Source organism: Pseudomonas sp. PA-7-1E (assembly GCF_021605325.1).
Taxonomy (GTDB): Bacteria; Pseudomonadota; Gammaproteobacteria; order Pseudomonadales; family Pseudomonadaceae; genus Aquipseudomonas; species Aquipseudomonas fluorescens_BV.
Genome location: NZ_WKFA01000026.1, coordinates 1 through 57,671 on the forward strand (window position 1 = coordinate 1; position 57,671 = coordinate 57,671).

Below are 57,671 nucleotides of genomic sequence, written 5' to 3' on the forward strand. Positions count from 1 at the left end.
ACAGTGAGGCAACACTGCCCGGAGTGACGCCATCTTTGGGGTTGATCAGGTAGACCACCAACGGCACCTCGGTATGCCGCAGGCCGATACCGCCATGCGCCCCTTCGATATCGCCATCAATGGCCGGCTCCATCAGCGGGACAACGATGGGCGGCAGGAGGGGGTCAAGTGTTTTGTCCTTGGGCATGGCGAGAGTCCTCACGGTCGTGCGCTGTTGGCTTACCGTTATCAAACGCCTTAAATCGCGGCGTGCCTACTGTCAGAATTAACAGGTAGTGCGGGATGCCCCTGGATCGGTACCTGTTAATTCTGACAGTAGCCAATGCCCGGATTCAGGCGTTTGATAGCGCCAACAGCACACTTCGCAGGAACAGGAGAACAGCCATGCCAGCCAAAAAAAACCAGACATCCGCGCCTGCGACCAAGCCAGCAGCGGCAGAGGGAAAGACCAAAACCAAAGCCTCTGCCAAACAGAAGGTTCCGGCCCCATCACACACCATCATGACGCTGGAGGAAAAGAAGGCGCCCAAGTACCTCGACCGGCTTTACATTCCCGGCATGAGTGAGAACGTCAAAGGCTACGACGCTGGCGTCCCGAAGTGGTTGTTTGAGTCGGGCATGACGATTCAGGTAGACAAAGGCTGGGCCGCGGCGCCGGGCGATGTCATTACGGTCGGTAAACTACTCGACGACGGCACTGTGTCGGTACTCGCCACCAAGCAGCTCAAACCTGGCGAGGAGCTGAACAACGCCTACTTTTTCGCCGCCGAACAGAAGGACCTGCCCGACGGCCCGTATGCCCTGGTGTATGTGGTCCACTATGCCGGCGGCACGGACTACGACAGGTCTTACCCGCTGCTGACGCTGGTCAAGACCGACCTTCCCGCCGGTGACGACAACGATGGCCCTACAGTACCCGGGCATTCAGGACTGAAATTCAGCGTATCCGAGACGGTCATCGTCCCAGGCAACGCCAGCAAAGGCGTCACTATCACGCTTCAGCCGCCCCCAAACACCAACCCAACCGATGAAGTCGATCTTCACTGGGGATCGGTGATCAAGACGCAAAACATTGCGGGGGCTCTCAAGCCCACAGTGATCCTGGTGACCTATGCGGATTTGCTTGAAGCCGGCGACAGTGATCGCCTGTACGTCTGGCTGGAGGTGCGGGACCTGGTGGGGAATGTCTCGACGCCCGGCTCGGCCAGCGTGGAGGTCTCGGTGAACCTGGGCCAGCAACTGACGGATGGCCCCGTCATCGTCAATGGCGGGCCACCTGGCTATATCGACCTTGAAGTCGTGGGGGAAACCCCCCTGGAGATGCAGGTTCGCACGCCGTCAAGCGTGGGCCAGGTGGGTGATATTTATGATGTGATGTTCCGCATCTACCCGCCTAAAGGTGGCGTCAAAATCATTCACAAATTTGTCGAGATCAGGCGAGGTGGCCAGGTCTATTCAGTGTTCATCGATTACCTTGATATACGGATGGCCGCTGAGGGCCGGGTGGAGACCAGCTTCGTATTGAGAAAGTCCGGCCCGCCCTACGAGGTGTACTCCAAGAAAACCAGCGCCGAGGTCAGAGGCTCAGTGGTTCGCCTGGAGCCACCGGACCTTGAGGGCTACCCAGACGATCACATCGGTAACGACCCGGCGCATGTCATCGCACGCTGCCCCTACTATGCCTGGCGACAACCCACCGACGAGATTCTGTGGATCTTTCGACTTGTAAAAGGGTTGAACGAGGTGATCCTCCATACCGAGACACAAGTCGTCGGCCAATCCTGGCCCGTCGGTGCGCCGGTCAAGCAGGTGTTTTACTGGGAACAATTGCGCCAGTTCAAAGGCTACAGCTTCGAGTTCTATTACGTGATCTCAAGCAGCTTCACCCGCGCGCGCGCAATAGACCTGAATGAATCCTTGCGTCGGATATTGACCATCAGCTAGATACGTCAAACCCCAAGGCACTCTCGCGAGTGGCTTGGGGTTTGAGTCGCTCGACAATCAGTTTTGAATCTTGTGATCCAGCGCCGCATAAAAGTTGGCACTCTGTTGCAGGTATTTCTGGGTATAGGCCGTGACATTGGATTTTTTGCCGGTGACTTCCACGCTGGCGGCGGCAGGCAAGGCCACGGTGGCGGAAACAGCAGAAGCAGCGATGATCGAGAAGAGATTGAAGTTCATGGCGGTAACCCTTGTGTTCGTTTGGTTGGGTGGCCTGGGAAGGCCTTGGAACCCAACTTACGCCCGAGGGTTGAACCTTAGAAATGCTTTGAAACAGTAGCCGTTATCACTGCGATTAATACAAAGGCTCAGGCCCCGCAGTGCGGGGCCTGTGGCTTATTGACGCACCAGGAACTTGAGGTCACTGGGGGCATCGATCGGCAATTTCTGCACGGTTTTACCCAGCAGGCCGGTCTTGGGGTCGCGCTCGACGACGACAATTTCATTGCTTTTCTGGTTGGCGATCAGCAGGAATTTTCCGCTAGGGTCGAGGCTGAACTCACGCGGATGGTCGCCTTCGACAGAACGGCGCTGGATTTCCTTGAGGTGCGCGGTGGCTGGATCGATGCTGAACACCAGCATCTGATTGGCCGTGCCACGGTTGCTCACGTACAGGAATTTGCCGTCGTTTGACGCATGCAACGCCGCACCGGCCTTGTCGGACACCGGTTGGTCGGCGGCATAGTCGAGCAACTGGGTTTGCGTCAGCTTGCCGTCGTTGTAATCGAACACGGCTACCTGGGCGCTCATCTCAGTGGTCAGCCAGGCGTGTTTGCCGTCCGCGCTGAACAGCAAGTGACGCGGGCCGCTGCCCGGTGGCAACTGCACCGACGCCGGGTCGGCCGCTGTCAGTGGCAGTTCGTGATTGGCCTTGGGGTCGTAGCGGTAGGCAAACACCTTGTCCGCGCCCAGGTCCTGCACGAATACATACTTGCCATCCGGCGACGACACTACCGAATGCACATGGTTGGACGCCTGGCGCTCCGGGTTCACACGGCTGGCCGGGTGCCCGCTCAATTGCACCGGTGCCGACAGCTTGCCGCTGGCATCCACCGGCAGGATCGCCAGGCTGCCACCCGGGTCTTCCACCACCGAATAGTTGGCGACGAACAGGTAGCGCCCATCGGCGGCCACACTGGAATGGGTCGGCTCATTGCCCAGGCTCTGCACCTGGTTGATCAGGGTCAACTGGTGGTTCTGGGGGTCGATGCTATAGCTGCTGACACGCCCCACCGGGTCTGCCTGGCCGGGGCCGTTCTCATTGACCACAAACAACTGCTTCTGGTCTTTGGAGATCGTCAGCCAGGAAGGGTTGGCGGTTTTCGCCGCCAGCACTGGCTTGCCGCTGAACTGCCCGGTGCTACTGTCGAATTGCAGGCGGTAGATCCCTTCACTGGTGCCGGCCGTATAGCTGCCGACCAACAGTTCATGGATATCGGCCGGTGCGGCCTGCACCGACATCGCACCGACACTGCCTGCCATCAGCAGGGGCCAGAATTTACGCATCATCTGCTTCGTCCTCGTCGTTATTGTTGTCGCCCTGGATGGCGCTCAAGCAGACCAGACGGTGCTCACCGTCGTCGTTGATCAGCAACCAGCTTTGCAAGCTCTCGTCAAAGGTAGCCGCCTGCAATTGTTCTGGACTGAAGGTCCAGCGCTTGAGTTCCCGGCCATCCATGCTTTGGATCTGCAGTTGCTGATCAAGCTTGAAGTCAAAAGCGTGCAGCCCATTGATGATCAGCATATCGCTGGTGGCAAGGACGCAGGTCAGGGTGTCGGCAGTCATGGCAGTAATCATTTTGGGGAAAGCCGCAATGATAGCCCAGGCTGTAACCTAGAGGTTGAACACTGCGGTGATGCTATCGCAGCATAGGTCTCTACAACTTCGGTACGACGCTAAACCTGTGGCGAGGGAGCTTGCTCCCGTGACGGCCTGACAGCCAACGCCCGCCTACCTGACACCCCCACGATCAAACTGTGGGAGCTGGCTTGCCTGCGATGGCAACCTGACGGCCGACGCAGTTATACCGGGTACATATCCATTCCTGCGGTAACAGACATCTACGCGCTCTGATCCAACATCCCAGTTGGCTACCAGGCCGTCTTCGCAGGCAAGCCAGCTCCCACACTTGGCACGGTGCGTCAGTTGGATCAGCTTCGGCTGTCAGGCCGTCACGGGAGCAAGCTCCCTCGCCACAGGTCCAGCTTTGCGCCAACGTTGTGTAGATACCTATGCCTATCGCAGGCAAGCCCGCTCCCGCCTTTTGGGAGCAGGATCAATGCGCGAACAACGAGTTGCCCTTCTGCCCTGCCAGCTTTTCAGGCTTGATCAGGAATCGCGCCAGCGCCGGCAACAGCCACAGCGCGCCGAACATGTTCCACAGCAGCATGAAGGTCAACATCAAACCCATGTCGGCCTGGAACTTGATGGCCGAGAAGATCCAGGTGCACACGCCGATGGCCAGGCACAAGCCGGTGAACAGCACGGCCTTACCGGTGGACTTCAACGTCTGGTAATACGCCTCTTGCAACGGCAAGCCAGCGCGCAGGAAGCTTTCCAGACGGCTGTAGATGTAGATGCCGTAGTCCACGCCAATCCCCACACCCAGGGCCACCACCGGCAAGGTTGCGACCTTGACGCCAATGCCCATGAACGCCATCAGTGCGTTACCCAGTACCGAGGTCAGCACCAGCGGCAACACGATGCACAGGGTCGCCGCCCAAGAGCGGAAGGTGATCATGCACATGGTCGCCACGCACAGGTACACCAGGATCAGGATGATCAGTTCCGACTCCTTGATCACCTCGTTGGTGGCTGCTTCGATCCCGGCATTACCCGCTGCGAGAATGAATTCCAGGCCGTCCTTGTTGTTTTCCTTGGCGAACTCCTGCACCGCATGCACGGCACGGTCGAGGGTTTCGGCCTTGTGGTCGTTGAGGAACACCAGCACCGGCGCCAGTGAGCAATTGTTGTTGTACAAGCCATCGGCACGCGCGATGGAGTTGTTCAGCACATCCGGGTTGCGCGACAAGGTTTCCCATTTCAGGTTGCCCTCGTTCATGCCCTTGATCATTTGCTTGGACACGGTCACCAACGAGATCGCCGACTGCACGCCCTCGGTGTTCTGCATCTTCCACATCAACTGGTCGATGGGCGCCATGGCTTCATAGCGCGAGCAGCCTTCGGCCTTGGTCTTGACCATCACCACCAGCACGTCGGAGCTGGTGGAGTAATTGCTGATGATGAAGTTGTTGTCCTTGTTGTAGCGCGAATCCGGGCGCAGTTCCGGTGCGCCTTGGTCCAGGTCGCCAATCTTCAGGTTCTGGCTGTACCAGAGGCCGCCACCAAAGGCGATCAACGCCAGGAATACCGAAACCGGCGCGACTTTCGGGCTGGCAAATTTGGACAGCAGGCGCCAGAAGCTATGTTCGCGGTTCGCGTCTTTCTTGCTTTTGGCGATGGCGCGCTTGCTGATGCCCACGTAGGAAATCGCGACCGGCAGCAGGATCAGGTTAGTGAACACGATCACCGCCACGCCGATGGACGCGCCGATAGCCAGTTCGCGGATCACGCCGATGTCAATGATCAGCAGCGTAATGAAGCCCACCGCATCCGCCAGAATGGCGATCATCCCCGGCAGGAACAGTTGCCGGAAGGTGCGCCGCGCGGCGGTGAGGGCGTTGTCTGCCTCGCTGGATTGCAGGGCAATGCCGTTGATCTTCTGCACGCCATGGGAAATGCCGATGGCGAAGATCAGGAACGGCACCAGCATCGAATACGGGTCCAGTCCGAAACCGAAGAAGTGCATCAACCCCAGTTGCCAGACCACCGCCACCAATGTCGTGCTCAACACCGCAATGGTGCTGCGCAGGCAGTTGGTGAACCACAGCAGCAGAATCAGGGTGATGACGAACGCAACGCCGAAGAACAGCACCACCATCACCAGGCCATCGATCAGGTCGCCGACCTTTTTGGCAAAGCCGACAATATGAATCTTGACGTTGGGGTTCTGGGTTTCGAACTTGTCGCGGATCTTGTCTTCGAGTTCATGGGAGAACTTGCGGTAGTCCAGGGCCAGCAACTTGCCCTGGTCTTGCGGGTCCGGGTAGGACTCCAACAGCGGGATATCAACGATGCTCGACTTGAAGTCATTGGCGACCAGCCGCCCGACCTGGCCGGACTTGAGCACGTTATTGCGCAACTGGTCGAGGCTCTGCGGCGAACCGTTGTAGCTCTGCGGGATCACCTCCCCGCCGGCAAAACCTTCTTCGGTCACCTCGGTCCAGCGCACGCTGGGACTCCACAGCGACTTGAGACCCGAGCGGTCCACCCCGGAGATGTAGAACACCTCGTCGTGGATCTGGCGCAGGGTCTCCATGTACTCCTTGGTGAAAATGTCCCCGTCCTTGGCTTCCACCGAAATACGCACGGTGTTGCCCAGGTTGGCCAAATCGTTGCGGTGCTCCATCATTTTTTCGATGAAGGGGTGCTTGAGCGGGATCATCTTTTCAAAACTGGTGGACGGGCGAATCAAGGTCGCCTGCCAGAACAGGAAGAGGCTCACCAGCAGGCAGATGACGATCACCGCCGGGCGATTGTTGAAGATCAGACGTTCAAGAAAGGTCGCTTTATCGTTGTGATGACTGCTCATTGAATCCCCGCCTTCTTATTATTGTGAGAGCTCTGCGCCGGCCGATGTGGCAACCCGCACGCCACCCTGCCCCGCGAGGATCAAATTTCCATTGCCGGCCGCCGTGACCGCCGAGAGTGAAATACGGTCCGGGCGATTGAACACACTGAAGGTCTGGCCGTCGTCGTGGCTGACCACCACGCTGCCGCCGTTGCCGACCACAACAATGGAACCGTCCTCCAGCAAGGTCGCCCCCGACAGGCCAAACTCCAACGCGCCACGCGCTGCGTTCAATTGGACCTGTTCCCAGGTGCTGCCGAAATCGGTGGAGCGGTAGAGGTTGCCGCGCAACCCATACGCCAGCAGGGTTTGCGGCTGTGCGGTGCTGATCACGCCAAACAGCGAACCCTCGTAGGGGCCTTCGAGTTTTTCCCAGGTCTGCCCATCGTCGCTGGAGCGAAACATGCTGCCTTGCTCACCGACGATAAACAGGCCGGCGCCCTTGACGTGTGCAATGGCGTTGAGGTGGTACTGGTCTTCGTTGTCGAGGCGCTCGCTGACATCGTTCCAGGTTTTGCCGGCGTCGGTGGTCTCGATCAACGCACCGTAGGCGCCCACGGCCAGGCCGTGGTTGGCGTCGTTGAACCACACATCGAGCAACGGCGCTTCGCGTTTGAGGTCTTGATATTGCTGGGTCCACGTGGCGCCGCCATCGGTACTGGCAAGAATCTGCGCATCGTGGCCGACGGCCCAACCGTGCTGATCATCAACGAAAAACACCGCCGTGAGCAGTTGCCGGGTGGGTACTTTGGCTTGGGCCCAGGTGTTGCCCTGATCATCGGAATAAAGGATATGCCCCCGATCACCTACCGCCACCAGGCGCTTGCCCGCGTGAACCACGTCGATCATCAAGCCTCTGGCGGCCTTGGGGGATTCAATTGCAAAGACTGCGGCGGCGGAGGTATCGCTGGCGGCCAGAACCGGCAGCGACAATGCGCTGCCAGCAAGCAGCGAGAGCGCTGTGGCCAGCAACGCAACCCTGCGTGCGGCGCGTGGGCGGCAAACAACCCAACCCATGACAGGCTCACTCATAGACCTTTCTCCCATTTATTATTGTTAGGTCGTCTTCTCTGCCAGGACCTTGAAACCTGCAATCTAGAGCGCCTGGAGGAAGCAGGAGCCATCCTATCGGGCTTTGGAATCGTCTGACAATCGGCGCTACGTTATCTTTTGTTAACTGGCGGCGTTTGGCCATGTGCTGAATATAGCTATATCAGCTGAAATGATGGCCCCACGTGATCGACGTGATCGTTCCCACGCTCCGCGTGGGAATGCATCCGCTGACGCTCTGCGTCCTCACCGCGCAAACAGCGGGGCGCAGAGCGCCCCGGCCGGCATTCCCATGCGGAGCGTGGGAACGATCAGAAGAAATGAATTTTTATTCTATCTATTGAATTTAGTGAATTTTTATTCCATTAATAGCCTTCCTGAAAACAATAATCCAAAGGACCACGACGATGCGTGAACTCGGAATCGGCTTGATCGGCACAGGCTTCATGGGCCGCGCCCACGCGCTGGCGTTCAACAACGCTCGAGCGGTATTTGAACTGCCCGTGCAGCTCAAGCTGGCCGCCCTGGCCGATGCCGACACCGAACGCGCCCAGCGTTGCGCCAGCGCCTGGGGGTTTGCCCAGGCCCATGGTGACTGGCAAGCGTTGATCAATGACCCCAAGGTCGACGTCGTGGCCATCACCACCCCCAACCATTTGCATTACCCCATGGCCATGGCCGCGATTGCGGCGGGTAAAGCGGTGTATTGCGAGAAACCCCTGGCCGTCAGCCTTGAACAAGCCGACGCCATGCGCCGCGCCGCCCATACCGCCGGGGTGGTGACGCGGGTCGGCTATAACTACCAGCACAACCCCATGATCGTGCTGGCCCGGCAGATGATTGCTCAAGGCGAACTGGGCCAGATCATCAGTTTCCAAGGTGAGTTCAGCGAAGACTTCATGGCGGACCCCGCCTCCCCTTGGTCGTGGCGCTGCGAAGTGGAGCATGCTGGCGGCGCCCTGGCTGATCTGGGCAGCCATATGCTGTCAATGGCCCGCTACCTGGTGGGCGACGTGACCCATGTCTGTGCCGATACCCAGACCGTGCATAACCAACGCCCCGCCACTGCCGGCAGCCCAACCTCAAAAGCCATTGCCGTGGATGACCAGGTGCATGCCCTGTTGCGCTTCGCCAACGGCGCCCGTGGCACGGTGAGCAGTAGTTGGCTCAAGCACGGCTACAAGAACCACCTGAGTTTCGAGATCAGTGGCACCCAAGGCACGCTGGCGTTTGACCAGGAACGCTTGAATGAACTGCGCCTGTACCGCATCGGCCAGGACGGCTTCCAGCGCCTGTTGGCTGGCCCCGCCCTGCCCGGCTATGCGGCATTCAGCCCGGCGGCGGGGCATCAGTTGGGTTACAACGAATTGAAGACGTTGGAAGTGCACGAGCTGATCATGGCGCTGGCCGGCCAAGGGGCCCAAGGGACGGACTTTGAGGCGGCGTGGGAGGTGGAGCGGTTGGCGACGGCGATTCGAGTGGCCGCCCTTGAGGAACGCTGGGTCAAAGTGGGCACGGTTTAAAAAGTGGGAGCGGGCTTGCTCGCGAATACGCTGTGTCAGTCGGCACCTTCAGTGCCTGAACCGCCGCATTCGCGAGCAAGCCCGCTCCCACATTTGGTCGTCTGAACCGTAGATCAGCGCAAGGCCCGGCGCAGCACTTTGCCCACCGTGGTCTTGGGCAGTTCCGTGGTGCGAAACTCCACATACTTTGGCAGCTTGTACCCCGTCAGGTACTCCCGGCAGTGAGCAAGAATCTGCTCCTGGGTCAGGGTCGGGTCCTTGCGCACGACGATGATCTTGACCTTCTCCCCGGTCACTGGGTCTTCGACCCCAATGGCCGCCACTTCAGCAACCCCAGGGTGCATGGCCACCACGTCCTCGATTTCATTGGGGTACACGTTGAAGCCCGAGACCAGGATCATGTCCTTCTTGCGGTCCACCAGGCGGATATACCCGCGTGCGTCCATCACGCCGATGTCCCCGGTGGACAGCCAGCCCTCGGCATCCAGCACCTCGGCGGTTTCCTTCGGCCGTTGCCAGTAGCCCTGCATCACTTGCGGGCCACGTACTTGCAACTCGCCCTGCTCGCCGATATCCGCCAGTTCGCCGTCTTCGCGTACGAAGCGCACCCAGGTAGAGGGCAATGGAACGCCAATGCTGCCGGTGAATTCCATCTCGCGCATGCGGGAAATATCAATAGGGCTGATGCTCACCACGGGCGAGCATTCGGTCAGCCCGTAGCCTTCGATGATCGGCAGCCCGGTCACCTCTTTCCAGCGCTTGGCCACGGCGGTGTGGGTGGCCATGCCGCCAGCAATCACCAGGCGCAGGTCGGAAAAGTCCCGTGCACAAAATTCCTTGTTCTCCAGCAACCCGTTGAACAGCGTGTTCACCCCGGCAATGCCATTGAAGCGTTCCTTGCGCAGGATCATTTGCACGCGCTTCACGTCCCGAGGGTTGGCGATGAGGATATTGCGCCCGCCCAGGCACATGAACATCAGGCAGTTCACCGTCAGTGAGAAGATGTGGTACAGCGGCAGCAAGGTCACGTTGGTTTCCTGCTTGTGCAGGTTTAACTGGTCACCGACCCAGGCCTTGGCTTGCAGCAGGTTGGCAATGATATTGCGATGGCTGAGCATCACGCCCTTGGCATCGCCGGTGGTGCCGCCGGTGTATTGCAGGAAGGCCAGTTCATCGCGGTGCAGGCTGACCGGCAAATGGTGCATGGCCCTGCCCTGTTTGAGCACCTGGTTGAAACGCAGCGAACCGGGCAGCCTGAAGGCCGGTACCTGCTTCTGCACGCTGCGCAGGATGAAGTTCATTGCCGCGCCCTTGAAGGTGCCCAGCAAGTCGCCAATGGCCGCGACCACCACTCGCTTGACGCTGCTGCCCACCATGGCTTTTTCCAGGGTATGCGCGAAATTTTCGAAGATCACCACGGTTTCGGCGCCACTGTCCTTGAGCAGGTGCTTGAGTTCGTGGGCGGTGTACAACGGGTTGACGTTGACCACTACTGCTCCGGCCAGGATCGTGCCCAGCAGGCAGATCGGGTACTGCAAGCAGTTGGGCATCATCAGGGCCACGCGGTCGCCCTTCTTCACGCCCTGGTCCTGCAGCCAGGCGGCAAAGGCAATACCCTGGGTGCGCCAATCGGCATAGGTCATTTGCGTGCCGATGCTGACGTAGGCCACCCGTTCACGGAACTTCTCCAGGTGCTCCAGGAACACTTCGCGCAGCGACGGGTAGTCCTCGATCCCGGCGTCAATGTCCGCTGGCACGCCGGGCAGGTAAGTGTTCAACCAAATGCGTTCGGTGTGTTTCAGGCTGATAGCGTTCATCGCAGTGTCCTTATTGTTGTTTTTGATAGCGCTACTTTTCGACGATGGCGGTGATGCCCAACCCACCCGCCGCGCAGATCGAAATCAGGCCGCGACCGCCACCGCGTTCATGGATGGCCTTGGCCAGCGCCGCCAGTTGCCGGCCACCGGTGGCCGCAAAGGGATGGCCGCAGCCCAGTGAGCCGCCGTTGACGTTCATCTTGGCCCGGTCGATGGCGCCCAGGGGGGCGTCAAGGCCGAGTCGCTCGCGGCAATACTGCGGGTCTTCCCACGCCTTGAGCGTGCACAACACCTGGGCGGCGAACGCTTCGTGGATCTCGAAGAAGTCGAAGTCGGCAAACCTCAAGCCTTCCCGCGCAAGCATGCGTGGCACGGCGTAAGCCGGCGCCATCAGTAGGCCCTCGGTGCCGTCGACAAAATTCACCGCAGCCGTTTCGCCGGTGCGCAAGTAGGCCAACACCGGCCAGCCATTGGCGGCGGCCCATTCTTCACTGGCCAGCAGCACCACCGAGGCGCCATCGGTCAGGGGCGTGGAGTTGCCGGCGGTGAGCGTGCCGTTCTGGCGGTCGAAGGCCGGCGACAAGCCGGCGAGCTTTTCCAGGCTGATATCGGCACGCAGGTTGTTGTCACGGGCCAAGCCGCGATGGGGGCTGATCAGGTCGTCGAAGAAGCCGCGTTTATAAGCCGCATCCAGGCGCTGGTGGCTGGTGAGGGTCAGCTCGTCCTGGGCCAGGCGCTTGATCTGCCAGCGCTTGGCCATTTCTTCGCAGTGCTCGCCCATGGACAGGCCGGTGCGCGGCTCGCCATTGCGCGGCAGCAACGGTTTGAACAGCATCGATGGGCGTACTTTCATCAAGGCCTTGAGCTTGTCGCCCAGGCTTTTGGCGCGATTGGCCGCAAGCAAGGTATGGCGCAAGGATTCGTTGATGCCAATGGGCGCGTCGGAGGTGGTGTCGGCACCACCGGCAACGCCCACTTCGATCTGGCCGAGGGCGATTTTATTCGCCACCAGCAGCGCAGCTTCAAGCCCTGTGCCACAGGCTTGTTGCACATCATAGGCAGGGGTTTGCGCCGACAACGTGGTGGACAACAGCGCCTCGCGGGCCAGGTTGAAATCCCGTGAGTGCTTGATCACCGCTCCGGCGGCAAACTCACCCAGGCGTTGGCCGTGCAGGTTGTAGCGCTCCACCAATCCTTGCAGGGCGGCGACCAACAGGTCCTGGTTACTGTCGTGGGCATACACCGTGTTGGAGCGCGCAAATGGAATACGGTTGCCGCCGATAATCGCCACGCGGCGGGTCGGGGCTGGGGTAAAACTGTAGTCACTCATTGCTGGCTCTCTTTCCAAATGAATAGCCCGCGCATATGGGGCTTGTCCCCGGCGAAATTGCGCACTTCGAACTCGCGTCGTGGCCCGCTTACGGGGTGGCCCCACAGGGCTACCTGGCCGGGCAGGAAGATCGGCAATTTGAAGTCGCAATGGGCCTCGGCCTGGTCCAGGCCAGCGGGCGGCTGTTGCGCTGCCAATGCGCGGCCCAGGGTCCACATGCCATGGGCGATGGCGCGACGAAAGCCGAAGAGCCTGGCACCGATGACCGACGTGTGAATGGGATTGAAATCCCCCGAGACCTTGGCAAAGCGTCGCCCCAGGTCGGCGGGCAGTACCCAGCGCTGGGTGCGTAACAGGCCGTCTTCCTGCAGCGGCAGAGGGTCATTCCAGGGTTCACCCACCGGATTGCTGACGTCACGGCGCAAATACAGACTGTCGCTTTCCCACACCAGGGTTTCCTGGCTGTAGGCACGGGTAGCAATGCTCAAGGCCTGCCCTTTTGGATGGGCCACCCAGCGTTCGCAATACACCTCCAGGCGCACCGCCTGGCCCTCGTGCAAGCGCTGGTGCTGACGAATGCGATTGGCCAGGTGCACCATGCCACTGGCCGGGTACGGGAAGCTTGGCCGGGTCAGCAGCATGATGTGCAGTGGGAACGCCAGCACATGGGGATAGGACAATGGCACGCCCTGTTCGCGACGAAAGCCACACGCCCGTGCGTAAGCGGCGATACCGGCCGACGAAAGCTCCACCGCGCTGCGCACCAGGCGTGCTGCAGGCAATGGCGGCGCACCGTCGAGTTTGGGTTTGCGCAAGGCGCGCAGGCCGTCGAGCAATAACTGCGTGCGCGACGGCGGTGGGTCGATAATCTGCGTCACGTAGTCCATCGGTCAGGCTCCCAACAGGCTTTGGCCGCACACCCGCACCACCTGGCCATTGACGCCGCCCGACGCCGGATGCGCCAGCCAGGCAATGGTCTCGGCCACGTCGATGGGTTGCCCGCCCTGGGACAACGAATTCATGCGCCGCCCCGCTTCGCGGATCATCAGCGGGATCTTCGCGGTCATCTGGGTCTCGATAAAGCCGGGCGCCACCGCGTTCACCGTGACCTGCCGGGCTGCCGCACGCGGTGCCAGGCCCTGTACCAGGCCTATCACACCGGCCTTGGACGTGGCGTAGTTGCTCTGCCCCAGGTTGCCGGCGATACCGGAAATCGACGACACGCACACAATGCGCCCACCAGGGTTCAAACCCTGACTGTCGAGCAAGGCCTCACTGAGCTGCCACGGCGCTTCGAGATTGACCGCCAGCACACTGCGCCAGGCGCCCTCGGTCATTTTGGCGATGGTCTTGTCGCGGGTGATCCCGGCGTTGTGCACCACCACATCAAAGGCGCCGTATTGGCTGACGTGGGTTTGCAACAGTGAGGCGGTGTCGGCGGCGGTAATATCCAGAGGCAACGCCGAACCGCCCACGCTGGTCGCCGCCTGCTGCAAGGCTTCCTGGGCCTGGGGCACGTCCACACACACCACATGGGCACCGTCCCGCGCCAGCACCTGGGCAATCGCCAGGCCGATGCCACGGGAGGCGCCGGTGACCAGGGCGCGTTTGCCGGCAAAGGGTTTGTCCCAGTTGATGGCGGCATGGCCATCGACCGGTTTTTCCAGGCGCACCACCTGCCCCGAGACATAGGCGGAACGGCGCGACAGGAAAAACCCCAGGCTGCTGTCCAGCGCGTCTTCCGCGCCCGGCGCCACGTACAGCAGTTGCACGGTGATCGCGCGGCGCAGTTCCTTGGCCAGCGAACGCACCAAGCCTTCAAGGGCGCGTTGGGCGATGGCCTGGGGCAAGTCGTCGCAATGCTCGGGTGCCGTTCCGAGCACCACTACTCGGCCATGCTGGCCGAGGCGCTTGGCATTGCTGTGAAAGAACAGGTAGAGCTCATCCAACTGTTGCAGGTCGGCCACGCCGCTGGCGTCGAACACCGCGCCTTGCACCTTGACCGTGGACGGTGCCTTGAGCGTCGCCGGGCTCGCGGCGACGGTGTCGGTGGCGCTGAACACGCGCTGCAGCGAGGCCACCAGGCGCCCTGCCCCGGCGATGATCACAGGATTAGCCAGGCCGGCCTGGCCGCTGCGATGCCGTTGCAGGGGCAAGGGTTGCGGCAAGCCGACCGCCTGGGCCAGACGCCGGCCCCAGGGAGAATTGACGAACGAAAGGTAGCTGTCACTCATAAGGAGTCCACTCACAACACAGTTCTTGCCTGATAAACCGGTCAAATGTGGGGAACTGGATCGCCCTCTGTAGGAGCGAGCTTGCTCGCGAAAAACGTCAACGATAACGCTGGCTTCCTGAATCAACGCGGCGCCTGTGAGTTCTTCGCGAGCAAGCTCGCTCCTACAAAAAGCCTTCTGCCTGGTATTCAAGGCAAGCAGTTCCCACCTGTGGACCGGGTTTTCTCTTAATTGACCGGGACGCTGCGCCGTTTGGCCACCGGCTCGAGCGCCTGCTTACGCTGCTGCAGAGCCTCCAGCAAACCAAAGTCCTGGGGAAAGTCGTCCACCTGGATACCGTGGTCGGCGTATTCCACATAGCGCGCCAGCAAGGCGTCTTCGTCGTCGCTGATCAAATCCAGCGCCCGCGCCTTCACGCGCCAATCGGTGAAGGCCGTGGCAGAAATCGGCAGCGGGCCGAGCAGACCTTGCTTGATGGCGGGCTTGAGCCGCGCCTCGATCAGCTCCACTTGGGGCAGCAAACGGAAACCCAATTCGCCGTAGGCCAGCTTGTCGACTTCCGCACGTGGGATGTAGGAGTTGGCCAGCAAACGGTCGCGGGTCTCGCCAGGGGTCTGCACCACCTCCGCCACCTGCGCCAACAGGCGGTCCGACGGTTTGCGCAGCGGGATGCCAAACGGAAAGCTCAAGGTGCGCACTACTGCTGCTGCGGGTTTTGAAGGGTAGTTGTCGAGCACTTCGGCCAAGGCTTCGTGGGCGCGCAACAAGGCGTCCTGGGCCGCCCAGTGCACCAGCGGCAAGTCCGCCTGGGGCCTACCGTCATCCTCGAAGCGCTTGAGCACGCAAGACAGGATGTACAGCTGCGACAAAATATCCCCCAGGCGCCCGGTAATACTTTCCTTGCGCTTGAGGGCACCGCCCAGCACGCCCATGGAAATATCCGAGATCAGCGCCAGCACCACCGACAGCCGATTGGCCTGGCGGTAGTAGGCAGCCAGCGCCGGGTCGGTCTTGGCCGGCGCCGCGATCAGGCGCCCGCCGGTCAGGGCATGCACCGCTGCGCGTACGGTGTTGGCCACGACAAAACTCACATGGCCAAACATTGCGCTGTCGAAGTCTTCCAAGGCCTTGCGCCGGTCGGGGTTGTGCGCCGCCTCCATCTCGCGGAACACGTAGGGATGGCAACGAATCAAGCCCTGGCCAAAGATGATCAGGCATCGGGTCATGATGTTCGCGCCCTCCACCGTAATGGCGATGGGACTTTGCTGGTAGGCACGGGCGAGGAAGTTATTGGGGCCCATGCAAATGCCTTTGCCGGCGACGATGTCCATGCCGTCGTTGACGATGATGCGCGCCCGCTCTGTGACGTGGTACTTGGCAATGGCCGAGATCACCGACGGTTTCTCGCCGGCGTCCAGGGATGCCACCGACACCTTGCGCACCGCATCACAGGCATACAGATGCCCGGCCATGCGCGCCAGCGGCGCCTGTACACCTTCGAACTTGCCGATGGGCAGGCCGAATTGCTTGCGCATCGCCGCATAGGCTGTGGTACCGCGCACCGCCACTTTACCCAGGCCGACGTTGGCCGAAGGTAGGGAAATCGCCCGACCTGCCGCCAGGCATTCCATCAACATGCGCCAACCGTTGCCGATTTGTTCGCGGCCGCCGATCACCCATTCCAAGGGAATGAACACATCCTTGCCGGTGGTTGGGCCATTCTGGAAAACCGCATTCAACGGCCAGTGACGCCGGCCGCTGTTTACCCCTGGATGGGAGGTGGGGATCAACGCACAGGTAATGCCCAGGGAACCTGGCGCGCCAAGCAAACCCTGCGGGTCTTCGGCGCGGAACGCCAGGCCCAGCACCGTGGCAATCGGGCCGAGGGTGATATAGCGCTTGTCCCAAGTCACTTTGAAACCCAGTACTTCCTCGCCCTCATGCATGCCTTTGCAGACAATGCCCAGGTCGGGGATCGCGCCTGCATCCGAGCCGGCATACGGGCTGGTCAGGGCGAAACACGGAATGTCGTCACCGCGTGCCAGGCGCGGCAGGTAGTAGTTGCGCTGGGCGTCGGTGCCGTAATGCAGCAACAGCTCGGCCGGGCCGAGGGAGTTGGGAACCATCACCGAAATCGCTGCCGCCGAGCAGCGTGTCGACAGCTTCATCACCACCTGGGAATGGGCGTAGTGGGAGAAGCCTTTGCCGCCGTACTGCTTGGGAATGATCATGCCGAGGAACCCGGCATCCTTGGTGTACTGCCAGCCTTCTGGGGACATGTCCTGCCAGACCTGCGTGGTTTCCCAGTCGTTGGCGATGTCGCACAGGGTTTCGACTTCGTTGTCGAGGAAGGCTTGCTCCTCCGCGCTCAGGCTGGCCGGCGCGGCTTGCAGCAGACGCTGCCAGTCGGGCTTGCCGCTGAACAGCTCGGCATCCCACCACACGGTGCCGGACTCGATAGCCGCACGCTCGGTATCGGACATCGCCGGCATGATCGTGCGAAACAGGCCCAGAGCCTTGGTGGTCAACAGTTTGCGGCGCAGGGGTTTGATCGCCAGCACCAAGGCGGGCAGCACCACCAGCACTGCCGCCAAGGCAATGCCCGGCACGGCCACTGCGTTGAACAGGTAACCAACCGCCAGCCAGAGGATGCCGGCGCTTAGCCACAGGGCGGCAGCGGCTTGTCGGTAAGCCAGGGCAATCGCTGCTGCGATACCCACCAATAACCAGATAAGCATGGGGGAGACCTCTACTTGATTCAGGACGTGAAACCACACTACAAACTTCAAATCATTAATTCAAATTTTGTTTTGAAATTTTTATTTAATTCCTTGCCGAAAAAATAGGCTGACCGGGTCAGCCTGACGAAAGAAGGAATCAACGCACGTCGCCGAAAACAACAGCCATGGCAAGGCCTCCAGATGCGCTGAGTGCCCTGCCTTGCACGCGCCTCAGAACTTATAAGTCGCCGACAGGCTGACCACGTCACCTGAGGATTCAGCTTTGCCGTCCAGCTGCGCGCCTCCAAGGCGGTCAACGTTCTTGGTCTTCAGATTGACCTTTTCGACAAACTGGTGCGAGTAGGCGGCATCCACCGACAGGCCTGGTACCGCCTTGATGTCATAACCTGCACCGAACGCAAGGAAGTAGCGATCCCCGTCGGGGATCCGAGGGTCACGGGTGGAGTTTCGGGTCGGTGTCTGGTCGTAAGCCACGCCGGCACGCAGGGTGAGTTCGTCGGTCGCTTTGTAGTCGCCGCCGATAGAAGTCATCCACGCGTTCTTGTAGTTGTAGGGTATGGCAACGATGGTCGAGCCTTGTGACTTGAGCGTGAGGTCCTTGAACGAGGACCACTCTGTCCACTGGGCACTCACGCCCAGCGTCCAGCGATCATTGAACTGGTGGACCCAGTCAATCGCCGCCGTCGCCGGGATATCCAATTGAGCACTGGCATGCGCGCCATCCGGGAACAGTTTGAGACCAGGGTAGGCCATCTCAACCAGCGTTTCGCCGTTCGGACCAATCGGGTTGGTCATCGCGTTACGGCCAATCGCGTCTGTATAAACGTCGTACTTGCCCGTCATCTTGTTTTTGATCTTGGCGTGATAATTCACGCCCAGCGTGTCTTGCGCTGTCGGCTTCCAAACCACGCCGCCAAACCAGCCCACTGAGATATTGTCGACTTTCACGCGTATCAAGGAATGCCCGACGCCGGTCGGAAAACCGGTGCCTCCCAGACCGGGAGAGACATCCGCGGCAGCCAACAGGTCAACGTTCTGGCTGACGTTCCCTTGGCTACGTTGAACGATGGCACCGGCACCGACGGAAAACTCATCATTGACCTTGAATGACAAGGAGCCTGTCAGGCCAATGGTCTCGATCTTGGTGTCAACGGCGAAATCTCGCAGCTTAGAGTTTTCGTTCCACGTACTTTTCATGCCTTGCGGTACGACTTGGCTCAGGCCAAAAGCAAAACGGTCGCCGATGGGCATGACCATAAAGCCAGTAGGTAGCCATGCGGTGAAACCACCCTGGCCGCCATTATTCGTATTCAGCGTCGGATCGCCCAGGTTGCCCTGATCATCCAGCACCGGCGTATTGGTCACCGGGTTACCGTTATGGTCATACGCCTGGCCAGAATATTTGATCTTGATCCGGGCGTAATCGACGGTCTGCTGCACGATGGTTGAATCGATGAACGCCATGGCCGCCGGGTTGTTGTACGCGGCACTGGGGTCGTTCTTGAACAATGAACCGCCACCAAACGCGCGCCCCCAGCCAGGCGCACCGTAGGTTGGCGTGGAGAAGCCGCCCGCCTGCACATTTCCTGTGGTCATCAAGCCTCCCAACAGCGCCAACCCCAGTAACGTGTGAGCGTGTTGTTTCTTATTATTCATGCGCTGCTCCTTATTATTATTTCGCCCGGCCCCTGCCGGTGGGTCGTGTGGCCGTAGGCAGACCGTAAGTACCCTGCCCAACCGATGCCTCGCATGAGGCATCGGCCTTTCAACGGGTGATCAGCCCTCTGGAGTCACATGCTTACGGGTTAACCGTCAGCGTCGGGGCAACAACATTCAGCGATACGACAGTGCAGTTGCCGGTCAGCGACTGATTGGTAGCCGAAAGTGTTTTGGTACCAGGAGTCCAAGCCACGGCAATGGTGGTAGGGCCGCAGTTAGTGGCCGGAATCGAGGAGATTTTGTAGCCTACGTTGGTCACGGTGCCGGTGGTGCCCGTCGCAGCGGTAAGAACCCAAGGCAGGTTAGTCAGCGTGGGCAGTGCGCATAGGCCGCCGCCGGTCAAGGAAGCACCGTTGATAGAAGCCACGCCACCGCTAACGTTGCCGGTAAAGGTAATGCCGCAAGTCACTGCCGCACCAAAGGATGAGGGCGACTTCACCACGATGGTACCGGCATTAGTCGAGAACGGACCGTCTGGAGAAACGGAAGCCGCGCTCGCCATGGAGGCGGCACCAAAGCACAGAGCAAACGAAGTTGCACAAACGAGGGTTTTCAAGCTTTTCATTGTTTTTCCTCACATGTTATGGCGATTCATTTCGCCAGGGGTAATGGCCATGATCGAGAGGTCACGGTGAAACTGCAGAACTTCCCTTTCCAGCCAAATTTCAATGCATTTACCGCTACAACAGTCGGAACGCGTTATTCGACAACTTTGAAGTTGGGCGGCATCTTGATCGACACCGTCTTGATCTTGCAGTCTTCGCCAATCGCAACATCAGCGGCTTCCAACTTGCCGGTGGCGTTATCCCAAGTTCCGTCGGCCGTCGACGGCCCACACTTGCCGCCCAGGCCAAAGGCATGAACGTCCACGCTGATCTTCGACATGGAGCCGCTTTTTGTATCTTTGGCGATTAACACCCAAGGCAAGTTGATGGCTTCGACACGGCTGCACTTGAGGCCACCGTCGAACTCGACTTTGTCGACATTCACCGATGAACCATCGGCTGCAACCTTGCCGGCTACCTTGATGGTGCAGTCGGCACTGATGAGCTTGCCTTTGGAAAAGCTGATAGGCCCTTGGGCGGTGAAGGCACTGCCAGCGGGTTCGATACGCGCAGCCTGGGCCTGGTGGTAAGCAATCAGGCCCATGGCCGCCAACAGGATGTGGGCGGTGAACTTGGCAGAACTTTGCATGGTGTACGTCCTTCCCTTGAAATTATTGTTGTAGGGTCAAACCAGGTTCTTGCACTCAAAACGCCGGGCGACAAGGACCTGCGCGATACACAGATCCCGAGTGCACCCTGAAGGCTTACTTCATCTCAAAACGGCTTGGCACTACCGCTGTACTTCTCCAGGTACTTCAAACGCTTTGACGGCTGAAGATTGGTCAGGTTGATATCGCCGGCATAGTGATTCAGTACACGATGGTCCATGCGACGCCGCCACAAGTACGGCACATAAGCCCAGACAATCATGCTGGCGTAGCCATACGGAAGTTGCGGTGATTCATCAAAGTGACGCAGCGACTGATAACTACGCGTAGGGTTGGCATGGTGATCGGAGTGCCGCTGCAACTGGAACAGAAAGATATTGGTGACAATTCGATTACTGTTCCACGAGTGACGCGGTGAGCAGCGTTCATAACGGCCATTGGGCAACTTCTGACGCTTGAGGCCGTAATGCTCGACGTAGTTCACCACTTCCAGCAACGAGAACCCGTAGATGCCCTGGATAATCAGGAACGGAATTACCGCCGCCCCCAGCCAGGCAATCATTGCGCCCCACAACACCACGCTATACATCCAGGCGCTGAGCACCGCGTTCTTCCAGTGCAGGGCCGGCAGGCCGAGTTTGCGCAGGCGTTCGCGCTCCAGGTTCCAGGCCGACACAGCGCTGAACCACACCGAACGCGGCAGGAATGCCCAGAAACTTTCACCGAGGCGCGAGCTGGCGGGGTCTTCCGGAGTGGCGACCCGTACGTGATGGCCACGGTTATGTTCGGTGTAGAAGTGGCCGTAGAAGGTCGGCGCCAGGGTGACCTTGGCCAGGAACACTTCCAGGGGTTTGGGTTTGTGCCCTAGTTCATGGGCGGTATTGATAGCAATACCGGTGGCGGCACCGGTGGACATGGCCATGCCCACATAAGTCAACCAGCTGACTGCACCGTGAAGTTCAGTGCGGGCGGTGATGAACGCGGCGGTCCTGGCCAGCCAGTTAGAAGGTTCCAGGGTGGCCGTGGCGTGCAACAGGCCGCCGTTGATGATCCAGTCTATACCGCCCGCAGCGAGCCAACCGGTGATGACCACCGAGGCAATCACAAACAGCACGCCGGTGTAGACGATCCAGCGGTAGTAGCGTTGGGATTCAAGGTGGCTGACCGCAGATTCGGGCGGGTTGCTGACGTCTTCGCCGAGCAGGCCGTCAATCAGCGGGATCAGGCCGAAGATCACGAGTACGCCCACCCACCACAGTTGTTGCACGCCTGTGGTGATGGCAAGGGCGCCGGAGAGCAAGGGCGTCGCCAGCGGCATGATGCCGAGCCACCACAGGTGGCGTTTGCCGTCGGCCCAGACATGCGGGGCTGCCAGAGTCTGGTTCATGGCAGCCTCCGAACGCATTCGGTGGGCAACGAGGCAGACGACAGGTATACGGAGCATTGACTGCTCCGGGAAATCAACCATGCGATAAAAGGCGTTTTTTTCATTATTTTATTCGCTCTTAGGCATTTCAAAAATAATTTCAAATTACACATTGAAATAATTTTTTTAAATAAATAGCGCGGAATCGTTAGGTCGTCAACTAGTTTCTCCAGCCCTTTTTTCCGTGACCGAGCAGTCTCTTTTCAGCCGTTTGGTCAGGTACTCAGGGGCAGGCGTCAACGCCAGGCGCCGCAGTCAAGTGGCACTGTTACTGGCTCGCCAGGGCGACAGGTGGGTTTATCGGCCGGACGCTCTCGCCGGGTCGAGCCCGCTTGGCCACCTTCTCCACCAGCGCCGCCACGCGCTCGGTGGCGGTGATCGGCAACATATGCCCACGGCCTTCAATCACCTGCATTTTCAGCCCTGGCACCTTGCTGGCCAGGGCCTGGCCGTGTTTCTGGAAGTCGAGCACCTTGTCCTGCGCCCCGTAGATCAGGCCGATGGGCAGGGTCAATCGTGAGTAGCGCTTGACCATCTCCGGCAGGTGGTCGTTGACCCGGTTGATCTCGGTTGACGCCGCGTAGAAATTGTCGGGTCGCATGCCCAGCAAACCGCCGCCACGGGTGGCGAAGTCCGGCGGCGCAGGATCGGGGGCAAATACGCCCTTCACCACCGAGTTTTTGGTCAGCAGGCCGATGGGCAGGGTCAAGGTGTGCGCTACCCAGCGCCGCAGCCAGGCCGGGCGCACGGCCAGAGACAGGAACACCAGCGGCAGCATGCGTTGGGGGTGAGTCAAGGGCGCAACCAGCACCAGCCCGGATACGGCATGGGGATGGTCGAGGGCCAGCGCCAGGGCAATCGCGCCGCCCAGGGAGTGCCCCAGTACCAGTGGTTTACCCAGATCCAGCGTATTGATGAAGGCCGCGATTTGTCGCGCCTGGGCCGGCAAGTCTGCCGGCGTGCCGCTGTGCCGGGTGGAATAGCCTGAGCCCGGCCGGTCGAGGCTGATGACCCGAAAATGCTCACGCAACTGACCGGACAAGGCATAGGTCAGGTTGCGACTACTGCCCATCAGCCCGTGAATCATCACCAGCGGCGGGCCCTTGCCCTCTTCGACATAATGAAAGCGCTCGCCATCCACCTCGACGAAGCGCCCGTTGATCGGCACAGTCGCTTCAATGCGCCGCGTCATCCAGGCACTCAAGCCCCACAACGCAGCACTGGCGCCTGCCAGCACTCCCGCAGCGACAACCCATTCGACAGCCATAGCTCGGTCCTCTGCTTCCCTGCTGCTGGCGACCCGACCGGAATTGATCTGGCCCCAGCCATCGTCCACGCCCTGGACCTCACTTCATGCATACCACGTTCATCCGTCGGACAAATCGCTCATGCGCAACAAGGTCCTAGCGTAGGCGAATTTTTCAGATAGATTATTTAAAATCTTTTTTAAAATAAATAATTCAATTTTCCTTTGCAATGGTGTTCTATCTAAAAGACAAAACAAAAACAGGAGCACATCCGATGCCCAAGCGTTTTATTGACGAGGCAGCCCTATGAATGCCCCCAGCGACTCAATCGACATCGCCATCATTGGCTCCGGGTTCGCGGGCCTGTGCATGGCGATCAAACTCAAGGAAGCCGGGCTCACCGACTTCTTTATTGCCGAACAGGCCGAGACCCTCGGCGGTACGTGGCGCGACAACCACTACCCAGGTTGCGCCTGCGACGTGCAGTCCCATGTGTATTCGTTTTCCTTTGCACCCAACCCGAACTGGACGCGACAGTTCGCGGCGCAACCCGAGATTCGCGCCTATCTGGAAGACTGCGCCAGACGCTTCGAACTGGCGCCCTACCTGCGCTTTGGCATGGGCCTGCAACGGGCGCTGTTTGATGAACAACAACAGCGCTGGCAACTGACCTTCACTAACGGCCGCCACGTCAGCGCACGGGTGCTGGTGTCGGGCATGGGGGGGTTGTCACGCCCGGCAATGCCGGATATCCCAGGGTTGGACAGCTTCAAGGGCAAGCGCTTCCACTCCCAGCAGTGGGATCACGAGTATTCCTTGAAGGGCAAGCGCGTGGCGGTGATCGGCACCGGTGCCAGCGCTATCCAGTTCGTGCCACAGATCGCCCCGCAGGTAGCGCACCTGGACCTGTTCCAGCGCACACCGCCGTGGATCATGCCCAAGCCTGATCGGCCGATTTCCGCTGCCGAGCGCTGGTTGTTCAAGCATGTACCGCTCACCCAGAAGCTGGTGCGCGCTACGCTTTACTGGGCGCTGGAAGGCCGTGTGGTGGGCTTTGCCCTGCATCCACGCCTGATGAAAATGGTGCAGAAAATTGCCCTTCGTCATCTGCGCAAACAAGTGGCCCGCCCTTCCCTGCGCAAAACCCTGACGCCGGACTACACCATCGGCTGCAAGCGCGTGTTGATCTCCAACGATTACTACCCGGCACTCTCGCGCAGCAATGTCGAGGTGGTCACCGACAGCGTGCTGCGCATCGAAGCCGACGGCGTGATTACCGCCGACGGTATCAAGCACCCCGCCGATTGCCTGATCTTCGGCACGGGTTTCCAGGCCAGCGACCCGTTGCCCCGTGGCTGCATCATCGGCCGTGACGGCATCGACCTGATGGATGCCTGGCGCGATGGCGCCCATGCCTACAAAGGCACCACCGTGCCGGGCTACCCGAACCTGTTTCTGATCGTGGGCCCCAACACCGGCCTGGGGCATAACTCGATGATCCTGATGATCGAGGCTCAGGTCGCGTACATCCTCGACGCCCTGAAACACATGCAGCGCCAGCGCCTTACCACGGTAGAGGTCAAACCCGCCGTGGAGCACGCCTACAACCAGCAGTTGCAGGACAAGCTCAAGCGCACCATCTGGAACACCGGCGGCTGCCAGAGCTGGTACCTCGACCCGCGCACCGGCAAGAACACCACGCTGTGGCCCGGTTCGACCTGGCGCTTCAAGCAGGTCACCCGGCATTTTGCCCTCAAAGACTTCAGCGTCAGCCAGGCGCCGGCGCCCGCCCTGCCGCGAGCGGTTGCAACGCCCCACTCCACCACAGAAGGCAGCCTGTCATGAAGTCATTCAACGGCCGCGTTGCGGCGATCACCGGCGCGGCTTCCGGCATGGGCCGCTCATTGGCCCTGGCCCTGGCGCGGGAAGGGTGTCATCTGGCGCTGGCAGACAAAAACAGCCAGGGCCTGGAACAGACCCTGGCGCTGATCCGCACCTCGACCTTGTCGCCCGTCACTGTCACCACCCAAGTGCTGGACGTGTCCGACCGCCAGGCCATGCACGATTGGGCAGCACGCTGCGCGGCCGAGCACGGCAAGGTCAACCTGGTCTTCAATAATGCCGGGGTGGCGCTGTCGAGCACCGTCGAAGGCGTGGATTACGCCGACCTGGAATGGATCGTCGGCATCAACTTCTGGGGAGTGGTGCATGGCACCAAGGCATTCCTGCCGTACCTCAAGGCCAGCGGCGACGGGCATATCATCAATACGTCCAGCGTGTTCGGCCTGTTCGCCCAGCCCGGCATGAGCGGCTACAACGCTACAAAGTTCGCGGTACGCGGCTTCACCGAAGCCTTGCGCCAGGAACTCGACCTGCAACGCTGCGGCGTGTCGGCCACCTGTGTACACCCCGGTGGCATTCGTACCGACATCTGCCGCAGCAGCCGCATCGACGCGAACATGACCGGCTTTCTCATCCACAGCGAGCAACAAGCCCGCGCCGATTTCGAAAAACTCTTCATCACCGACGCTGACCAGGCCGCCAAAGTGATCCTGCAAGGCGTACGCAAAAACAAGCGTCGCGTGCTGATTGGCCGCGATGCCTATTTCCTCGACCTGCTCGCCCGTTGCCTGCCGGCGGCCTATCAGGCTCTGGTGGTGTTCGCCAGCAAGCGCATGGCGCCCAAGCCGCGCACGCCGGTGTTTGAAACCAACGACGAGCCTCGACTCTGAACAGGAGAACGCACCATGCTGCCGATCCGTCGCGATATCCGTTTTGCCTTGCCTGCCGAGCGCATCAAGAACTGGCACGAACAAGGGCCTGTGGTCAGCCATTTCTTCAATGCCCTGTCGTTGCTGTTTCCCCAGGGCGAGCTGTTCTTCATGGACAGCGTGCGCCACTACCGTGGGCAGATCGATGATGCCGAACTGAAAAAAGAGATCCAGGGGTTTATCGGCCAGGAGGCCATGCACAGCCGTGAGCACGTGGCCTACAACGACTTGCTGCAAGCGGCCGGCCTGCCGGCGCACACCCTTGACCGACGCTTGAAGTTCTTCCTCGACCTGCAGAAAAAACACCTGCCGCCATCGTTCAACCTGGCGGTGACCATCGCCCTGGAACACTACACCGCCATGCTCGCAGAAATCCTGCTGAGCGACCCGTCGCGCTTTGGCGACTCACTCAAGGGTTACCAGCAGATGTGGTACTGGCACGCCCTGGAAGAAACCGAACACAAAGCCGTGGCGTTCGATGTGTGGAACAGGGTGATCAAACCAGGGCCTGCACGTTACCTGCTGCGCACGGGGACCATGCTGACCACCAGCGTGCTGTTCTGGGTGGTGGTGCTGGATTTTCACGTGCGCCTGTTGATTGCCGACCGCACTTCGGGCGGCACGCTGAAGGGCTTGTGGCGCATGGTGAAGTTCTTGTATGGGCCCAAGGGGGTGTTTCCACGGATGTTCCGGCCGTGGCTGCATTATTTCAAGCCGGGCTTTCATCCTTGGGATCATGACAACCGAGCACGGTTGGCGGGCATTGACCGGTTGGTCGAAGAGATAGAGCGCACGCGCCGCAGCTATGAATCGGCCTAGTGCCAGGGATCAATCCTGCCGCCTGTAGGAGCGAGCTTGCTCGCGAAAAACGTCAACGATGACGCGTGCTTCCTGAATGAACGCGGCGCCTGTGAGTTCCTCGCGAGCAAGCTCGCTCCTACATAAAGCAATGAGGTTTACGCCAGGCTTTTGCTGACCACCTCAAACACATCGCTGGACAGCTCACCCGCACCCAGGATGCGCTCCAGCTCCGCTTTCATCAGCGCCTGCCGTGCGCTGTCGTATTTACGCCAGCGTGTCAGCGGCGCCAGTTGGCGCGAGGCGATCTGCGGGTTCAACGTATTGAGCTGGATCACCAGGTCCGCCAGGAAGCGATAGCCCGAGCCATCCGCCGCATGGAAGTTGATCAGGTTCTGCCCGGCAAATGCGCCCACCAGTGCGCGCACCTTGTTGGGGTTCTTGATGGTGAACGCCGGGTGCTCCATCAACGCCTTGACCCGTGCCAGCCCGCCCGGCAAGGTGCTGCCGGCCTGTACGCTGAACCATTGGTCCATGACCAGCGGGTTGTCCTTGAAGTTTTCGGCAAACACCGCCAAGGCCTGGGCTTTCTCTGCTTCGAACGGCGAGTTCACCAACACCGCCAACGCCGTCAGGCGTTCGGTCATGTTATCGCTGGTGTCGAACTGATCCAGGGTGGCCGCCAATACTTCTGGCTTGCCGCTGAGCATCAAGTAAGACAGCGCGATGTTCTGCAGCGCACGGCGGGCGAAGTGCTCGGCCTCTGCCACGTAAGGCGTTTGCTTGGACAGCTCGCGGTTGGCCTGGTAGCGCAGCCACAAGCCTTCGAACAGGTTGTCGGCCAGTTGCTTGCGGGCAAACTCGCGGGCAGCGTGGATGGCATCCACATCCGCCACTTCGCTGATTTCCGTGAGATAGGCTTCGCTCGGCAGCGAGAGCATTTCGGCGACCATGGCCTGGTCCAGGCTTTCATCGCTCAACACCGTGCGCAGCGCGTCGATCAAGCGCTGATCAAGCTTCAGCGGCTGGCCAGCCTGGTGTTGGCCGATCAGTTCCTGCAATACCTGCACAGCCAACTGCTGGCCAGCATCCCAGCGGTTGAAACCGTCGCTGTCGTGCTGCATCAGGAACATCAGTTGATCGCGGCTGTAGGGGAAGCTGAGCTTCACCGGCGCCGAGAAACCACGCAGCAACGAAGGCAAGGGTTTTTCAGCGATGTCGACGAAGGTAAACGTCTGCTCCGCTTCGGTCACCGAGACTACCCGCGAAGTGTCGCCCGCTGTCGCTTCACCGGCCAGGCGCAAGGCAATGCCGGCGCCCTGCCCGTCCAGCAAGCCCAGCTCCACCGGGATCACAAAGGGCAATTTCTCGACCTTGTCCGGAGTCGGCGGGCAGCTCTGGCGGAAGGTCAGGCTGTAGGTCTTGGCCGCCGCATCGTAAGCCTCGCTTACCGCCAGGCGCGGGGTACCGGCCTGACTGTACCAGCGCTTGAACTGGCTGAGGTCGGCGCCATTGGCGTCTTCCATGGCCTTGATGAAGTCGTCGCAGGTCACGGCCTGGCCGTCATGGCGTTCGAAATACAGGTCGCTGCCTTTGCGAAAGCCCTCGGCACCGAGCAAGGTGTGGATCATGCCGACCACTTCCGAGCCCTTTTCATACACGGTCAGGGTGTAGAAGTTGGAGATCTCGATAAAGCTGTCCGGGCGCACGGCGTGGGCCATGGGGCCGGCATCTTCAGCGAACTGGTGGGTACGCAGGTACGCCACGTCCTGGATGCGTTTGACCGTGGCCGAGTTCATGTCGGCAGAGAAGCCCGAGTCACGGAACACGGTGAAGCCTTCCTTGAGCGACAGTTGGAACCAGTCGCGGCAGGTCACGCGGTTGCCCGACCAGTTATGGAAGTATTCGTGGGCGACGATGGCTTCGACGCGCTGGTGGGCGGCATCGGTAGCGGTTTCGGCGCGGGCCAGCACGGCGCTGGAGTTGAAGATGTTAAGGCCCTTGTTCTCCATGGCGCCCATGTTGAAATCGTTGACCGCCACGATCATAAAGATGTCGAGGTCGTACTCGCGACCATAGGTTTCTTCGTCCCAGCGCATGGATTTTTTCAGGCTGGTCATGGCGTGCTGGCACTTGTCGATATTTTCCGGCTCGACGTAGATGCGCAACGCGACTTCGCGGTTGGTCATGGTGGTGAAGCTGTCTTCGACGCACCACAGGTCACCGGCCACCAGCGCAAACAGGTACGCCGGCTTCTTGAACGGATCTTCCCAGGTCGCCCAATGCCGGCCGTCTTCGCCAGGGCCGCTGGCAATCGGATTGCCGTTGGACAACAGCACCGGGTAGCTGTGTTGCTCGGCGATCACCGTGGTGGTGAACACACTCATCACGTCCGGGCGGTCGAGGTAATAGGTGATCTTGCGGAAACCTTCGGCCTCGCACTGGGTGCAGAACATACCGCTGGATTTGTACAAGCCTTCCAGGGCGGTGTTGGTTTCCGGGTGGATCTTGACGGTGGTGTCGAGGGTGAAAGTCTCACTCTTTGGCTGCACCGTCAGGTGGCTGTCGGTCAACTGGTAGTCAACGTCCGTGAGCGGCTGGTCGGCCAGGTTGACACTCAACAGCTCAAGTTGCTGGCCATCGAGTACCAATGGAGGCAAACCGGCGCCGCGCTCGGGGTTGCGGCGCATCACCAACTGCGCGTGGACCAGGCTGTGGTCCTCGAACAACTCGAAGGTCAGGTGCGTCTCGTCGATCAGGTAGTCCGGCGCCTGATAGTCCTTCAGGTAAATCATCTTCGGTTGTTCGGTGCGCATGCTTGGGATCCTTCTACTGATGCACGGCGAGCTGGTAGGCCGTGTATTTACGAATGTTGATGACGCCGGTGTCGAAGATCAGGTATTGGCCCTTGATCCCCAGCAGCGTGCCTTCGGCAATCGGGTTCTTGTCCAGGTTGAAGCTGACGATCTTGGTCGGATACTGCTCGACCGGGTAGCGGATTTCAATCGGCTCGATGTCGGCAATGGTTTGGATGGCTTGCAGGCCAAAGCGTTCCTGCAAACCCAGCAAGCCCTCGGCGCAAGAGGCAAACAGCTCATCACGCACCTGCTTGAGGTCCACCGATTGCGCGTCGCCCTTGAGCAAGGCACGCCAGTTGGTCTTGTCGGCCACCTGGCTGCGAAACAGATCTTCGACGAAGCCCGATTGCTGGCGCGTCGCCACGCGCATGATCGGCAGCGCCTGGCTGGCGCCCTGGTCCAGCCAACGGGTGGGCAACTGTGTAGCGCGCGTAATGCCGACCTTGATCCCCGACGAGTTGGCCAGGTACACCACGTGGTCGGTCATGCAGAATGTCTCGCCCCAACCCGGATCGCGGCAGGTGCCGGCGTCGTAATGGCAACGCTCGGGGCTCATGATGCACAGGTCACACTGGGCCAGCTTGGTCATGCACGGGTAGCAATAGCCCTGGCTGAAGCTGGTCTTGGTCTTGCGCCCGCAATGGCTGCAATGAATCGCGCCCAGGTATTCCAGGCGTACATGGGTGCCGATCAACGGATTGACCGGCACCTCGGTGTCGCCCAGGCGAAAGGCGTATTGAACGGTCGGCTCACCGAGTTGCGCCGACATTTTGCTGACTGCACCGCGACCAATTTCAATCAATGGATCGCATCCGACTTGAACAGGATGTTCGCCACCGGTTCTGACTTGGACGCGCACTCCTGCGGGCCCATATAGCCGGTGCGCTGCTCTTCGGGCAGGTTCTGGATCTCCCAGGCGATCATCGCTTGCAACGACAATTCGCGCTGCTCGGCGGTGAGCTTGCGGCCATCGGACCATTTGCCGATCTCTACCGCGAGCTTGAGGCTCTCGTAGATGTCCGGGGTGATGTTTTCGATCATTTCAGCAAAAGAGGACATAAGGCTCTTCCTTATCAAAGAGACGCTTTGCGACGGTTGTACAAACCACCGAGCAAACCCGTCAAGCAACCGATGACCAACCCGCCCACATGGGCCGCGTTGGCGATTTCGCCGAAACCGATCATCGAGACCAGCCCCGACAGGCAGAGCAGCAACCACACCAGCATCATCACCAGCACCCCACGGGGCAGGCGATAGGCCGGGTTGGGCGACAATAACTGAAAGATCCAGCAGTGCCCGAGCAGGCCGTACAACACGCCGGACAAACCGCCAAACAAGCCGGGGCCACCGTAGGCGTATTGCGCGTAGTTGGAGACCAGGCTGAACAACAGGGTCAGGCCCAGCAGGTTGATGCTGCCCTGGCGCGCTTCAATGCGCCGACCCAGCTCCCAGTACCACATGCCGTTCATGGCCAGATGCAGGATGCCGAAGTGGATGAGCATCGGCGTGACCAGGCGCCACCACTGCCCCGAGGCCAGCGTGTCGGCCAACGGTGTGAACTGGATGTACTCGCCCAGCACCCGGAACGGCAGGAAGGTCAGCCAGGCCATGGCTTGCAGGTTTTCACCCAGCAGGGTCACCGCACCCACAATCAGGCTGGCCAACAGCACCAGTGCGGTGACTGGGCTGTGGCGCACCTGCTGGACAAAGCCTGGCCGCGCAACCGGCGCCTGCTCGGGAATATCCAGTTGCTGGTCGGGGTCGCCAGCGGGGAAGCGTTGATACAACACGCGCACATCGTCGCTGATGGCCTCGGGCACCCACAGCACCTGTTCACCGGCCTCCTCGCTGACGCGGTGCGGCACCTGCATGCGGTGCAGCAACTTGACGAAACCACCCAGGTCAACGCTCAGGGGCAAGCGCAATACAGCTACGGTACTCATGGAATGGCCTCTGGTCGCTCAACGTCGACCCATACGAATTTACGCGGATCCAGCTGGGTTTCCTGGTCCAGCCGATACGCCACCAGCTTGCCGTACAGCACCGCGCTGTAGTCCAGGCAAGCCAGGTTCGGGCGGATCGGCGCCGGTTTGCCGCTGCGCCAGTAGTGGCCGACGAACAACAGCGGTTCATCGACGCCATAGCGCAGCAGGGAATTCTTTTGCGTGGACGACAACGGCGTGCGTGCCACCGGCTCTGGCAAGGCGTCGGGCTGGAACACGATGTCGCCGTAGGTCTTGGGGTCGTCTTCCCAGAACTTGGTGCGAAAGAACGACCGCGTCAGGCCATCGCCACCGGTCAGGGTGAGCCCATCGGGCAGGCGCATATCGGTGCCGCGCAACAGGCGATCGAATGCATTGCAGGCGAAACTGCCCGGTACGGCGGCGGCTTGCAGGAAGTGTTGGTCGATGCAGCCGTCCGGGAAGGTGGCGCGCAGCGGCTGGATAAAACTGTCGTCCCAGCACGCGTGCACTACGCGAAAACGCCCGGCGTCGACAAACAGCGGCATGTCGTAGAACCAGCCGAGGAAGTCGTGCCAGTCGGCCGGGTGGTGTTCGAACTGGGTCAGGGTCTCTTGGATCAAGCGGGCGTGGCGCGGGTTGTGCTCACGCACGAACTGCTTGCCACTGCCCGGCGGTGCCGGCGTGGTCCAGCCCAACGCATTGAACTCGTGGTTACCCATGATGCACAGCGCCTGGCCGGCCTCGGTCATATCGTGGACGATATGCAGCGCCTCACGGATGCGTGGGCCACGGTCGATGATATCGCCTAGGAACACAGCCATGCGTGACGGATGGCGCCAAGTGCCGCCCTGCTTGTGGTAACCCAATTGGTCGAGCAAGTGCTCAAGGGTATGAGCGCAACCGTGCACGTCACCAATCAGGTCGTAGCTACGCGCGGGATCGAGCATCAGTCGCCTCCACCTCCCAAGCGGCTGCCCCAGCCCAACTTGGTGCGGCACACTTCGTAGTAGTTGTGATCCAGCGGGTGGATCAAGCGCAACTTCTGTGCCTTCTTGCTCACGGTGATGGTGTCACCGGGGGCGCAGGTAAAATGGTTCTGCCCGTCGCAGGAGACTTGCGGGTAGATTTGCATGTCTTTGGACACCACGATTTTCAGCTCACTGTTGCCATCGACCACAATTGGCCGACTGGACAACATATGGGGGTACATCGGCACGATCACAATGGCATCGAGCTTGGGATGCATGATCGGGCCTCCCGCCGACAGCGCATACGCGGTTGAGCCGGTAGGCGTGGCGACGATCAGGCCGTCAGCCTTCTGGCTGCACACGAACTGGCCGTCGATATACAGTTCGAACTCAATCATCCGCGTGGATTTGCCCGGGTGCAGCACCACATCGTTGAGGGCATCGCCCTGGCCGATCGCCTCGCCATGGCGGCGCACTTCGGCCTGCAGCAGGAAGCGGTTCTCCACCAGGTAATGGCCGTCGAGCACCTTGGCCACTTCGACTTCCAGCTCATCGGGGCGGATATCGGTCAGAAAGCCCAGGCTGCCACGGTTGATGCCCAGCACCGGCACGTTATGCCGAGCCAGCGCCCGGGCGGCGCCGAGCAGGCTGCCATCGCCACCGACCACGATGACCATGTCGCACACCTCGCCGAGCATCTTGCGCGACGAGGTTTGCAGGCCGTGGCCGGGGAGGATTTCAGCGATGGTGTCTTCGAGGATCACATGCAGGTGGCGCTCGAGCAGAAACTTCTTCAGCCGGCGGACGGTGTCCAACACCTGGGTACTGCCCAGGCGACCGATAATGCCGATATTGCGAAATTGCTCCATGGGGCTCCTGCGGGATCTGGGGTGAGGCAAAAAGAGCGATTATGGGCGAAAGGCCGTCTCAGGCAAAATCCTTTGTCGCCGCCAAGCCTTGATGACAATGGTTCTCAGGCACCTTCTGCACACTGAAAAGGCTATGCTCGGACCATGACCCCATTCCCCGACTTGCACACCCTGCCCCGCCAACTGCGCCACCCCGAGGTGCGCGACCTGGCGTGGGTGATGCTCGCGCCGCCGATGCTGGCGCAGACGCCTTGGCCGCAGCGCCATCCGCTGGCGGGCAGTGACTGGGTGCAAGCCCCTCACCAACTCGAAGCCTGGCTGCGTCAGCTGGACCAGGACAGCAGCACGCTGCAGCAGTGGCTGAGCCTGTCACGTACCCGGCGCCTGGGCCTGTACTACGAGCGCTTGTGGCAATTTGCGGTGCAGCAGGCGCCGGGTGTGGAGTTGCTGGCCGCCAACCTGCCGATCCGCCGTGCCGGGCACACGCTGGGCGAACTGGACATGCTGCTGCGCGACCGCGATGGGGTGCACCACCTGGAACTGGCGATCAAACTCTACCTCGGCCCGCAGGACGGCAACGGCCAGGACGCTACGCAATGGCTGGGGCCTGGCTGCCATGATCGGCTGGACCGCAAACTCGCGCATCTGGCCGAGCATCAATTGCCAATCTCCGCGCGGGCAGAAAGCCGCGAGGCCTTGGCGGCGTTGGATATCCAAGCGTTCGATGCGCACTTGTGGCTCGGTGGCTATCTGCTCTACCCCTGGCCCGGCGCGGCGCTCTCCCCCCTAGGCGCACACCCGCAGCATCTGCGTGGGCGCTGGTTGCATCAGCGCGACTGGACAGACTTTGTCAGCACCCGCCCAGAGGGTCGCTGGCAACCCCTGCCCCGCCATGCCTGGCTGGCGCCCGCGCATTACCCGGCCGATGAAGTGTGGAGTGAGGTGCAGATGCAAGACTGGCTGGCAGAGCTAGACCCAATGGCCCCGGCGCAGTTGCTGGTGCGCATGGTGGCGAACGGTGAGGAGTGGGAGGAAGCTGAGCGGTTGTTTCTGGTGGCTGATCTTTGGCCGAATGTGCCGGGGACAGGCTGATAGGTGTGGGGTGTTTGAGGGCCTCATCGCAGGCAAGCCAGCTCCCACAGTTTGACCGCGCCGCTGGCTTGCCTTTTGTAGGAGCGAGCAAGCTCGCTCCTACAGAATTGACCGAAGCGCCGATTCCATGTGGGAGCTGGCTTGCCTGCGATGGCGATAGCCCAGGCGCTACAGCTTATCGATGTGCTGATACTCCAACTGCAACCCCACCGCCAATTCCTCAGCCCGCCCCAACCTGATCGGCCCACGCTCGATGTCAATCAACATGCCTGGACACTCCAATCGGGGCAGCGCGCCCATCGCCTTTAGCCGCCCATCGGTCACCACCAGCAACTTCTGTTGCTCGGCAGGATAGCGCTTGCGTCGCGCCGCCAACCAATGCCCCGCCTCGGTCAGCGCAGCCAGCAACGGCGTCCCGCCGCCCGCTCCCAACTGCTCCAACCAATCGGACAAGCCTTTCGCCGCCTTCAAACCTTGCACCTGCCACTTCGGCGATTGCCCGCTGGCCGTCAATAACGCCATGCGCGCCCGTTGGCGATAAGCATCATCAAACAGCTGGGCCAGCAGCCCCTTGGCATCGGTCAGTGCCCGATGGCGCCGCGTGGACGCCGAGGCATCGACAATCACCAGCCACAGTTCAGGAGCCGACCGGCTGCGCAGGTGGAACAGCAGGTCCTCACGGCATTGCGGCCGCCCACCCAGCAACGTGCCCGGCCAATTGATCGCCCCGCGCTGTGCGCTGCGGGCCTTGCCCTGCCGGCCAGTGTTCAATCGCCCCGCCTGGGGCCGGGCATCCGCCCCCGTGTCAGCTCGGGGGCGGATGCCTAGAGCTTTTTTGGCCAGGTGGGTACATCGCGGCGGGCGCCCGTGGGCAAGGCGGGTGCGGGCATATCGCCCCACTGGCCTTGGCCGGGCGAGGTGTCGGAGGGTGACGATGACGGCCCGTCATTCGGCGGGGGCGGCGCGCCTGCAGGCGCTTGCTGCTGACGTCGATGGCGCAAGGCGAACTCCGCCACCGCGTCGATATCTTCCTGCTCAATAGCGACAGCGCCACGCCACGCCGCATGGGCACGGGCGCCACGCAACCAGACCAGGTCGGCACGCAGGCCGTCGACCCCAGCGGCAAAGCAGCGCTCGGTGATGTGGGCCAACGCCTGGTCATCCAGGGCGATACTGTCTAGCCGTGCCCGCGCCAGGGTGCAGCGTTCGCGCAAGGCAGCTTGCGCTGGCGCCCACTGCGCGCAGAACGCCGCCGGGTCAGTGTCGAAATCCAGGCGACGCCGAATGATCTGCCCGCGCTCGGAGGGCAAGGTTTGCCCGCTCAATGCCACGTTGAAGCCGAAGCGGTCGAGCAACTGCGGGCGCAGCTCGCCCTCCTCCGGGTTCATGGTGCCAATCAGTACAAAGCGCGCCGCATGGCGATGAGAAATCCCGTCGCGTTCGATCAGGTTGGTGCCGCTGGCGGCTACGTCCAGCAACAGGTCCACCAAGTGGTCGGCCAGCAGGTTGACTTCATCCACGTACAGCACGCCGCCGTCGGCCTTGGCCAACACGCCAGGGGAGAATTGCGCGCGGCCTTCGCCCAGCGCGGCATCCAGGTCCAGGGTGCCGACCAGGCGTTCTTCGGTCGCGCCCAAGGGCAAAGTGACAAACTGCCCGCTGGCCAACAGGTCTGCCAGCCCACGGGCCAGAGTGGACTTGGCCATGCCCCGTGGCCCTTCGATCAGCACGCCGCCGATCTTCGGGTCGATGGCGGCCAGGCACAGCGCGAGCTTCAAGTCATCGGCGCCGACCACGGCGGACAGCGGAAAATGGGGAATATCAGTCATAGTCAACTCTTAATAACGCGCTCCAACGCTCCCGCGTGCGAACGCTTCGCTGGACGCTCGGCGTCCGTTCTTGTGACGCAGAGCGTCACGGGCTGCATTCCCACGCGGAGCGTGGGAATGATCAACGCTCAGCGGAGCGCGGGAACGAGCACTCAGCCGTCTTCTTCTATGTCCAGCAACAGGTTTTCCAAGGCTTCGCGGTACGCCCCCGGTGCCTGCCACAAGCCACGTTGCTGGGCTTCGAGCATGCGTTCGGTCATGTCGCGCAGGGCATCGGGGTTGTGCTGTTGCACAAAGGCACGGGTGTCAGGGTCCAACAGGTAGGCATCGGCGAGCAAGGCGTATTGGTGATCGTCAATCAGCGCGGTGGTAGCGTCGAAGGCGAACAGGTTGTCCACAGTCGCGGCCATTTCAAACGCGCCTTTATAGCCATGGCGCTTCACACCTTCGATCCACTTGGGGTTGGCCGCACGGGAACGGATCACCCGGTTGAGCTCTTCCTTCAAGGTGCGGATTTTCGGCACGTCCGGCTGGCTGTGGTCGCCATGGTAGCTGGCGGCCTTTTCGCCGCTCAGGGTTTCCACGGCGGCCAGCATGCCGCCCTGGAATTGGTAGTAGTCGTTGGAGTCGAGCAAGTCGTGCTCGCGATTGTCCTGGTTCTGCAACACCGCCTGCACCTGGCTCAAACGCTGGGCAAATTGCTCGCGGGCCGCAGTGCCTTCGTCAACCCCCCCGTAGGCGTAGCCACCCCAGTTCAGGTAGACCTCGGCCAAGTCCTCGCGGCTCTGCCACAAGCGCCCGTCAATCGCGCCCTGCACGCCTGCGCCATAGGCACCCGGTTTGGCACCGAAAATGCGCCAGCCGGCCTGCTTGGCCGCGGCACCTTCATCCAGGCCCGCCTCAAGCAATGCTTGGCGTTCACTGCGCACTTTGGCGGCCAGCGGGTTCATGTCGTCGGGTTCATCCAGGGCCGCCACCGCCTGCACCGCCGCATCGAACAGGCGGATCAGGTTGGCAAACGCATCGCGGAAGAACCCGGACACGCGCAGGGTCACGTCCACACGCGGACGGTCCAATAAGCTGATCGGCAGGATCTCGAAATCGTCCACCCGCTGACTGCCAGTGGCCCATACCGGGCGCACGCCCATCAGCGCCATGGCCTGGGCGATATCGTCACCGCCGGTGCGCATGGTCGCGGTACCCCATACCGACAGGCCGAGTTGGCGCAAGTGGTCGCCATGGTCTTGCAGGTGCCGCTCAAGAATCAGGTTGGCCGACTGGAATCCGAGACGCCACGCCGTGGTGGTTGGCAGGTTGCGTACGTCCACGGTAAAGAAGTTACGCCCCGTAGGCAGCACATCCAGCCGACCGCGACTCGGCGCACCGCTGGGCCCGGCCGGGACGAAACGCCCATTCAAGGCATCGAGCAAGCCGCGCATCTCTGCGGGGCCGCAAGCATCCAGGCGTGGCGCGACGACAATGCGCAGGCTTTCGATCACCGACTTCACCTCCTGCCAGCCGGGCTCTTCCAACTGTTCGATGGGGCCTTCCAATGCCTGCTCGATCAAGCGCGCCGCGTACAACTCCAGACGTTCACGGGTATCCCCGGCCGTACGCCACAGCTGATCGTCAATCTTCTGCAACACCAACGGGCGCCGCCCCGTCCAGGGCTCGGCCAGTGCACAATCGAGCGGATCAAACCCCAGGTCGAATGCCTTGGCCAACACACGCAGCAGACTCGACTGCGGGCCCCGGCCATCGCCACGGGGAATGCGCAACAGCGCCAGCAAGGTGTCGATACGCAAACGGCCCTCGGGCGACTCGCCAAAGATATGCAGGCCATCGCGGATCTGCGATTCCTTCAAGTCGCACAGGTAGGTATCCAGGCGCGGCAGCCACACCGCCGCGTCCGCCTCACTGCCCAGTTCAAGCTCCTGGTCGATACGGGTTTCGCGCACCAGCTTGAGGATGTCTTTTTGCAGCTCCAGCGCACGGCGCGGGTCGAGCAATTGCGCCTCGTAATATTCGTCGGCCAATAACTCAAGGTCACGCAGCGGGCCGTAGGTTTCGGCGCGGGTCAGCGGTGGCATCAGGTGGTCGATGATCACCGCCTGGGTGCGCCGCTTGGCCTGGGCGCCCTCACCCGGGTCGTTGACGATAAACGGGTAGACATTCGGCAGCGGCCCCAGCAATGCATCCGGCCAGCAGTGCTCCGACAGGCCCACGCCTTTGCCGGGCAGCCACTCCAGGTTGCCGTGCTTGCCCACATGGATCACGCCGTGGGCGCGGTAGGTATGGCGTAGCCAGAAATAGAACGCCAGGTAGCCATGGGGCGGCACCAGGTCCGGGTCGTGGTACACCGCGCTGGCATCTACCTGGTAACCCCGGGCCGGCTGGATGCCGACGAAGGTCAGGCCCAGGCGCAGGCCGGCGATCATCATGCGGCCATCGCGGCACATCGGATCGTTTTGCGGGGCACCCCAACGCGCCAGCACGGCCTGGCGATTGGAGGCCGGCAAACGATCAAACATCGCCTGGTATTCCACAAGGCCCAGGCTTTGATGGCAGGGGCGCAGGTCGAGGCTGTCGAGGTCGTTGGTGACGCCGCCGAGCAGTTCGTGGATCAGTGCGGTGCCGCTGTCGGGCAGCCGCTCCGCTACCGGGTAGCCCTCGGTTTGCAAGGCGCGCAGGATATTCAGCGCTGCCGCCGGGGTGTCCAGGCCCACGCCGTTACCGATGCGACCGTCGCGGGTCGGGTAGTTGGCGAGGATCAACGCAATCCTTTTCTGGGCATTGGGCACCCGCGCCAACTCGACCCAACGGCGTGCCAGCTCAGCGACAAAATCCATGCGTTCGGGCGCTGCGCGGTAGCACACCACGTCCGACTGGCTGCGCTCGCTGCGCCAGGCCAGGTCCTTGAAACTGATCGGCCGGCTGATGATGCGCCCGTCCAGCTCCGGCAAGGCGATATGCATCGCCAGGTCGCGGGGCCCCAGGCCTTGTTCGCTGGCCTGCCAGCCGGGTTGGTTGTCCTGGGCGCAGATCGCCTGGATTACCGGGATATTGCGGCGAAACGGGCGCAAATGCGGCGCTTCTGGGCTCGATTGGGCAAAGCCGGTGGTGTTCAGAATTACCGCGGCTTGCACGTCATCCAACAGGTCCTCGACCACCGAGAGGCAGCCGGGTTCTTTCAAACTGGCCACCGCGATAGGCAAGGGGTTGAGGCCCGCCGCCTGTAAGCGCTGGCAGAACACATCAATAAAACCGGTATTGGCCGCCTGTAAATGGGAGCGGTAGAACAGCACCGCAGCCACGGGCCAATCAGCGTGCCAATCGGCCTGCCAGTCATTGAGGCGGGCATTGGCGTTGTGCGGGTGATAGATCGCCGTGCGCGGCAGCGCTTGCGGCTCGGTCCAGGCATAGTCCCGGCCCAAGTGGGTACTGGCCAGGCAATGGTAAAAATCCAGGGCATTGCCCAGGCCACCTTGGCGCAGGAAGTGCCACAGGCGCTCGCGGTGTTCGGCAGCAACAGTGCTCAGGCCGCTGAGTTCCGGGTCCGGACGGTCGTCACCCGGCACCAGGATCAGGGTGACGCCACGTTCGGCCAACTCCACCAGGCGCTCGATGCCGTAGCGCCAATACCCGATACCGCCGTGCAATGACAGCAGGATGACCTTGGCGTGGCGCAATACCTCGTCCACGTACAGGTCGACCGAGGCATGGTTCTGCACCTGCATCGGGTTGGCCAGGCGCAGGCTGGGGTAATCCTCGGGCAATTGCTGGGCGGCTTCGGCGAGCAGCGCCAGGCTGGAGTCGCCGCTGCACAGGATCACCAGTTCAGCGGGGGTCTGGCCAAGGTCGGCAATATTGTCGTCCGCGACGAAACCACCGGGTTGGGTCCTGAGCAGGTGCATGGTTAAACGCTGAGGGCAGCGCGCAATTGCGCTTCGAGGCCAGCGGCGTCCAGTTCCTGGCCGATCAGCACCAGGCGCGTGGTGCGTGCTTCGTCAGCGCCCCAGGCACGGTCGAAGTGTTTGTCAAAGCGCGTGCCCACACCCTGGATCAGCAGGCGCATCGGTTTGTTGGGGATCGCGGCGAAACCTTTCACCCGCAGGATGCCGTGCTGCACCACCAATTGAGTCAGGGCGTCGAGCAACAGGGCTTCGTCGGCTTGCGGCAAGTCGATGGAGATGGAGTCGAACGCGTCGTGGTCGTGGTCGTCTTCGCCTTCATGGTGCTGATCGTGATGGCTGTGGCGAGCGTCGATATGCTCTTCGGAGCCGGCACCGAGGCCGATCAACACGTCCAGCGGCAGGCGGCCGCTGCTGGCTTCGATGACCTTCACCGCCGGCGGCAGTTCTTCGGCCACTTCCAGTCGCACACGGGCCAGGTCTTCGGCGCTGATCAGGTCGGCTTTGTTGAGGATCACCAGGTCAGCGCTGGCCAGTTGGTCGGCGAACAGTTCGTGCAAGGGTGATTCGTGGTCCAGGTTAGGGTCGAGTTTGCGCTGGGCGTCGACCTGGTCCGGGAAGGCGGCAAAGGTACCGGCGGCCACGGCTGGGCTGTCGACTACGGTGATCACCGCGTCAACGGTACAGGCGCTGCGGATTTCCGGCCACTGGAAGGCTTGCACCAACGGCTTGGGCAGGGCCAGGCCCGAGGTTTCGATGAGGATATGGTCCAGGTCACCGCGACGGGCGACCAGTTCGCGCATCACCGGAAAGAACTCTTCCTGCACGGTGCAGCACAGGCAACCGTTGGCCAGCTCGTAGACGCGGCCATTGGACTCTTCTTCGGTGCAACCGATAGAACACTGCTTGAGGATTTCACCGTCGATGCCCAGCTCGCCGAACTCGTTGACGATCACCGCAATGCGACGGCCCTGGGCGTTGTCGAGCATATGGCGCAACAGCGTGGTTTTGCCCGAGCCAAGGAAGCCGGTAACGATGGTGACGGGGAGTTTGGCCAGTGTTTTCATCGGATGCCCTTTGGGGCGGGCATACGGGACGACAGGCCCTGCGGCAGCGCGCAGCAGCGGATTTCGTCACCGGATCACCCCGCCCGGTTGAATTGGAAAATCGGTTGCGAGGCAGGTCTCCTGGCTTGGGGTGTGCAGGTCTTGCGACCAACGCTGACTGCGCCTTCCCGCCCTATCGGCAGTGGCGTGGCAGTCAACTGAACCCTTCACAGTTGCGGGGGCAGCCGCGGCTTGAACCGCGTTCCCTTCTTAGCTTCGGCCTGGGCCGAAGAACCTCGAAGGTGCAAGGCTACAGTGGCTTGCAGCATTTGACTACCGTCCCGGCCCATGCTCTCCTACACGCCTTGTTTCGGGTGCCCTTCACAGGGTGAAACGGGAAACCGGTGCGTCATAGACCTATGACCAGTCCGGTGCTGCCCCCGCAACGGTAAGCGAGCGAAGCGTCACGGCCACTGTGCTTTTGCATGGGAAGGCGATGCTTTCAGGAGGACTCTTTCAAGAGCCGCCCCTCGCAAGCCCGGAGACCGGCCCGAAAAATTCAGATAACAAACCCGCGGTGGGCGGGCGCTGTTCAGAACCCTGCGTGCCTGGCGCGTGGGGTTTTCATGCGCTCGTTTCACCCTGACACCTGAAAGGGACGCGCCATGTCGATCATCAGCAGCACTTCGCACACCGCTACTAGCACCGCCACCCTCAGCCAACGCCTGACCGCCGCCATCGGTGCGTCGATACTCGGCGCGTGTTTGGTGTATTTCGCCGGGTTCTCGCATATCGAGGCGGTGCACAACGCCGCCCACGATACCCGCCACAGCGCCGCGTTCCCGTGCCATTGAGAGCTGCCGACATGATCAAGCGTATTGCGCAAACCGCAGGGTTCACTGGGCTTTTGGCTGCCTTGCTGCTGACCCTGCTGCAAAGTTTCTGGGTGGCACCGCTGATCCTGCAGGCGGAAAGCTTTGAAAAAGCCCCGCCAGCCGCTGAAGTGGTGCACGAGCACGCCGCTGGCGCTGCTGCCCACAGCCACGATGCCCAAGCCTGGGAGCCGGAAGATGGCTGGCAGCGTGTGTTGTCCACCACTGGAGGCAACCTGGTGGTGGCCGTAGGCTTTGCACTGATGCTCGCCGGCCTCTACACGCTGCGTGCGCCGACCCGCACCGCCCAAGGCCTGCTCTGGGGCCTGGCCGGCTACGCGACCTTTGTACTGGCACCCACCCTGGGCCTGCCACCGGAACTGCCGGGCACTGCGGCGGCTGACCTGACGCTACGCCAGACCTGGTGGATCGGCACCGCAGCCTCCACCGCCGCCGGCCTGGCGCTGATCGTGTTCGGCCGCAACTGGCTGTTGAAAGGCCTTGGGCTGGCGATCCTTGCCGTACCCCACGTCATCGGCGCGCCGCAACCTGAGGTACATTCGATGCTGGCCCCGGAGGCGCTCGAAGCGCAGTTCAAGATCGCCTCGCAATTGACCAACGTCGCCTTCTGGCTGGCCCTGGGCCTGATCAGCGCCTGGTTGTTCCGCCGCAACCGCGACGACCAATACTCGGCATGATCCTGGTTGTCGGTTTGGGCTGCCAGCGTGGCTGTGAGGTTCACAGCCTGCTGGCGTTGCTGGACGGAGCCCTGGCCGCGGCAGGCATTGATCGCTCACGCATAACTGCGCTGGCAAGCATTGATCGCAAGCGCGATGAACCTGGGCTGCTGGCGCTGGCCCAGCGGTTGAACCTGCCCTTGCAGTGCTTCAGCGCCGAGCAACTGGCGGGCTATGAGCATCGGCTAAGTCATCGCTCAACGCTGGCGTTTGCCCATACCGGCTGTTACGGGGTGGCCGAAAGCGCCGCCCTGGCCCTGGCCGAGCACCTGTCCAATGGCCCTGCGCGCCTGCTGATCACCCGCCAGAAAAGCGCACAGGCCACCATTGCATTGGCCTGCGCGGGCTAAAATCCCGATAATTGCCGCTTTTGAGCATGAGCCGTGTTCATGCTCACGCGTTTCTGAACAGGACTTCTCCATGACCGTCTACTTTATCGGCGCCGGCCCCGGCGACCCGGAATTGATCACCGTCAAGGGCCAGCGGCTGATCCGCAGTTGCCCGGTGATCATCTACGCCGGCTCGCTGGTGCCCGCCGCCGTACTGGAAGGTCATCAGGCGCTTCAGGTGGTCAACAGTGCCGAGCTGCACCTGGAACAGATCATGGAGTTGATCAAGACGGCCCATGCCAAAGGCCAGGATGTGGCGCGGGTGCACTCCGGCGATCCCAGCCTGTATGGGGCGATTGGTGAACAAATACGCCATTTGCGTGAGCTGGGCATCCCTTTCCAGATCATTCCAGGGGTCACGGCGGTCGCGGCGTGCGCGGCCTTGCTGGAGACCGAACTGACCCTGCCGGACATCGCCCAAAGCGTGATCCTGACCCGTTACGCCGATAAAACCAGCATGCCCCCCGGTGAAGACTTCGACAGCCTGGCGCGACATGGCACCACGATGGCGATTCATCTGGGGGTCAATCATCTGCAGAAGATCGTTGCTGAACTGTTGCCGCACTATGGCGCAGACTGCCCGATTGCCGTGGTACACCGTGCCACCTGGCCGGATCAGGATTGGGTGGTCGGTACGCTGAGTGACATTGCCCAGAAAGTCGCGGCGAAGGGGTTTCGGCGGACAGCGTTGATTGTGGTGGGCTGGGTGTTGTCCAGTGACAGTTTCAGCGAGTCGTCGCTGTACCGCGCAGGGCATGCGCACCTCTACCGCCCCTGAAGCAATGCGAACAACAATGTGGGAGCTGGCTTGCCTGCGATGGCGGTGTAACAGTCAGCGGGTCGGATGACTGACACACCGCCATCGCAGGCAAGCCAGCTCCCACACTTGATCTGCTTTGTCAGATATATCTTGCAACTCTCTGAATTTAAATAATAAAAAACGGCGCTCACGGGGCGCCGTTTTTTATGTTCGCAGTGAAAACCTTGCTCAGTAGTAGGCGTTTTCTTTCTGCGTGTGGTCGGTCACGTCACGTACACCCTTGAGCTCCGGAATGCGTTCGAGCAGGGTGCGCTCGATACCTTCGCGCAGGGTTACGTCCGCCTGGCCGCAGCCTTGGCAGCCGCCGCCGAACTTCAGTACGGCGATACCGTCATCCACCACGTCGATCAGGCTCACCTGGCCGCCATGACTGGCCAGCCCCGGGTTGATCTCGGTTTGCAGGTAATAGTTGATGCGCTCATTGACCGGGCTGTCGGCGTTGACGTTCGGCACCTTGGCGTTGGGGGCCTTGATGGTCAACTGGCCGCCCATACGGTCGGTGGCGTAGTCGACCACGGCGTCGTCCAGGAAGGCTTCGCTGAAGGCGTCGATATACGCGGTGAAGCTTTTGAGCCCCAGCGCGGTGTCTTCAGGCTTTTCTTCGCCGGGCTTGCAATACGCGATGCAGGTCTCTGCGTACTGGGTGCCGGGCTGGGTGATAAAGACGCGGATGCCGATACCTGGGGTGTTCTGCTTGGACAGCAGGTCAGCCAGGTAATCGTGGGCGGCGTCGGTAATGGTTATGGCAGTCATGGAAACTCCTCACAGGCTTGCCCGCAGTTTACGCCAAATTATTACGCAGGTACAAAGTCCTAGTATTTTTGTCGGGAAAGACTTGTCTCTGTTGACCTGACGCATCGTGACACCTGGCCATTTCTGCGAAAACCTGTGCCTACCTATATAGCCCCCCCGCAAAACCCGGCTCAATAGAGTGAATCCTCTTCGACTACGGATTGTGAGGATTGAATGAATAACGCGTTGCAGAGTTTCTATTTCAAGGGTTTGCCGGAACAGCAAGCGCATCTGGACCATCTGATTGATTTCGTGACGGCACAAAGCTCGCTGACGGCATCCGCCGCCGAGGTGTACTACTCCCCGCCGCACAACAGCGAACTGCATCGCGAATGCAAGGAAGCCTTTCGTGTCTTGGCAAAGCTGGAAGCCGATGAAGACTTTCAGCAGTTCTTGCGGGAAAAGCCCGAACCAGATGCTTCCATTCTCGGCCGGGACTTTCTTTACGACCTGCTCTCCACCATGCTCAGCAGCGTGCGCGCACCGATACCCGACCCTGCCGAGACGTTCAGCATCGCCGACCATTCGGTGATCCTGCGCCATATACCCACCTATTGGTACATCGACGCCGACGTGTTGCTGGATATCAACCGGCGTGTGGGTAACGGCCTTAAAAGTGATGGCTCGGTGCGGTTTGACCTGGTGCTCAAGTATTACTCGATCATCCCGTCACAGCCCAAAACCCGCGAACAGTGGAAAGCGGTTCTCGCTGGCTTGCAGGAACACCACACCCTGAAAAAACTCGGGCACGAAGGCGACCTCAGCGATTTGCAGCACTTGCTGGATGCGCCCGCCGACCAGAAAATCAAGGAGGTTATCCGCCAGATCGAGACACAAACACGTCAATCGCTGTTCCGTCATGTATTGCCCGAAACATTTACCGCCTCACAGCAAGACATGCTCACCACCACCCCCACCGTGCTGCTTGAGCAATTGCTCAATAGCCCCGATAACCTGGCGCTGGGCGAACGGATCGCCAAGGCCTTGGACTGGTATGGCAGCCAAAAGGACGAAATCTGCCCAGACCCGGTACGGGTGAAATTACTATGGCGCGCGCTGTGGCTGACGATCATCCCCAACCCCGACTCGCCGGTGGATAACGAATTGAAGTTATTCATCTCGCCAGGGGCATCTTATAAGGCGATCCGCCAAAACCTGATCAGCCGCTATCACCACGACTTGTCGATCAGCACTGACGCAGCGCTATTGGCCGTGTGCGTGATCAAGGCCAATGTCGCCAGTGAAGTGTGGGTGGCCGATATTCCCGATGACCTGCCCTACGCTGCAACCAGTACCTGGGTCAATTTCAGAAGCGGCTTTCTGCTGGCCGAAACGATTGCACCTGGTTCATCGCGCCACATGAGTTTCGAACAATTGCTCAACCTGGCGGCGGAACACTTTCGCGCCAGTGGCGATGACATCAAACAACAGGCACTGGTCGCAGCGGCCAAATTGGGCCCCACCGTGCAATGGGCACAGGCCAACGGCCTGATCGCCAACCGATCGTCGGGCCACTCCCGCGACGAGCTCACCCAGGCCGTCACTGCACTGGAGCAGCATGAATATGAGATGTTCAACGCGGTTCAGAACCTCAAACTCAAGCTGCCCAGCCGTTGGCGCTTTGCCTCGGACACGGAGTACGACAAAGCCTTTCACGAAGCCCTCCAGGTGCCGAGAAACGCCTATAAGACCTTAATCCAATCACTGCTTGCCCACCTGGGCAGCGCGACTCTGAATGTGGATCAGGACGAGATCACCGTGTATTCATTAAGAGAAGCCCTGAAAAAGGTGCCCATCGAATATGAAACCAAAGCCAAGACCGATGCCATTCGTTACCGGACAGGTTTTATCCTACGCATCGTCAAGCCCCGCTCGCCCTTCCATGCCATTTACATCGAGGTATTCCCCTTCGCCGGTCTGCTGCGTCGACGTAAAGACCTGCAAAGCCTACCGCTGAACGGCAAAGTGGTAGAGCTACGCGACGCCATGAGCTGGTGCAAATACCGATTGGCCACCGACGTGCCATTTGATCGCGAGGCCTACCGCGAGAACAAAGCGCCCAGACCAGGCAAAAAAGCCGAGTTGATCGTTGAACAAGTCGGCGAGACACTGCCTGCCATCGACGCAGGGCCGCGTATCCAATCGTTCGCGCCCAACACGCTGTATGCGCCGCGCAGTGAAACCCTGGCGAGCATGATTGCCCGCGAGCTGTTTTTCTGCGACGAACAGGCCCTGCTGGAAAAAACCCGTAAAGCCACACGGGAAGTAGACATCCCCGCTGAGGTACTCGAAGACTTGGCGTTCTGGGGCAAGATATTTGTGCCGTTCTGGGGCGGCATCGACGACATCGCTTCCGGCGATCCTCAGCGCATCAAATCCGGCGTCGCCAGCCTGTTCATCGACATCGTGGCTTTCGCGCTGCCGGTGGGGCGGTATGTGGCTGGCTCGACTCGCTTGCTCATCCAGGCGGGTAAAACCGGGCTACGCCTGGCATTGCCTAAACTGGCGAAACTGACCGGAAAACTGGTGATCGCCACACTCCAGGAACTCAACCCCCTGGCCGCCCTACCAAGCCTGCTCAGGCTCGCGCGCTTTGGTTTGCTCAAGCTGGGCCACAAACTGATGCGCCATGCACAACGGGGTATCGCCCAACTGCGAGATGGGGCGATCGCCGCAAGGCATATGCGCTCGGTCGACCCTGACAGCTGGAAGCCGCTGCAAGCGGGCGATCAACTGTTTACCGTGGACGGCTTCGCCAATGTCCCAATGCGCAACGTCGGCAGCCTCGAGGCGCCGGATTATCGCTTGATCGATACCGCGTCCAACCAAGCCTTCGGGCCGCGTTTTAGAGAACCGATCACGGTCATCAGCAACAGCAGCCCGTTGATCCGTCAGTACGCGGTTGACCCAGAGTTGATCAGAGGCCTCAAGCCCGACGCGCGCGGTATCTTCTCCCGGGCGGACTACAACCAGAAGTTCATCTGTAATGTCGATGACAAGGGCAAAATCGCGGTGTACCAGATCCGCGACAACTCCTATGGGTTCATTCAGGAGGCCGCCACGAGCGCCGACAACAGCTTTTCTATCGTGCTGGTCAATCCGAGGACCAACCGGGATTTGTCGATCACGCTGTCGTCGGTGGAACCCGGTCATTGGTATTCAGGCCCGATCAAGCTCACGGGCGGCGCGCCGGATGCGCCAAGCGTTGTAACGCCCTCAGTGCTGTTGAAATGGACCGAAGCCAGTGAAGACGCCCTGAAAAAAACCATGGACAAGTTCGTCAGCACTTACAACCTGGACCCCAGCGCCTTTCGGCAGTTCGTCAACAGCCGCAACACCCTGACACCTCGGGGGCTAAAGATGCTAGACCGCGCGGGAACCGCCCGCACCAGCGTCACTTACGAGCATATGGAGCACTGGAGCAAGGCGTCCCAGCGCGAGCGCAACAGCCTCACCCTTGAGGGCTTCGCCGCCGACCATAACCTGGACCCGGTGGCCCTTGCCGAGCATGTAAACCTTGATGGCACCTATAGAGCGGCAGGCAAGGTACTGGCCAAATACGCCAGGGGTGAACAATTCGACGACCTGAAACCCGAACACCTGCAAGAGTGGAACAAGCACTACAACGCCCCCAATTCAAGGGTGTCCATGCACGCATTTGTCGAGCAGAACAACCTCAATCCGGTTATCTGGAGCAACTACGTCAATGACAATGGCAGCATGACCCGCGCCGGTAGAGAAAGGTGGCTGTTCGGACAAAGAAGCCCGCTGGACGAGCCTGTGGCCAGGAAGCGGCCTGCGCCGCCCACCGCAAGCAGCTCAAAACGTCCGCGCCTGGAGGACGACACCGCAACCACGCGGCGCCGATCCACTTCAATCACCGCGTCTTTTGATCATAAAATCAACAATAATGCGCCAATTCTGCAAGACCCCAACGACGTCAGGCGCAGCTTGACCCTTGAACTTGAAGGTCCGTTGCAAAACATAGAGATCACCGACGCCAACCAGTTTTTTGACGAGTTCACAGGGCTGCAACACGTCGAAGTCAAAGAGGCTGCAACCAAGAGTATCCGCGACTGGATCTCTAAAGAAGGCAACCATCATCGCAGACTCGATCGACTGCTGGAGGTCAGGAAACTGGCCGAGGGCCCGGAGCGTGGCCTGTCGGTGGTGGCCCGAACCGATATAAAACGTTTTGATGTCATTGGGCCGTACACCGGCAAGGTGCACTTGAATCAAGCCTCGCTCAATACCGAGATACTGGAAAAAGGTGAAGCGGCCGTCGGCACGTACTTATTCCAAACCCACACTCATGGCGCGACTATCAGCGGCCACGGTAACAGCAATACGCTGAGCCTGATCAATGCGGTCAAGGTGCCCAACCTGCCCGACGTTGGCATCGAAAATGTCGGCGCCCTGTACGTAGGCAAATACATGGTGTTTATAGTCGCTTGGCGGGACATCCCTGCCGGGACCGAGTTGCTGATGGACTATGGGAAAGCCTACTGGAAGTACGTGAGGCCCTGAGCCGCCAAACAGCAGTCCTAATGCTTTTGCCTTATGGGTAACGCATCATCAATGCCAAACCAATGTTTGAGCCTGCGATGCGTAGCCTGCTCCAACACTTGATAACTGGCCAAGGCGCCCAGCGCAATGACGGCGATGCACACCGGTATCATTGCGTAGGGGTCTATTGCCCTGTGTTCGATGGCCCAGCGCCCAGCACACAGCACCAGTACGTGAAGCAGATAGACCGAGTAGGAGCAGTCCCCCAGCAGTTTTATCAAGCGCGAACCATGGAAGTAAGGCTCCAGCGCCACACAACTGATCACTAACACGGCGCTGGGCACTCCCCATTCCAATACTCGGGGTACATCCGCGCCGTGGTAAATCGCTGCCAATGCCGCGACGACACCCAGCAACGCCAGCCAAGGCCTGGCTCGGCACAGACCGCGGCGGTAAAGTATGCCGATTGCCATGCCCATGAGAAATTCCAGAGCAATGTCATTACGGTAAAACCCATCGGCCAAGTCAAAGGCGGGGCCAATGACGTAGCACAGCAGATACAGCAGTACCGCCACCACCCAGAGCCTATAGGCTTCACGCACCAGCAGCGCAACAGCAAACAGGCAGTAGAACAGCATCTCGAAATTCAGTGTCCAGCCCACATCCAGCAGTGGATACACGCCGTAGCCCGCCGGGTTTTGCGCGGGAATAAAGAGCATCGACAGGAGCGCATGACCCAGTTCTAGCTGAACGTCTGGAAACATCCAGGGCATGACCGTGACCAGCACAGCCAAAAGCACGGTATAGAACCAGTACGCCGGAGCAATCCTGGCCACGCGCATCAGCATGAAGCGCCAGGGCGTGAGCGCTTTATCGGCGCTCGCGAGGAAAATCACCAAGCCACTGATGACGAAGAATACGTCCACCCCGGCGCCGCCCTTTTCGACCAACAGGTCCTCGAAGGCGTTGTGGGCCTCGAAGTTGAAAAACAGCTGCATGACATGGTGACCCACCACCACCCATGCAGCCAACGCGCGCAACAACTGCACTGAAATCAGCATCGGCCTACCCCTTTCCAATCTGTAGGTAAATATCCGACTGCTTCAGCCCCACATGGAGAAATGACCGGATCAATGCACTTCGTTATAGGTTCTCATAGCGGTTCATGTCCAATACACCCTCTTCCACCGGCGTGGTTTCGCGGATGTACTGCGACAAGTCGTGGAAATACTGCCAGAACAACGGATGGCTGCGCCGCACACCCCAGCGGTCGACGATTTTCTCGAAGCTCTTGGCGTCCTTGGCCTGCTCCATCAGCGCGACAAACTCAGGCACTTGCCGGGCCGGTATATTGAACATGAAGTTCGGGTAGCTGCTGAGCACGCCAGGGTAAATGGTCACAGTGTCCAGGCCCGGCTGATAGCGATACGCCTCTCCCAGCAGGAACGCCACGTTACTGTGGGCACGGTTGCGCAGCAGGCTGTAGACCTCGCGCTTGCCGCTGGCAGTTTCGATGCGCAGCATCGTGGCTTCGGGCAATTGCTCGATCACCTTGAGCCCTGCCGCCGGCCGCGAGGTCAGGCGGCTCAGCGCTTGTTCGGCATCCTGCAAGGCCGGGTCGATGCCGTCGCGGGAGCAGAACGCGCCGCTGCAGCGGTTGATCGGGTCGGGGCTGGCGTTCAAATGGCCGTAGCGGGTCAGCAACTGGTTGGCGAAGTCACGCTTGGGGTCTTTTTCGCTCAGGTGCAACCCACTGGCCTTGTCATCGTCAATCGCTTCGTAGTCCAGCCACAGCTTGAGCTTGCCGCTGTTCTGGTGCCAGTCGTCCATGAAGTCTTCGCGGGTGTCGGCGGGCATCAGGCGCAGGAAGTTCTGCTCGGCACCGTTGCGGATCAGGTCGAAATACAGGCGGGTCTGGGCCTGGTGCGAGACGTTGCCAAACACATCGAAATTCACCGCCAACTGGTAATAGGTGCGTTCCAGCAGTGGGTAGTCGAACAGCCACATCGTCTGCGGAACCTCGCCAATCAGGCCCTTGGTCACCGAAGCGCTGTCGAAATGGCGGAAAATGCTCAACAAGGCATTGTCATTGCCCGCCCACAATGTCGACCAGCTCGGCGCCGGCAGGTCTGCATAGTTGTCACGGCGCAAGGCTTCGTACTGGTTGCGCTTGTCGCGATAGGCCAGCCACAGGCTCAGCACACTGCCCACGTCGTCATTCTGCCCGGGCATGGCCAGCAACGGCGTGGCCTGGCCGCGATAACGCGCATCGGTGACGTACAGATCGTGGTCGGGGTCCTGGAACAGCGTCCAGAAGTTATCGCGGATCACGTCCGTGGCGATCTGCCCACGGCACACCGGCCCGCGAATGAAAGTACGCACGAAGTACTCAGCGTTATCGAGCATGAATTGGTAACGCGCTTTAGCCGGGATGGCTTCGAATGTCGCGAACGGGTTGGCGCGGCTGCCGGGGCCGTAGCCTGGCAAGGCCGTGACTTGCCAGTCGGCGGCGTAGAACAATGCCTTGATCCGCGCCATCTTCGCCGCGCTGAAGGGGTAAGTGATGTGGGTTTTATGCACGACCACGCCCTGCACCGGCCACAGGCGGTAGTACACCTGGGTGCCGGGGTCGTCGTTGGGGCGACGGGTGGCGATCAGGTCAATCGGCTGGCCACTGGGCGTACGCGAACGCACCCACTGGAAATAATGCCCCGGCTCGCCGTTCTCGAAATAGATATGCGCCAGGAACAAATGCTCGAACAGCCAGCGCGCCACCAGGCTTTCCCGGGCGCCCGGCTGGTTGAACAGGTTTTCCCACTGTTGCACTTGCAACGCTTCCCTGGCGCTCGGCGCCAGGCCCTGCTCGTCAATCGGCGCGCCGGAGGCCAGCCAGCGTTGCAAAGTCTGGTACTGCTGATCGGTCAGGCCGGTGACCGCCAGCGGCATGCCTTCCTTGGGGTGAGCGCCGGCATAGGCATTGAACTCGCCGGGCGTTGCGCACATATTTTCGCGGTTGAGCCCCAGCACAATGTTGTCGGGCAGCTTGGCATTGGGCGCCAGCGGCGCGTTGTGCCCCAGCTCCAGCATGCGCGCCATCAGCGCAGCCTGGCTGCCCTGGGCGTCCAGCACCGAATAGAAGCCCTTCTGCTGCCACGCCTGCTTACCGAATGCGTCATAAAACAACCGCGTAGTTGGCGTGGCCTGGCTGCGCTCGCCGTCATACACCGGCATTTTGCTTGCCCCGCGTGCGGCGCCCTCGGCGCTCCCGAGGTTGAGCTGGCAGGCGGAGTCGTAGCAGGCGTGGCAGGCCACGCATTTCTCGGTGAAGATCGGTTGGATATCGCGGGTATAGGAAATCGCCGAAGCGGGACCCTCTGCCTGCGCAGTACTGGCTATCAAGGCCAGGACGGCGCTGACGATCAAACGAAGTGACATGTATCGGGTCCCGATTCAAGGCGTGCGGTCTGTGAAATGGCGGTGATTCTACCGGGCCATGACCGCCAGCAACATGAGCGATATTCATGCACAACCCGGACATGCTCCAAATCGGCACAGGTTTGCTATGATTCACGCCCTCCGTAATGCCTGACCAGAGTAGTCCCATGCCCGATCGTAGCGCTCGCCTGCAAGCCCTTCACCAAGCCCTCAAGGAACGTATCCTGATCCTGGACGGTGGCATGGGCACGATGATCCAGAGCTATAAGCTCGAGGAGCAGGACTACCGTGGCAAACACTTCGCCGATTGGCCAAGCGACGTCAAGGGCAACAACGACCTGCTGGTGCTGACCCGCCCGGACGTGATCGGCGGCATTGAAAAAGCCTACCTGGACGCCGGCGCCGACATTCTTGAAACCAACACCTTCAACGCCACGCGTATCTCCATGGCCGACTACGGCATGGAAGAACTGGCCTATGAACTGAACGTGGAAGGCGCACGCCTGGCGCGCAAGGTGGCCGACGCCAAAACCCACGAGAACCCGGCCAAGCCGCGTTTTGTCGCCGGTGTACTGGGCCCGACCAGCCGTACCTGCTCGCTGTCGCCGGATGTGAACAACCCCGGCTACCGCAACGTGACCTTCGATGAGCTGGTGGAAAACTACACCGAAGCCACCAAGGGCCTGATCGAAGGCGGCGCCGACCTGATCCTGATCGAAACCATCTTCGACACCCTTAACGCCAAGGCCGCGATTTTCGCCGTGCAAGGGGTGTTCGAGGAACTGGGCGTGGAACTGCCGATCATGATCTCCGGCACCATCACCGACGCGTCCGGCCGTACCCTGTCGGGCCAGACCACCGAAGCGTTCTGGAACTCCGTGGCGCACGCCAAGCCGATCTCGGTCGGTTTGAACTGCGCCCTTGGCGCCAGTGAACTGCGCCCCTACCTGGAGGAGTTGTCGAACAAGGCCAACACCCATGTGTCGGCGCACCCCAACGCCGGTCTGCCCAACGAATTCGGCGAGTACGACGAACTGCCGTCAGAAACCGCCAAGGTCATCGAAGAATTCGCCCAAAGCGGCTTCCTGAACATCGTCGGCGGTTGCTGCGGCACCACGCCTGGGCATATCGAAGCCATCGCCAAGGCTGTGGCCGGTTACGCGCCGCGCTCGATCCCGGATATTCCCAAGGCTTGCCGCCTGTCGGGCCTGGAGCCTTTCACCATCGACCGCAGTTCGTTGTTCGTCAACGTCGGCGAACGTACCAACATCACGGGCTCGGCCAAGTTCGCCCGCCTGATCCGCGAAGACAACTACACCGAAGCCCTGGAAGTCGCCCTGCAGCAGGTGGAAGCCGGCGCCCAGGTGATCGACATCAACATGGACGAAGGCATGTTGGATTCGAAGAAGGCCATGGTGACCTTCCTCAATCTGATCGCCGGCGAGCCGGACATCTCCCGCGTACCGATCATGATCGACTCCTCCAAGTGGGAGGTGATCGAAGCGGGCCTCAAGTGCATCCAGGGCAAGGGCATCGTCAACTCCATCAGCATGAAGGAAGGCGTGGAGCAGTTCATTCATCACGCCAAGCTGTGCAAGCGCTACGGCGCAGCGGTGGTGGTGATGGCGTTCGACGAAGCCGGCCAGGCCGACACCGAAGCGCGCAAGAAAGAAATCTGCAAACGCTCCTACGACATCCTGGTCAATGAAGTGGGCTTCCCGCCGGAAGACATCATCTTCGACCCGAACATCTTCGCGGTCGCCACCGGTATCGAAGAGCACAACAACTATGCAGTCGATTTCATCAACGCCTGTGCCTATATCCGCGACGAACTACCGTATGCGCTGACCTCCGGTGGCGTGTCCAACGTGTCGTTCTCGTTCCGCGGCAACAACCCGGTGCGCGAAGCGATCCACTCGGTGTTCCTGCTGCATGCGATCCGTGCGGGCCTGACCATGGGTATCGTCAACGCTGGCCAGTTGGAGATCTACGACCAGATCCCCGCCGAGCTGCGCGACGCCGTCGAAGACGTGGTACTCAACCGCACACCCGAAGGCACCGACGCCCTGCTCGCCATTGCCGACAAGTACAAGGGCGACGGCAGCGTCAAGGAAGCCGAGACCGAGGAATGGCGTGGCTGGGAGGTGAACAAGCGCCTGGAACATGCGCTGGTCAAGGGCATCACCACGCACATCGTCGAAGACACCGAAGAGTCGCGCCTGTCGTTCGCACGCCCGATCGAAGTGATCGAAGGCCCGCTGATGTCGGGCATGAACATCGTTGGCGATCTGTTTGGCGCCGGCAAGATGTTCCTGCCCCAGGTGGTGAAATCCGCCCGGGTGATGAAGCAGGCGGTGGCGCACTTGATTCCGTTCATCGAGCTGGAAAAAGGCGACAAACCCGAAGCCAAGGGCAAGATCCTGATGGCCACGGTCAAGGGCGACGTGCATGACATCGGCAAGAACATTGTCGGCGTGGTGCTCGGTTGCAACGGCTATGACATCGTCGACCTGGGCGTGATGGTGCCAGCGGAAAAAATCCTGCAGGTAGCCAAGGAGCAGAAATGCGACATCATTGGCCTGTCCGGTCTGATCACCCCGTCCCTGGATGAAATGGTGCACGTGGCCCGCGAAATGCAGCGCCAGGATTTCCACCTGCCACTGATGATCGGTGGCGCCACCACCTCCAAGGCGCATACGGCGGTGAAGATCGAGCCCAAGTACAGCAACGACGCGGTGATCTACGTCACCGACGCCTCCCGCGCCGTGGGCGTGGCCACCCAGTTGCTGTCCAAGGAATTGAAGGCCGGTTTCGTCGAGAAGACCCGCCTGGAATACATCGACGTACGTGAGCGCACCTCCAACCGCAGTGCGCGCACCGAGCGCCTGAGCTACCCGGCGGCAATCGCCAAGAAGCCGCAGTTCGACTGGAGCAGCTACACCCCGGTGGTGCCAACCTTTACCGGCGCCAGGGTACTGGACAATATCGACCTCAACGTCCTGGCCGAGTACATCGACTGGACGCCGTTCTTCATCTCCTGGGACCTGGCCGGCAAGTTCCCGCGCATCCTCACCGATGAGGTGGTAGGTGAAGCGGCTACCGCGCTGTATGCCGATGCCCGGGAAATGCTCAAGAAGTTGATCGACGAGAAACTCATCAGCGCCCGTGCGGTGTTCGGTTTCTGGCCGACCAACCAAGTGCAGGATGACGACCTGGAAGTCTACGGCGACGACGGCCAGCCTATTGCCAGGCTGCACCACCTGCGCCAGCAGATCATCAAGACCGACGGCAAACCGAACTTCTCCCTCGCCGACTTCGTCGCCCCCAAGGACAGCGGCGTGACCGATTACATCGGTGGGTTCATCACCACCGCCGGCATCGGTGCCGAGGAAGTGGCCAAGGCTTACCAGGACGCGGGCGATGACTACAACTCGATCATGGTCAAGGCCCTCGCCGACCGCCTGGCCGAAGCCTGCGCCGAATGGCTGCACCAGCAAGTGCGTAAAGAACACTGGGGCTACGCCAAGGACGAGCAACTGGACAACGAGGCGCTGATCAAGGAGCAATACAGCGGCATACGCCCTGCCCCCGGCTACCCGGCGTGCCCGGATCACACCGAAAAAGCCCAGCTGTTCCAACTGCTCGACCCCGAAGCCCGCGAAATGCACGCTGGTCGCAGCGGCGTGTTCCTCACCGAGCACTACGCAATGTTCCCGGCGGCAGCGGTCAGCGGCTGGTATTTTGCCCACCCACAGGCGCAGTACTTCGCCGTGGGCAAGGTCGACAAGGATCAGGTCACCAGCTACACGGCACGCAAAGGCCAGGACCTGAGCGTGACGGAGCGTTGGCTGGCGCCGAATCTGGGCTACGACAACTGAGGTAACGCTGCTACTGGCTGCGGTAACCGTTTACCGCACCTACGATGACTCAATGCGATTTCCTGTGTCGGACCGATTCTCGGTCCGCTGAACCGGCAGCTCAGCACAACCGGTTTTATACAGGAAACGCATGTCATCATGACCGAACCCAATACTCCCTCGTCAAACTCAGCCTTTCGCCAACTGCCCGCCCAGGCAGTGCATGAGCGCTTCGCTACGCGGCCGGCGCTGTATTCCGTCGTCTTCAAGGCATTGCGCAGCCGGATGCTGGAGCACTACCCGTCGCTGGACCTCGACTGGCTTGCGGTCAAACTGGCCAGCCCTCAGCCCAATGGCGAATACACCTACCCCGCACTCATGGAGGTGGCTGTCGCCCATGTACTGAACCCACAGTTACTTGACCTGCGCGCCGTACGCGAGCGTCCGTACTTCCTCACGACACAGCCCCCCGCCGCGCTCAAGACCGGGGATGGCCAGCCGCTCGACATGCAGGTGGTCGCCCAGATTCTTGACGAATTTCCCGCGTCCCTTTACTTGTACATGCAACACGATCTGGCCGACTACTGGAGCCAGGTCGACAATCATGGCAACAGCCGCTGGCAGTGGCTTGCAGAGTTTCTCAATGGTCAGATGATTGCCACTGCGGCCAGCCAGTCACCGCTGAGCGACGTGCAGCGCGATATGCTGGCGGTAGTCGCCGCCTGGCCAGCGCAACGTGAGCGCCTGCCCCGTTCCTCACCCGCCACCTATGTATATTTCATCGAGAGCACACTCACCCGCCTCGGCAAGACGGTGCGGGTATTGACCCCGGACCTGTTATTGGTACGCGATAAACAGGTGTTGCTCTACAGCGTAGCCGGCGCAATCCAGGCGTTTGATTCGCTGGAGGCGTTCAGCCAGGCCTGGGGGAGCAGGATGCAACGCGAGTTTCAGTTCGACAGCCTCACTTGGCAACGCAACGAAACTGCCGCCAACGTGTTTGAACAACAGGCCGGGCTGATCCTCAACCAACAACTCGAAGACCTGGCAGCCCTATCGTTCCAGGGGCAAGACGAAAAAGAACTCGATCAACGCCTGGACATGATCACCAACCCGGCCAGGTATTTTACCGACATCAAGTTGCCCGACACCGAGCGCCTTGGCA

42 protein-coding genes and 2 riboswitches (1 of these 44 running past the window's edge) are annotated in these 57,671 nt (G+C 60.9%); of the genes, 13 read left to right on the forward strand and 29 right to left on the reverse strand.

Going from position 1 to position 57,671, the window contains the following annotated elements; genetic code table 11:
* The coding region (locus GIW79_RS17465) for a hypothetical protein (protein WP_236454652.1) at positions 1-187 on the reverse strand (187 nt) is incomplete at its 3' end.
* Between the two features lie 197 nt (positions 188-384).
* Here GIW79_RS17465 and GIW79_RS17470 point away from each other — a divergent pair.
* Positions 385-1,944, forward strand: a complete 1,560-nt coding sequence (locus GIW79_RS17470; RefSeq protein ID WP_236454655.1) for a hypothetical protein — start codon at positions 385-387, stop codon at positions 1,942-1,944.
* 57 nt (positions 1,945-2,001) lie between these two features.
* On the opposite strand, the gene GIW79_RS17475 is transcribed toward GIW79_RS17470, so the two are convergent.
* The 5 genes from GIW79_RS17475 to GIW79_RS17495 all read right to left on the reverse strand — a co-directional run bounded on the left by GIW79_RS17475 (position 2,002) and on the right by GIW79_RS17495 (position 7,709).
* Positions 2,002-2,181, reverse strand: coding sequence for a hypothetical protein (locus GIW79_RS17475; RefSeq protein WP_034126032.1), 180 nt, complete (start codon positions 2,179-2,181; stop codon positions 2,002-2,004).
* A 156-nt stretch (positions 2,182-2,337) separates the two neighbouring features.
* Complete coding sequence (locus GIW79_RS17480) at positions 2,338-3,510, reverse strand: lactonase family protein (RefSeq protein WP_236477395.1); 1,173 nt, start codon at positions 3,508-3,510, stop codon at positions 2,338-2,340.
* A complete protein-coding gene (locus tag GIW79_RS17485) occupies positions 3,500-3,787 on the reverse strand; it encodes a DUF5629 family protein (protein WP_198791203.1) in 288 nt (95 codons plus the stop codon). The genes GIW79_RS17480 and GIW79_RS17485 overlap by 11 nt, the downstream gene beginning before the upstream one ends.
* Positions 3,788-4,277: 490 nt before the next feature.
* Positions 4,278-6,653 carry an efflux RND transporter permease subunit gene (locus GIW79_RS17490; RefSeq protein ID WP_054898985.1) on the reverse strand — a complete coding sequence of 792 codons (2,376 nt, stop codon included), beginning with the start codon at positions 6,651-6,653 and terminating at the stop codon, positions 4,278-4,280.
* 18 nt (positions 6,654-6,671) lie between these two features.
* Positions 6,672-7,709 carry a WD40/YVTN/BNR-like repeat-containing protein gene (locus GIW79_RS17495; RefSeq protein ID WP_236454690.1) on the reverse strand — a complete coding sequence of 346 codons (1,038 nt, stop codon included), beginning with the start codon at positions 7,707-7,709 and terminating at the stop codon, positions 6,672-6,674.
* A gap of 440 nt (positions 7,710-8,149) precedes the next feature.
* Here GIW79_RS17495 and GIW79_RS17500 point away from each other — a divergent pair, with 440 nt between their 5' ends.
* Entirely contained in the window at positions 8,150-9,265 is a 1,116-nt protein-coding gene (locus GIW79_RS17500) for a Gfo/Idh/MocA family protein (protein WP_236454661.1), read from the forward strand.
* Between the two features lie 113 nt (positions 9,266-9,378).
* Here GIW79_RS17500 and GIW79_RS17505 read toward each other — a convergent pair whose 3' ends face one another.
* The 10 genes from GIW79_RS17505 to GIW79_RS17550 form a co-directional block, all read right to left on the reverse strand.
* Positions 9,379-11,082: an AMP-binding protein gene (locus GIW79_RS17505; protein ID WP_236454663.1), complete on the reverse strand. Its 1,704-nt coding sequence runs from the start codon at positions 11,080-11,082 to the stop codon at positions 9,379-9,381.
* A gap of 31 nt (positions 11,083-11,113) precedes the next feature.
* Positions 11,114-12,412, reverse strand: a complete 1,299-nt coding sequence (locus GIW79_RS17510; RefSeq protein ID WP_089041830.1) for an acetyl-CoA C-acetyltransferase — start codon at positions 12,410-12,412, stop codon at positions 11,114-11,116.
* Complete coding sequence (locus GIW79_RS17515; protein ID WP_198791206.1) at positions 12,409-13,299, reverse strand: MaoC/PaaZ C-terminal domain-containing protein; 891 nt, start codon at positions 13,297-13,299, stop codon at positions 12,409-12,411. Before GIW79_RS17515 ends, GIW79_RS17510 begins: the two co-directional genes overlap by 4 nt.
* Before the next feature lie 3 nt (positions 13,300-13,302).
* Positions 13,303-14,646, reverse strand: a complete 1,344-nt coding sequence (locus tag GIW79_RS17520) for a 3-oxoacyl-ACP reductase (RefSeq protein WP_236454664.1) — start codon at positions 14,644-14,646, stop codon at positions 13,303-13,305.
* Positions 14,647-14,873: 227 nt separating this feature from the next.
* A complete protein-coding gene (locus GIW79_RS17525) occupies positions 14,874-17,384 on the reverse strand; it encodes an acyl-CoA dehydrogenase (RefSeq protein ID WP_236454666.1) in 2,511 nt (836 codons plus the stop codon).
* Positions 17,385-17,597: 213 nt separating this feature from the next.
* Positions 17,598-19,043: an outer membrane protein transport protein gene (locus tag GIW79_RS17530; protein ID WP_072448441.1), complete on the reverse strand. Its 1,446-nt coding sequence runs from the start codon at positions 19,041-19,043 to the stop codon at positions 17,598-17,600.
* 142 nt (positions 19,044-19,185) lie between these two features.
* A complete protein-coding gene (gene praB, locus GIW79_RS17535) occupies positions 19,186-19,671 on the reverse strand; it encodes an alkane oxidation protein activator PraB (RefSeq protein ID WP_014718293.1) in 486 nt (161 codons plus the stop codon).
* 134 nt (positions 19,672-19,805) lie between these two features.
* Complete coding sequence (praA, locus tag GIW79_RS17540; RefSeq protein ID WP_014718292.1) at positions 19,806-20,300, reverse strand: alkane oxidation protein activator PraA; 495 nt, start codon at positions 20,298-20,300, stop codon at positions 19,806-19,808.
* A 125-nt stretch (positions 20,301-20,425) separates the two neighbouring features.
* Positions 20,426-21,706 carry an alkane 1-monooxygenase gene (locus tag GIW79_RS17545; RefSeq protein ID WP_072448440.1) on the reverse strand — a complete coding sequence of 427 codons (1,281 nt, stop codon included), beginning with the start codon at positions 21,704-21,706 and terminating at the stop codon, positions 20,426-20,428.
* A 307-nt stretch (positions 21,707-22,013) separates the two neighbouring features.
* On the reverse strand, positions 22,014-23,012 hold the full coding sequence (locus GIW79_RS17550) for an alpha/beta fold hydrolase (RefSeq protein WP_236477396.1): 999 nt from the start codon (positions 23,010-23,012) through the stop codon (positions 22,014-22,016).
* A 286-nt stretch (positions 23,013-23,298) separates the two neighbouring features.
* Between GIW79_RS17550 and GIW79_RS17555 the strand changes: the two genes are divergently transcribed.
* Genes GIW79_RS17555 through GIW79_RS17565 form a run of 3 tightly spaced genes read left to right on the forward strand, consistent with a single transcriptional unit; the run spans position 23,299 to position 26,582 of the window.
* Positions 23,299-24,837: a flavin-containing monooxygenase gene (locus GIW79_RS17555; RefSeq protein ID WP_236454669.1), complete on the forward strand. Its 1,539-nt coding sequence runs from the start codon at positions 23,299-23,301 to the stop codon at positions 24,835-24,837.
* Positions 24,834-25,724, forward strand: coding sequence for an SDR family NAD(P)-dependent oxidoreductase (locus tag GIW79_RS17560; RefSeq protein WP_236454671.1), 891 nt, complete (start codon positions 24,834-24,836; stop codon positions 25,722-25,724). Before GIW79_RS17555 ends, GIW79_RS17560 begins: the two co-directional genes overlap by 4 nt.
* 15 nt (positions 25,725-25,739) lie before the next feature.
* A complete protein-coding gene (locus GIW79_RS17565; RefSeq protein ID WP_034126050.1) occupies positions 25,740-26,582 on the forward strand; it encodes a metal-dependent hydrolase in 843 nt (280 codons plus the stop codon).
* Positions 26,583-26,719: 137 nt separating this feature from the next.
* Here GIW79_RS17565 and pepN read toward each other — a convergent pair whose 3' ends face one another.
* The 6 genes from pepN to GIW79_RS17595 are packed head-to-tail and all read right to left on the reverse strand — an operon-like array spanning position 26,720 to position 33,220.
* Positions 26,720-29,377: an aminopeptidase N gene (gene pepN / locus GIW79_RS17570; RefSeq protein ID WP_236454673.1), complete on the reverse strand. Its 2,658-nt coding sequence runs from the start codon at positions 29,375-29,377 to the stop codon at positions 26,720-26,722.
* A gap of 13 nt (positions 29,378-29,390) precedes the next feature.
* Entirely contained in the window at positions 29,391-30,221 is an 831-nt protein-coding gene (locus tag GIW79_RS17575) for a DUF2797 domain-containing protein (protein ID WP_003190752.1), read from the reverse strand.
* Complete coding sequence (locus tag GIW79_RS17580) at positions 30,218-30,478, reverse strand: YeaC family protein (protein ID WP_005788688.1); 261 nt, start codon at positions 30,476-30,478, stop codon at positions 30,218-30,220. Before GIW79_RS17580 ends, GIW79_RS17575 begins: the two co-directional genes overlap by 4 nt.
* A 14-nt stretch (positions 30,479-30,492) precedes the next feature.
* Complete coding sequence (locus GIW79_RS17585) at positions 30,493-31,362, reverse strand: rhomboid family intramembrane serine protease (RefSeq protein WP_072448435.1); 870 nt, start codon at positions 31,360-31,362, stop codon at positions 30,493-30,495.
* Entirely contained in the window at positions 31,359-32,333 is a 975-nt protein-coding gene (locus GIW79_RS17590) for a metallophosphoesterase (RefSeq protein ID WP_161793215.1), read from the reverse strand. Before GIW79_RS17590 ends, GIW79_RS17585 begins: the two co-directional genes overlap by 4 nt.
* The gene (locus GIW79_RS17595) at positions 32,330-33,220 is read right to left on the reverse strand and encodes an NAD(+) kinase (RefSeq protein ID WP_003217892.1); all 891 of its coding nucleotides are present in this window, start codon (positions 33,218-33,220) and stop codon (positions 32,330-32,332) included. Before GIW79_RS17595 ends, GIW79_RS17590 begins: the two co-directional genes overlap by 4 nt.
* Before the next feature lie 144 nt (positions 33,221-33,364).
* Here GIW79_RS17595 and GIW79_RS17600 point away from each other — a divergent pair, with 144 nt between their 5' ends.
* A complete protein-coding gene (locus tag GIW79_RS17600; protein WP_236454675.1) occupies positions 33,365-34,312 on the forward strand; it encodes a DUF1853 family protein in 948 nt (315 codons plus the stop codon).
* 168 nt (positions 34,313-34,480) lie between these two features.
* Here the strand turns inward: GIW79_RS17600 and GIW79_RS17605 are convergent, their stop codons facing one another.
* The 4 genes from GIW79_RS17605 to cobW form a co-directional block, all read right to left on the reverse strand.
* Entirely contained in the window at positions 34,481-35,083 is a 603-nt protein-coding gene (locus tag GIW79_RS17605; RefSeq protein WP_034126054.1) for a vWA domain-containing protein, read from the reverse strand.
* A 53-nt stretch (positions 35,084-35,136) separates the two neighbouring features.
* Positions 35,137-36,141 carry an ATP-binding protein gene (locus tag GIW79_RS17610; RefSeq protein ID WP_236454678.1) on the reverse strand — a complete coding sequence of 335 codons (1,005 nt, stop codon included), beginning with the start codon at positions 36,139-36,141 and terminating at the stop codon, positions 35,137-35,139.
* Between the two features lie 152 nt (positions 36,142-36,293).
* Positions 36,294-40,055, reverse strand: a complete 3,762-nt coding sequence (cobN, locus tag GIW79_RS17615; RefSeq protein WP_236454681.1) for a cobaltochelatase subunit CobN — start codon at positions 40,053-40,055, stop codon at positions 36,294-36,296.
* Between the two features lie 2 nt (positions 40,056-40,057).
* Positions 40,058-41,119 (reverse strand): cobalamin biosynthesis protein CobW, encoded by a 1,062-nt coding sequence (gene cobW, locus GIW79_RS17620; RefSeq protein ID WP_236454684.1) that lies wholly within the window; start codon positions 41,117-41,119, stop codon positions 40,058-40,060.
* A gap of 93 nt (positions 41,120-41,212) precedes the next feature.
* Positions 41,213-41,412, reverse strand: a riboswitch (cobalamin riboswitch).
* A gap of 41 nt (positions 41,413-41,453) precedes the next feature.
* Positions 41,454-41,666, forward strand: a riboswitch (cobalamin riboswitch).
* A 97-nt stretch (positions 41,667-41,763) separates the two neighbouring features.
* Between cobW and GIW79_RS17625 the strand changes: the two genes are divergently transcribed.
* The 4 genes from GIW79_RS17625 (at position 41,764) to cobM (ending at position 43,874) form a co-directional block, all read left to right on the forward strand.
* Complete coding sequence (locus GIW79_RS17625) at positions 41,764-41,952, forward strand: CbtB domain-containing protein (protein ID WP_003190735.1); 189 nt, start codon at positions 41,764-41,766, stop codon at positions 41,950-41,952.
* Between the two features lie 11 nt (positions 41,953-41,963).
* The gene (locus GIW79_RS17630) at positions 41,964-42,668 is read left to right on the forward strand and encodes a CbtA family protein (RefSeq protein ID WP_197901097.1); all 705 of its coding nucleotides are present in this window, start codon (positions 41,964-41,966) and stop codon (positions 42,666-42,668) included.
* Positions 42,665-43,057, forward strand: a complete 393-nt coding sequence (locus GIW79_RS17635; protein ID WP_236454687.1) for a cobalamin biosynthesis protein — start codon at positions 42,665-42,667, stop codon at positions 43,055-43,057. The genes GIW79_RS17630 and GIW79_RS17635 overlap by 4 nt, the downstream gene beginning before the upstream one ends.
* Before the next feature lie 70 nt (positions 43,058-43,127).
* Entirely contained in the window at positions 43,128-43,874 is a 747-nt protein-coding gene (gene cobM / locus GIW79_RS17640; RefSeq protein WP_198791218.1) for a precorrin-4 C(11)-methyltransferase, read from the forward strand.
* A gap of 210 nt (positions 43,875-44,084) precedes the next feature.
* Here the strand turns inward: cobM and nfuA are convergent, their stop codons facing one another.
* On the reverse strand, positions 44,085-44,669 hold the full coding sequence (gene nfuA / locus GIW79_RS17645) for a Fe-S biogenesis protein NfuA (RefSeq protein WP_003190728.1): 585 nt from the start codon (positions 44,667-44,669) through the stop codon (positions 44,085-44,087).
* 3,759 nt (positions 44,670-48,428) lie between these two features.
* On the opposite strand from nfuA, the gene GIW79_RS29835 reads away from it, so the two are divergent.
* Entirely contained in the window at positions 48,429-49,235 is an 807-nt protein-coding gene (locus GIW79_RS29835; protein ID WP_371262631.1) for an SET domain-containing protein, read from the forward strand.
* 17 nt (positions 49,236-49,252) lie between these two features.
* Here GIW79_RS29835 and GIW79_RS17655 read toward each other — a convergent pair whose 3' ends face one another.
* Together GIW79_RS17655 and GIW79_RS17660 are read right to left on the reverse strand one after the other, a co-directional pair.
* Positions 49,253-50,275: an acyltransferase family protein gene (locus GIW79_RS17655; RefSeq protein ID WP_054897511.1), complete on the reverse strand. Its 1,023-nt coding sequence runs from the start codon at positions 50,273-50,275 to the stop codon at positions 49,253-49,255.
* Positions 50,276-50,357: 82 nt separating this feature from the next.
* Positions 50,358-52,649, reverse strand: a complete 2,292-nt coding sequence (locus GIW79_RS17660; RefSeq protein ID WP_236454627.1) for a fatty acid cis/trans isomerase — start codon at positions 52,647-52,649, stop codon at positions 50,358-50,360.
* A 167-nt stretch (positions 52,650-52,816) separates the two neighbouring features.
* On the opposite strand from GIW79_RS17660, the gene metH reads away from it, so the two are divergent.
* Together metH and GIW79_RS17670 are read left to right on the forward strand one after the other, a co-directional pair.
* Entirely contained in the window at positions 52,817-56,527 is a 3,711-nt protein-coding gene (metH, locus tag GIW79_RS17665) for a methionine synthase (RefSeq protein WP_236454625.1), read from the forward strand.
* A gap of 138 nt (positions 56,528-56,665) precedes the next feature.
* Positions 56,666-57,671, forward strand: partial view of a dermonecrotic toxin domain-containing protein gene (locus tag GIW79_RS17670; RefSeq protein WP_236454623.1) — the start only. The gene runs 3,839 nt beyond the window's last position; only the first 1,006 of its 4,845 coding nucleotides appear in the window; it begins with the start codon at positions 56,666-56,668; the stop codon falls past the right edge of the window.

Coding starts and splice junctions, on each gene's coding strand:
- GIW79_RS17470 (WP_236454655.1), top strand. CDS start 385: ATGCCAGCCAAAAAAAACCAGACATCCGCGCCTGCGACCAAGCCAGCA.
- GIW79_RS17475 (WP_034126032.1), bottom strand. CDS start 2,181: ATGAACTTCAATCTCTTCTCGATCATCGCTGCTTCTGCTGTTTCCGCC.
- GIW79_RS17480 (WP_236477395.1), bottom strand. CDS start 3,510: ATGATGCGTAAATTCTGGCCCCTGCTGATGGCAGGCAGTGTCGGTGCG.
- GIW79_RS17485 (WP_198791203.1), bottom strand. CDS start 3,787: ATGACTGCCGACACCCTGACCTGCGTCCTTGCCACCAGCGATATGCTG.
- GIW79_RS17490 (WP_054898985.1), bottom strand. CDS start 6,653: ATGAGCAGTCATCACAACGATAAAGCGACCTTTCTTGAACGTCTGATC.
- GIW79_RS17495 (WP_236454690.1), bottom strand. CDS start 7,709: ATGGGTTGGGTTGTTTGCCGCCCACGCGCCGCACGCAGGGTTGCGTTG.
- GIW79_RS17500 (WP_236454661.1), top strand. CDS start 8,150: ATGCGTGAACTCGGAATCGGCTTGATCGGCACAGGCTTCATGGGCCGC.
- GIW79_RS17505 (WP_236454663.1), bottom strand. CDS start 11,082: ATGAACGCTATCAGCCTGAAACACACCGAACGCATTTGGTTGAACACT.
- GIW79_RS17510 (WP_089041830.1), bottom strand. CDS start 12,412: ATGAGTGACTACAGTTTTACCCCAGCCCCGACCCGCCGCGTGGCGATT.
- GIW79_RS17515 (WP_198791206.1), bottom strand. CDS start 13,299: ATGGACTACGTGACGCAGATTATCGACCCACCGCCGTCGCGCACGCAG.
- GIW79_RS17520 (WP_236454664.1), bottom strand. CDS start 14,646: ATGAGTGACAGCTACCTTTCGTTCGTCAATTCTCCCTGGGGCCGGCGT.
- GIW79_RS17525 (WP_236454666.1), bottom strand. CDS start 17,384: ATGCTTATCTGGTTATTGGTGGGTATCGCAGCAGCGATTGCCCTGGCT.
- GIW79_RS17530 (WP_072448441.1), bottom strand. CDS start 19,043: ATGAATAATAAGAAACAACACGCTCACACGTTACTGGGGTTGGCGCTG.
- praB (WP_014718293.1), bottom strand. CDS start 19,671: ATGAAAAGCTTGAAAACCCTCGTTTGTGCAACTTCGTTTGCTCTGTGC.
- praA (WP_014718292.1), bottom strand. CDS start 20,300: ATGCAAAGTTCTGCCAAGTTCACCGCCCACATCCTGTTGGCGGCCATG.
- GIW79_RS17545 (WP_072448440.1), bottom strand. CDS start 21,706: ATGAACCAGACTCTGGCAGCCCCGCATGTCTGGGCCGACGGCAAACGC.
- GIW79_RS17550 (WP_236477396.1), bottom strand. CDS start 23,012: ATGGCTGTCGAATGGGTTGTCGCTGCGGGAGTGCTGGCAGGCGCCAGT.
- GIW79_RS17555 (WP_236454669.1), top strand. CDS start 23,299: ATGAATGCCCCCAGCGACTCAATCGACATCGCCATCATTGGCTCCGGG.
- GIW79_RS17560 (WP_236454671.1), top strand. CDS start 24,834: ATGAAGTCATTCAACGGCCGCGTTGCGGCGATCACCGGCGCGGCTTCC.
- GIW79_RS17565 (WP_034126050.1), top strand. CDS start 25,740: ATGCTGCCGATCCGTCGCGATATCCGTTTTGCCTTGCCTGCCGAGCGC.
- pepN (WP_236454673.1), bottom strand. CDS start 29,377: ATGCGCACCGAACAACCGAAGATGATTTACCTGAAGGACTATCAGGCG.
- GIW79_RS17580 (WP_005788688.1), bottom strand. CDS start 30,478: ATGTCCTCTTTTGCTGAAATGATCGAAAACATCACCCCGGACATCTAC.
- GIW79_RS17585 (WP_072448435.1), bottom strand. CDS start 31,362: ATGAGTACCGTAGCTGTATTGCGCTTGCCCCTGAGCGTTGACCTGGGT.
- GIW79_RS17595 (WP_003217892.1), bottom strand. CDS start 33,220: ATGGAGCAATTTCGCAATATCGGCATTATCGGTCGCCTGGGCAGTACC.
- GIW79_RS17600 (WP_236454675.1), top strand. CDS start 33,365: ATGACCCCATTCCCCGACTTGCACACCCTGCCCCGCCAACTGCGCCAC.
- GIW79_RS17610 (WP_236454678.1), bottom strand. CDS start 36,141: ATGACTGATATTCCCCATTTTCCGCTGTCCGCCGTGGTCGGCGCCGAT.
- cobN (WP_236454681.1), bottom strand. CDS start 40,055: ATGCACCTGCTCAGGACCCAACCCGGTGGTTTCGTCGCGGACGACAAT.
- cobW (WP_236454684.1), bottom strand. CDS start 41,119: ATGAAAACACTGGCCAAACTCCCCGTCACCATCGTTACCGGCTTCCTT.
- GIW79_RS17625 (WP_003190735.1), top strand. CDS start 41,764: ATGTCGATCATCAGCAGCACTTCGCACACCGCTACTAGCACCGCCACC.
- GIW79_RS17630 (WP_197901097.1), top strand. CDS start 41,964: ATGATCAAGCGTATTGCGCAAACCGCAGGGTTCACTGGGCTTTTGGCT.
- GIW79_RS17635 (WP_236454687.1), top strand. CDS start 42,665: ATGATCCTGGTTGTCGGTTTGGGCTGCCAGCGTGGCTGTGAGGTTCAC.
- cobM (WP_198791218.1), top strand. CDS start 43,128: ATGACCGTCTACTTTATCGGCGCCGGCCCCGGCGACCCGGAATTGATC.
- nfuA (WP_003190728.1), bottom strand. CDS start 44,669: ATGACTGCCATAACCATTACCGACGCCGCCCACGATTACCTGGCTGAC.
- GIW79_RS29835 (WP_371262631.1), top strand. CDS start 48,429: ATGACCCGCGCCGGTAGAGAAAGGTGGCTGTTCGGACAAAGAAGCCCG.
- GIW79_RS17655 (WP_054897511.1), bottom strand. CDS start 50,275: ATGCTGATTTCAGTGCAGTTGTTGCGCGCGTTGGCTGCATGGGTGGTG.
- GIW79_RS17660 (WP_236454627.1), bottom strand. CDS start 52,649: ATGTCACTTCGTTTGATCGTCAGCGCCGTCCTGGCCTTGATAGCCAGT.
- metH (WP_236454625.1), top strand. CDS start 52,817: ATGCCCGATCGTAGCGCTCGCCTGCAAGCCCTTCACCAAGCCCTCAAG.